Origin of the sequence: Bacillus cereus group sp. BfR-BA-01347 (assembly GCF_022663835.1) — a bacterium.
In the GTDB taxonomy this organism is placed as follows: domain Bacteria; phylum Bacillota; class Bacilli; order Bacillales; family Bacillaceae_G; genus Bacillus_A; species Bacillus_A thuringiensis_K.
The window spans coordinates 1-57,671 of record NZ_JAKUGG010000018.1 but is presented as its reverse complement, the minus strand read 5'-3'; the positions used below and the strand labels follow the sequence as shown (position 1 = coordinate 57,671).

The following is a 57,671-nucleotide window of genomic DNA, read 5'->3' as shown; positions in this document are numbered from 1 at the left end:
TAATAGACTAAATAAAATAACTAACCCGATTACCGATGAAGGCATTGGAATTGGTAAATGTGTTGCAATAATATTAGAAATTAACATAATAGCTGAGAATATGAATGCTTGTGATAAGAAACTATATACTTTTTTCGTACTCATTTTGGCCACCTCTTTCGATTTGGTACCTTTATTGTATAGGATGTAAACGAATAAGTAAGCGTTTACATAACAGAACGTCAAATATACAGAATCAGTTACAAATATAAAAGGATGAAATACAAAAGCTGCTTCTTAAATACGAAGCAGCTTCTTGAGTTCTTTTGCATATGTACGGCTAACAGGTACTTTCGATCCTTCTTTCATAATTAAATTATAAGTAGAATTGAACCATGGCTGAATTTCAGTAATATGATTAATATTCGCAATAAAACTACGGTGTACACGCATGAAGCTTGCTTGTGGTAACTTCTTCTCTAAAATTACAAGTGTATCATGTGTTACATACGTTTCCCTCATTGTTTTTACTGTTACTTTCCCATCTACAAGCCCTACATATATAATATCTTCAATATTCACAAGTACGATTGATTCTTCAATTGGTAATGCTAATTTATGCATCTCTGCTGTTACATCTGTCCCCTTTATTTCGTGCTTCGTTTCTGTTTGCGCTTGTTTTTGTTTTTTATACTTCTTTAATGTCTGCACAATACGCTCTTCATCAAATGGTTTTAAAATGTAGTCTAACGCATCTACTTCAAATGCTTGCAACGCATATTGATCATAGGCCGTAGCAAATACAATTGCAGGTGGATTTTTCATCTTCTTTAATATATTCGCGATTTCAAATCCGTTATCATCGGATAATTGAATATCTAAAAACACAATATCTGGTCTACTTTGCATTAGTTCTTCTAATGCGTCTTCCACACAATCAGCCTCACCAACTATCTCAACTTCTTTCGTCCTCTCTAATAGATACTTTAGTTCATCACGTGCTAACATTTCATCGTCAACTACTAATACTTTTAACACCCGGTTCTTCCTCCCCTACTTTTTTTGGAATAATAAAGGTAATCTCCGTCCCTTTATTTAATTCACTTTCGATATGAAGCATCGTTTCTTTCCCAAATAAACCAATAAGACGTTCGTTAATATTATATAAAGCTGTTCCAGTCCCTTTCTTTGACGAAACTACCATCTTTCCTAATTGTTCTAAACGTTCTTCCTCAATTCCCTGTCCATTATCTTTTACTTCAAAGTGAACCATACCCTCTTTTTCAAAAACATGCACTTCCACTTCGCATACTGGTTGCTTCTTCGGAAAAGCGTGTCGCAATGCATTTTCAACCAATAGTTGAAGAACAAATGGTGGTACTAAAATTGTCTTTAGCTCATCCTCAATATACATCTTTACCTCATACTTATTTGGGAACCGTGCTTGTTCTAGTGATAAGTATGCCTGTACATGGTTTAATTCTTGTTCTAGCGGAATCAATAACTGACGTGCTCCTTGCAAATTACAACGGAAATACACGCTGAGCTGTAATAATAACTTCCTTGCTTTTTCTACATCTGTTCGGCATAAAGCTGATACTGTATTAATCGCATTGAATAAAAAGTGCGGGTTAATTTGCGCTTGTAATGCTTTTATCTCCGCATCTTGAAGTAATTTACTTTGCAACTCAGCTTCCCCTAATTCAAGTTGTGTAGAGAATATTTTTGCTAACCCTTCTGCTAATTCCTCTTCCACACGACTTAACTGGTTAGGATTTTTGAAATACAGTTTTAATGTCCCTATCGTATTTCCATGCGAAGTTAGTGGAATAACAATCGCCGCTTGCAAAGGGCATCCTTCATGTTGACAATTAATGACCTCACGTGATTTTGCTTTCATTATTTTCCCTGTATTTAAAACTTCTTTCGACAAACCAGTTATTAAACTATGTGAAGGAATATGATGATCTGATGCTAATCCAACGTGCGCTAATATTTTCTCTGTATCTGTTAAAGATACCGCATCCGTTCCTGTAAAGCGGTGAATAATTTGTGCCACATGCTTACACGATTCTTCTGTTAAGCCTTGCCGAAAATACGGTAACGTTTTATCAGCAATACGCAATACTTTATGAGTCTGAAGCGCTTTTGCATTCTCCTCCTGACGCAAAATAGCTTGTATCATAGAAAGTAAAATAAAACTGCCAAAACTATTTACAAGAATCATCGGTATCGCTATTGTTTTCACAACGCTAATTCCATCCTCTATAATTAATAAAATCATAAGCATTTCTAAAGATACGATAAAAATACTTAAAACTGCTGAAAACTTAGGAGTAATTGTACGATTATATTTTTTGAAAATATATCCGATATAACCAGTTATAATCCCAGCTAAAATAGAAGAGATTGCGCAGCTTAACGCTGTCGTACCACCAAGCATATAACGATGAATACCAGCAAAAAATCCTACTCCAACCCCTACAATAGGGCCACCAAGTAAGCCGCTAATACCAACACCCATAATACGCGTATTCGCAATTGTGCTTGACGAAGAAACACCTTGTAACCAGTTTTCATTCATAATCGTATTTCCTGCTATTTCAATCCCAGTGTAATTGCTTACAATTGTAAATACCGAAAAAATACAAATAAGCTTAAGCTTATCTACATAGCCATCCTGTTTATGAAGGAGGCGTCTGAAAGTTTTAATATGAGAGAGTAAAAATCCTAAAATAACTATAAGTCCGACTCGTTCAATCATCATGAGTACTAAATTTAGCATCTTTGATTCATTCCTTTTTATTTAGTTAGTTTTATTATGGGAAAATAATGAAGTCGGCGTCAAGAAGAACGAAATGTTTTTTGAAATATTTTACACATAATAACTTTCTCTTTATTTGACAATACAATAGAAGAGTGCTAAAAATAAAGTAATATAATACAGTCCTTTAACCCAACCCCGTGAGGTTGAGAAGGAAGTCGGAATACAATATACGTATGTTCTTTTTTGGGGATACGTATGCTTTTTTGGCCTTCTCATCATATCAGGTGAGAAGGCCTTTTGTTATTCTTCCATAGCGACTGTAGAAAATAAGGAGGAGTAATAATGAACGTCACTACTGATGTACAACAAACAACAGAGGAGACGAAAGCGAAAAGATATAAAACATTATTTGGTTCTGCGCTAGGATATGCAGCAGAAGGTTTAGATATGTTGCTATTATCTTTCGTACTTGTCTATATTTTAAAAGAGTTTCACTTAAGTCCTGTTGAAGGTGGAAACTTAACATTAGCTACCACAATAGGGATGTTAATTGGTTCTTATTTATTTGGATTTATTGCTGATTTATTTGGCCGTATTCGTACAATGGCCTTCACAATCTTACTGTTTTCACTAGCAACCGCACTCATTTATTTCGCAACAGACTACTGGCAATTATTAATTCTGCGCTTTTTAGTTGGAATGGGAGTTGGTGGTGAATTCGGAATCGGAATGGCCATCGTAACAGAAACATGGTCTAAAGAAATGCGTGCTAAAGCGACATCTGTTGTTGCACTTGGATGGCAATTTGGTGTATTGGTTGCTTCAATCCTTCCAGCATTTATTGTCCCGCACTTTGGATGGAGAGCCGTTTTCTTATTTGGATTAATTCCAGCTTTACTAGCTGTCTATGTCCGCAAAAGTTTAAGTGAACCGAAAATATGGGAGCAAAAACAACGCTACAAAAAGGAACTATTGCAAAAAGAAGCTGCAGGTAAATTAACAACTACTGAAGCAGAACAACTAAAACATATAAAAAAATTCCCACTTCGAAAGTTATTTGCCAATAAAAAAGTAACAATTACAACAATCGGTCTTATTATTATGTCGTTTATCCAGAACTTCGGATATTACGGAATCTTCACATGGATGCCCACTATTTTAGCAAATAAATATAACTATACATTAGCAAAAGCAAGTGGCTGGATGTTCATTTCTACCATCGGTATGCTAATTGGAATTGCAATCTTTGGTATTCTGGCTGATAAAATTGGTCGTCGTAAAACTTTTGCAATCTATTATATTGGTGGTACAGTATACTGTCTCATTTACTTCTTCTTATTCACAGATTCAACATTATTATTATGGGGAAGTGCATTGCTTGGATTCTTTGCAAATGGAATGATGGGAGGATTTGGAGCAATTTTAGCTGAGAACTATCCTGCTGAGGCTCGCTCTACCGCAGAAAACTTTATTTTCGGTACAGGACGTGGATTAGCTGGATTTGGACCTGTTATTATTGGCTTACTTGCTACAGGTGGCAACCTACTTGGAGCATTGTCCTTGATTTTTATCATCTACCCAATCGGGTTAATTACAATGCTACTATGTGTACCAGAAACAAAGGGGAAAGTATTAGATTAAACGTAAAAGAGGAAGCATCTCATTTAAGATGCTTCCTCTTTTACGTGTTTATTTATTTTGATTTACTAGCCTTCTGAAATAAGAATGCAGTTTTATCTTCTTCTTTTACAATACCTTGTTTTAATGCTAATTCTCCCGCAACTTTAGGTGCTAACCATAGCATTGGGAATAATAAAATTGATACCGGAACTGCCGTTACTACGATAAACGATTGTAGAGCATTAATACTTCCTTCACCCATATATAAAAGAATTGCTGCAACTGCCCCCATAATAAGCGACCAAAAAATTCGCAAACTAATTCTAGGATCTCCGTCTCCAGTCACTGCCATTGAAATGGAATAAGCCATTGAATCTCCTGTTGTCACTACAAATAAAATTGTTAATAAAAGAAATGCTGGTCCAATAATATTAGAAAGTGGCAATTGCCCTGTAATTGCAATCATAGCTGCCGGCATACCAGATTCACTTAATGCGTCCGAGATAGACCCAGGATTCATCAACTCATAAAACACGCCTGATCCACCTAATATAGTAAACCAAAACGTTGTAATAATAGGTGCGATAATTCCAATTGCAACGATGATTTCTCGAATCGTTCTCCCTCTTGAAATTCGACTCACTAAAATTGCCATCATTGGTCCGTATCCAATAAACCATCCCCAGAAAAAGATTGTCCAAGATCCTAACCAACTTGTATCACCACGGTATGTGCTCATCGGTATAAACTCATTTACATAAAATCCAAACGAAGAAACAAACGAATCAATAATAAATCCACCTGGCCCAAATAGTAATATGAATGCCATTAATACAATTGCTAATCTAACATTTAAATTACTTATAATTTGAATCCCTTTATCAATACCTGTTACTGCCGATATGGTAGACACGGCCACCACACAAACAATAATTGCTAATTGAGTAGTAAACACATCAGAAATTCCAAATAATTCTTGTAATCCATAACTTGCTTGTAAACCTAAAAATCCAATTGGGCCAATTGTACCTGCAGCTACTGCAATAATTGCAGCTGCATCAATTATCGTTCCAAGCAGGCTCTTTCTTAATTTTTCCCCAAAAATAGGATATAAAAGCGTTCGAGGTTTTAGCGGCATATCTTTATGATAATGTCCATACATCATAACTACCGCACTAATTGTACCTAAAATCGTCCATGCTAAAAATCCCCAATGCATATAACTTTGTGCTAAAGCAGGCATGACTGCTTCTTTCGTTCCAGCAGATATACCATCATGTATTGGTGGCACCGTCATCAAATGATACATTGGCTCTGCTGCTGCCCAAAAAACGCCACCTCCGGCAAGTAATGTAGACATAATAATAGCAAGCCATTTTGCCGTACTAATCTCAGGTTTTTCTAATCCTCCAAGCTTAACTCTCCCATATTTGGAGAACGCCATACACATCGCAACAATAAATGTACCTAATAATAAAACTTGCCAGAAGGCACCGAAATATTTAATTGAAAAAGCGAAACTTTTATTAATCGCACTCTCTACATAATCCTTGTTCAAAAAAACTGCAATTACAAATAATAAAAGTGAACCACCACTAATAATAAATACAGGCCAATCAGTTTTTCGACTCTTCATCCTCATTTACACTTCCTCCTTCCTCAGCAATCTAAAAAAACAACTTTATTATGTTTTATTGTTTAAAACCAAAACACAATAATTATATATGCATAACATTTTATCGACTTCCCACATACTTATGTTGTCCCTAAAAATATGCCAAATCCCTTATTAAAAAGAAAAAATCTCTTCCTCTTACAAAAAAAGTAAAACAAAAGACCTTATATTTCTATAAGGTCTTCGAAACAGAAATTTGATTATAACATAAGGAACTCCTTGGTTCAAAAAGCCTCTTCCAAAAATAACCGAGAGTAAAGGCTTCCATTTGCTACATAACAGTAATTTAAAAAAATTATATTTCACAGAAAAAACCTACACTAAATATTATTTATGAAAGAAATTTGGCTTCAAAATTTCTTTCGGATACGGTTTATGATAAATGTGGGTGGTAGCTGGAGATAATGGTGGAATAAGCCATACCCAATTACCTGTTACAACACGACCACAAGCAGCTTCTTGCTTCTCAAATTGCTGAAATTGTTGTGCAGCGGTATGGTGATCAACAATACTAACTCCATGTTTTTTAAAGGAGTGTAGTACAGCAATATTCAACTCAATTAACGCCTTATCTTTCCATAACGTACCATTTCTCGATGTATCTAAATCCATCATTTCCGCAACAGCTGGAAGTAAATTATAACGATCATGATCTGCTAAGTTGCGCGCCCCAATTTCTGTTCCCATATACCATCCATTGAACGGAGCGGCTGTATAAGAAATACCGCCAATTTCTAAGCGCATATCTGAGATCATTGGAACCCCATACCATTTTACTCCAAGTGATGAAATAGGGTATTCTGGGTGTTCAATTGGCACTTCTTTTACTTCTTCTCTCGGAATTTCTTTATATGTAGGCGCCTTCCCGTTTATAGAGAACACAAGTGGCAATACATCGAAATTCGTACCTTCCCCTTGCCAACCAAGCTCCTGACAAAAGTCTGTAAATGTAGCGGAATGAGAGTCACCAATCACTCCCGTCTCTGTTTTATATCCTGCATATCGAATCAATTGGTGATTATAAATTCTTATATTATTTTCCTCACCTTGATATTGCTTAAAAATCGTAATGGTTGGTTTAACTTTCCCGTCGTTCGTTGCATATTTAATATGATGAATTAATGCATTATATACACCCTCTTCATCATTTACTTCGCGCGCATCTAATATGTGCATCTTACTCCAAAATAGTCTTCCAATACATCTATTACTGTTACGCCATGCCATTCGTGAACCATGAACAAGTTCTTCAAATGTATGCTCATATGTCCCTGTCTGCTCTATCTCAATTTGAATTTCTTTTATACGTTCTTCTATCAATTGTTCTTTATGAAGCTCCTTATAACAAGTCGTAATAAAATTACTTGCTTCCTCTATTAATTGTTTCGTTTTACTCATAAACAATCTCCTTCTATTTCAACAAAACCCTGCTACTTTACAGTATAAGCAAAAAGGATAGGAGTCACAAATGAAAGTGAGAGTGTTACTTTTATTGTAATATTTTTCAGAAAATTAATAGACTTACTATTGACTTATATGGAAAATGGGTGTATTTTTGACTCAGGTAAAGTATTTTTACCTAGACCAACTTTTTAAATCGAAAGGAGGTAATGTTATGTCTTCATTTCAATTGCCAAAGCTTTCATATGACTATGATGAACTAGAGCCACATATTGATAGCAATACACTTTCCATTCATCATGGAAAGCACCATGCGACATACGTAAACAATTTAAATGCTACTTTAGAAAATTATACTGAATTACATAATAAATCTTTAGAAGAATTGCTATGTAATTTAGATGCTTTACCGAAGGAAATTGTTACAGCTGTACGAAATAACGGTGGTGGTCACTATTGTCATAGTCTTTTTTGGGAAGTGATGAGCCCACGAGGTGGCGGTGAGCCTAATGGAGACGTTGCAAAAGTAATTGATTATTATTTCAATACCTTTGACAACTTAAAAGATCAACTTTCCAAAGCAGCTATTAGTCGTTTTGGAAGTGGCTATGGATGGCTTGTTCTTGACGGTGAGGAACTCTCTGTTATGAGTACACCAAATCAAGATACACCTTTGCAAGAAGGGAAAATCCCCTTACTCGTAATTGATGTATGGGAACATGCTTATTATTTAAAGTATCAAAATAGGCGCCCAGAGTTTGTTACCAACTGGTGGCATACAGTAAACTGGGACCAAGTAAACGAGAAGTATTTACAAGCAATTCAATCACAAAAACATTAGTCGTACGTATAAGGTAAATTTGGTAATGTAAAATCAGTATTGTCGAAATCCTCCAGAATCCCCCGGATTGCCACCGGGGGATTTATGATTACTTCATTGTATTTATATAATGTTTTAAAATATTTTTTATTTCTAGTTTCAGCTCTCGGAACAAAAATCCAAATTCACGAGCCTTTCCATTATGTAACGTACAGTTAGTTACCTCATTATAAGGAGCTATATTTTCCCCACCTTCCTGAATGAGTGCTTTTATTCCCGTCCTCTCTTCTATAAAATGAATAATTTCTTCCGTAGAAACTACACCATTACTACATGCGTTAATTGGTCCTCTCACATTTTCCATTCCGCACCAAGCTAGAAACTCTCCCGCTTCTTTTTCATGTATAAATGACAAAGTTCCATCTACATGATCCATAGCGATAGGTTTTTGGTTCACGATACATTCAACGTAAAATTGTAACCTTTTCGTATAATCATTTTCTCCAATAACAACTGGAAAACGTACTGCAACGACTGGGAATGTTGCATATTGAAATAAAACCGCTTCGGCTAATCTCTTTCCTTCACTATAATTAAAATCATTCCTATCTCCATATGTAATTGCATATTCATTTGGATTAAAGTCCTCTTCTAACAAGCTTAATGCAGGTTCATAGACAGCCATTGAAGATGTCATAACGTATTTCTTCGTTTTCCCTCGTAACACTTCACATACTATCTTTGCTGCATTCGAGCTATAGCATAAATTATCGTATACAATATCATAACTTTTTCCTTCTAGACGCTCTTCTAGTAGCTTTCCATCTTCTCTATCGACAATTATTCTTTTTACTGCATTACCAAAAGAATCTTCGGTAATTCCCCTCGTGGCAATTGTTACATCGTGTCCAGCTTGCAAAAGGTACTCTACTAAATGTTTACCAAAAAATCTTGTTCCTCCTAGCACCAACACTTTCTTCAATTTCATCATCCCCATTTTCATGATTTATAAGATACCACCTCTTTTATTATAAAACGCTAATATATAAAAAAGCATGAAATCAGTTTAACGATTCCATGCCTTTATGCAGATAATATATTAACGTACTCGATATTTATAAATACAATAACAGAAGTACAAAATAGAAATTACTGATACATAAACCCATAGTTCATATACAAATCCCTCTCCCCACACTCCCATAAAATAAAAGAGTGAAGGTAAAGTCAATGTTACCCATGATTGTACGAAGGCAATCCTTCCAAGATATTGATTAATGTTCTTCTTTTGTGTATTTAATACAAAGAATAAATACCAAAGTAATGCCCACATAAACCACGTTAACGCATTAACAACATCATGGAATTGAACAAATGAAACAACCATATAGAATAAGGCTATAATTGCTACCCAAATACAAAACCATCCTAGACCACTACTATCCATTCCTTTTATAAAAGTAACACCTACATATAAATAAGTTAATCCAAATAAGAAAGTAGCCGCATATGAATACACTGTCCAATTGCTTTGGTCAGAAATCATGATCAAATAAAACGGAATAATAATTTGTAGTGCACCCACAAATAAATTAAAAACACCCGCACTTTTCATCTCTGCTTTCCCTAATATAACAAGACTATTTAAAAATAAAGCTGCCCCTGAAAGTAATAATCCTACATAACCCATATATATTCGTGTGAAAATCTTTACCTTTCACACTTTTAACCTCCCCACACTATAAAGTGATACTTATATTATTTTTCTTCCCATTTAAAACTACATACATAATTTTTCATCCAAATAAGTCAGACCTCCTACCTCGAAAAGGAGCGAACTTAAAACGCTTTCAATAATAACTAATCCTATTAAAACATGAACTAGGATTCCTTGATTATAAACGGACTCTAGCAATGATACAAGTGTTGGAATACTTTTCAATAATACGCTTTCAATTTCTATAAAAAATTAATAAAATAATACATTCCTCTATCTCATTCTACTACCTTCTAGCATACGATATTGTAAAATCATATCATTTAAAACAGCGAACGTTCTTTTCTAGGTTCGCTAATAAACTTAATAAAAAATGACCTCTTGCTTTTATGCAAAGGTCATTTTTTTATATTCATCATTAAACTTCTAAATAGCCATTTTTATTATTTGATTGCCATTTCCAAGAATCTGCACACATTTCTTCTAATCCGCGTGTTGCCTCCCAGCCTAATTCACGCTTTGCTTTCGATGCATCAGCAAAACATACTGCCACATCACCTGGGCGACGCTCTGTAATTTTATAAGGAACTTTCTTGCCCGAAACTTTTTCAAACGTTTCAACCATCTCTAGTACACTATAGCCCATGCCTGTGCCCAGGTTATAAGCATCTACTCCTGTTGTACTCAGTACTTTCTCAAGCGCCTTTACATGACCATTTGCTAAGTCCACAACATGGATGTAATCACGGACTCCTGTTCCATCTTTCGTTGGATAGTCATTTCCGAATACGCTTAATTCTTTTAACTTACCTACTGCTACTTGCGTTACATATGGCATTAAGTTATTTGGGATTCCATTTGGATCTTCTCCGATACGCCCACTTTCGTGTGCACCAAATGGATTGAAATAGCGAAGTAATGCGATACTCCATTCTGCATCTGCAAATGCTACATCACGCATAATTTGCTCAATCATTAATTTCGTTTGACCATATGGATTTGTTGCACTTAATGGAAACTCCTCCGTAATCGGTGACGTTTCTGGGATACCATATACAGTTGCAGATGAACTAAAGATCATCTTCTTTACATTATGTTTCTGCATTACTTCACATAGCACTAACGTGCTTGTAATGTTGTTATGATAATATGTTAATGGAATCGCTACTGACTCCCCTACAGCTTTAAATCCTGCAAAGTGAATAACTGCTTCAATTGCATTTTCTTCAAAAATTGCGTCAAGCGCTTCGCGATTTAAAACATCTTCTTTATAAAACTTAAATTGTTTTCCTGTTATTTCTTTCACTCGATTTATAGATTCTACCGAGCTATTCGAAAGATTATCCACTACTATAACTTCGTAACCGCTATTTAGTAATTCTACACATGTATGACTACCAATATATCCTGCTCCACCTGTTACAAGTATTGCCATAATTATAGTCCTCCATATTTCATTCATTATAAACTTCTCAAAGTATATCACATATTTCTTATCCTATGTTTAACATGCGAACACAGAAACTTACATTTTATCCCATAATAATTTTATAACATATACGATTCTAATCAGGTAATAAAAAAACGCCACATAATAAAAATTATGTGGCGTTTTTTTATTAAATTACGTAACAATATACACTTAGAAAATGCGCAAGACTACCTAATAATACAAAAACATGAAAAATTTCATGATGCCCCATATATTTAAACTCTAACCATTTTGACTTTGTTCCATAAATAAATCCACCAATTGTATAAAAAATGCCCCCAAGTACTAAGAAAATAATGCCTCCTGTACTTAAATTCTCAGCTAACGGTGCAAAAAATAAAACAATTAACCAACCCATCGTAATATAAATTGCTGTCGATAACCATCTTGGACAATTAAACCAAAACATTTTAAATACAATGCCACAAATCGCAGTTGCATAGACTAAACAAAATAATAGTAAACCACTTGCTGAATTTAATGTAATTAAGCAAAAGGGTGCATATGTACCTGCAATTAATATAAAAATCATAGAATGATCTAACTTCCTAAAGAAGTAAATAACACGCTCATTGGCCACAACACTATGATATACAGCTGACGCCGTATAAAGGACCATCATTCCAATACCAAATAAAATAACAGCTGTAATTGCAGCAAATGATGGCATCTTGATAGAAACTTTCACAAGCATAGCTAATAAGGCAATAAATGATAATATCGCTCCACCTAAGTGAGTAAATGCATTAACTGGTTCCCTTACATAAGCATTCATAATAACACCCCTCATATAATTACATGTAGTTTTGATAACTACATGTAATTATATACACATTTCTTTTTAAGGTCAACATTTACAATTCATTTGTTTCGTAATACCATATTTAAAGATATATTAATTAGACATTAAGTTCCGCTAAGTTATAAAAGTGAGGGATTCTACGTGGAAAATATAAATGAATTACTTGAGACATTGCATTTAGAAAAAAATATTAAACTTGAGGATATTCCAAATGTTGACTTATATGTAGATCAAGTTGTCCAACTATTTGAGAATACTTATGCAGATACAACGAGAACTGATGATGAAAAAGTATTAACAAAAACGATGATTAATAATTACGCAAAAGGGAAACTATTCATCCCTATCAAAAATAAAAAGTATTCAAAAGAACATATGATTTTAATTAGCCTAATTTATCAATTAAAGGGAGCTCTCTCCATTAACGACATAAAAAGTTCATTAGAAACTATAAATGACTCCTTATTAAATGATGATTCATTCGAATTAAATACGTTATACAAAAATTATCTTGCTCTTACTGAAAGCAATGTCGAAAGCTTTAAACAAGACGTAAATAACCGTGTTACAGAAGTAAATGAGATTTCTTCCTTAGAAGATACAAAGCTAGAAAAATTTCTACTACTAACATCCTTCGTGACTATAAGTAATATGTATAGACGTTTAGCGGAGCAACTAGTGGATAATTTAAAAGAATCATAAATAAAAAACTATCCACCTATTAAAGTGGATAGTTTTTTATTTACTTAATTGCTTCATGAACTTTTAGTTGTTTCCCTTTAATCGTTGTAGTCTTCATGACTTTCAAGACAAGTGGTCCTTTTCCATTTAATATTTCAACGTAAGAAACGTTATCTTGTATCGTAATAATACCTATATCTTCTGCTGTAACACCTTTAATTTTAGCAATTGTACCGACGAAATCTATCGCCCTAATTTTCTTTTTCTTCCCGCCATTAAAGTACAGCTTCATAATGCCTTTGTTGATGTCTGCATTTTTATCTTTCTTTATAATTGGTTTAGCATGTATCTTTTCTTCAAATGCAGCTTTCTCTTTCATAACTTCTTCTTTTGAGGGTCCAATCGCCTTTGGAATTTCAAATCCAATATACTCCTCAATCTCTTCTAAAAATCTATTTTCATATGGTGTTATAAATGTAATAGCTTTTCCACTATTTCCAGCTCGTCCCGTTCTTCCGGTACGATGTACATAGCTTTCTTTTTCAAGTGGAATATCATAATTAATAACATGTGTAATATTATCAATATCTATTCCTCTCGCAGCTACATCTGTTGCTACTAAATAACGGAATTTTCCTTTTCTAAAATCATCCATGACTTCAAAACGATCTTCTTGTACCATACCACCATGTATTTTGTCACAAGGATAGTTAGCTCGTTTTAATTGTCTATATACATGATCTACATTTTCTTGTGTACGACAGAAAATAATACAGCTATCAGGATTCTCAATCGTTGTTACATCTTTAAGTAGTGAAAGCTTCTCATCTTCTATCACCTCAAAAAGAGTATGTTCAATTTTATCCGTCGTAATCCCAGCTGCTTTAATTTCAATATGAGTTGGTGAATTCATATATGTACGAGACAATTTCTCAACATCTTCTGGAAGTGTTGCTGAAAATAACATTGTCATTCTTTTTGTAGGTAATTCATCAATAATTGCCTCTACTTGATCGATAAAGCCCATATTTAGCATCTCATCTGCTTCATCAATAACTAAATACTTCAAGCACTCTAAAGAAAGGGTACCCTTCTCAATATGATCCAACACACGACCAGGAGTCCCAACTACAATATGTGTCTTTTGCTTTAATTCTAATTTTTGACGTGCAAATGGAGATTTCCCATAAACTGCCGCAGCCTTAATCCTTTTGAATCGACCTATATTTGTAATATCTTCTTTTACCTGTACTGCAAGCTCTCTCGTTGGTGCTAAAACTAATGCTTGTGGTTTATTCTCTTCCCACTCCACCATTTCACAAAGTGGAATACCAAATGAAGCGGTTTTTCCACTTCCAGTCTGGGACTTCACAACAAGATCCTTCTTTTGTAATGCAACTGGAATAACCTCTCCTTGTACTTCTGTTGGATGATCATATCCTAACCCAGTAAGTGCCCTTACAATTTCCTTACTTAATTTATAATTAGAAAAACTTTTTTTACCCATATATTAACCTCATTTTATTCTGTATTATTTTCTTTTTTATCTTTTGTATACGTTACTATCACCCTACTTATTATACTTGAAACCTCACATAAAAGGTGAATCATGCCAGATTCATCTTTTTATATAGAAATAAACCTTTTCATTTCATATATTGTTCAACTACTTGATAACATCTTTTGCTCGTATTGTTAGCATTAACCTTTTCATAGTATCCTATATCCACTCAAAAAAATAAAAAGAATACATACAACCTTGTATAATTATCTTAATTTTTCAACTTTTTTCATAAACGAACAATACAAACGAAAAAACGTTTTAAATTCGTTTTTAACGTTGTTTTCCAGATATAAAATCTACTTTTTCAAAAAATGTTAAGAAATCCTTTGACTTCTTAATAAAAATAATGTAAATTATCCTATGGACGAACATTTTTAATTAATAAAAATAAAATATTCGTATTTTAGGGGTGTAAATGATGGAAAACGTATTCGACTATGAAGATATTCAATTAATTCCTGCAAAATGTATTGTAAATAGCCGCTCTGAATGTGATACAACTGTCACTTTAGGAAAACATAAATTTAAATTACCTGTCGTGCCTGCAAATATGCAAACGATTATTGATGAAAGAATTGCAACTTATTTAGCTGAGAACAACTACTTTTATATCATGCATCGTTTCCAACCAGAGAAACGAATCTCATTCATTAGAGATATGCAATCACGTGGGTTAATCGCTTCTATCAGCGTTGGTGTAAAAGAGGACGAATATGAATTCGTACAACAATTAGCTGCTGAGCAACTTACACCTGAATATATCACGATTGATATCGCACACGGTCATTCTAATGCTGTGATCAACATGATTCAACATATTAAAAAACATTTACCAGAGAGCTTCGTTATCGCTGGAAACGTTGGAACTCCAGAAGCGGTAAGAGAATTAGAAAATGCTGGTGCCGATGCAACAAAAGTTGGTATTGGACCTGGTAAAGTTTGTATTACTAAAATTAAAACAGGCTTCGGAACTGGTGGTTGGCAGCTAGCTGCACTTCGCTGGTGTGCAAAAGCTGCAAGTAAGCCAATTATCGCTGATGGTGGTATTCGTACACACGGCGACGTAGCTAAATCTATTCGCTTTGGGGCAACTATGGTCATGATCGGTTCTCTATTCGCTGGTCACGAAGAGTCTCCGGGAGAAACAATTGAAAGAGATGGAAAACTTTATAAAGAATACTTCGGTTCTGCTTCTGAATTCCAAAAGGGTGAGAAGAAAAACGTTGAAGGTAAGAAAATGTTCGTTGAGCATAAAGGTTCTTTAGAAGATACGTTAATCGAAATGGAACAAGATCTTCAATCTTCTATCTCTTACGCTGGTGGAACAAAATTAGATGCTATTCGTACTGTAGATTATGTTGTCGTGAAAAACTCGATTTTCAATGGTGACAAAGTATATTAATTCTTAAATTAACTCGAAGGACAAGCATTTTCATGCTTGTCCTTCTTTTTTGTATATAAAAATGAAAAATATTTTAATTCAACCGAATTTTCTATCATTATATTTTTAGATAGTCTTAATAAGGAGGATATACGACTTGAAAAATGTAATAGAAAATCGTCTTAATCGCGCAGAGGTACCTGCTGAACTAACATGGAATTTATCCGATTTGTATAATTCTGATGCCGAATGGCATACTGCATTAAACGCATTGGAAAATGATATACAGAAACTTGATTCATTTAAAGGGCATTTACATACTAGCTCCCACACTTTATTAAATTGCCTACTTTTAGAAGAAGAGCTTTTAATGACGTTAACAAAACTGTACTCATATGCAAATTTAAAAGAATCTACTGATCGTACAAATCCAAGTATTCAAGCGAACTCTTCCAAAATTTCTGCTTTATGGACGAAAGTACATACTGCACTATCCTTTATTCATAATGAAATCCTCATATTCGGCGAAGGAACAATTGAAAAATATTTAACTGAAGAAACAAAACTTGAACCTTTCCTTAAATCGTTACTAGAAATACTACAAAAAAGGCAGCACACACTGCATCTACTGCAGTAGCTCAAATGATTAAAGAGGAAGGACAACCTGCTATTGATCGCTGGTGGTACAATGAAACATGCCGGAGTAGATATGTCAAAACCAGATGCAATCCGTAAAGCTGTTTCTTACGTTGGTTCATTACTTGATAAATTAGAGCATTCTTATCAAGTATAAAAAATAAGCCCTCGCTTTATGAGGGCTTATTTCATATTTACTTCCCAAACCGTTTGCGATATCCACATTTCCTGCAAAGTTCTTCAACCGCAACTCTTTTCGAAAATCCATCGACAATGTTTGTTGCTCTTTCACCTTCGATAATGTTAGAAAATGAATCATTATTAATATTCCCAAGGTTAATAATCCCTTCACCATCTAAACAACAAGGAATAACTGTTCCATTCGCTAAAATACCCGCTTGATTACGAAGTCCATGACAGAATCCTTTCCCATCATCCTCTTCTTCATGTAATGCTGGCCACTGGAATTCATAGTCTTGATTAATAAAGACACGTTCTGCAATTTTTATACCTTTTCCTGGTGTAAGCTTCTCTTCAATTTGATAAGATAGATCAAATTCATTTTCAATTATAGATAATAACTCTCTATTTTTCTGGATTTCAGCATTTGTTTTATTATCCTGAGTTAAATTCCATAACCTTAACGATACAATTAAATCTGATTGACTTGTCGCTTCCCTAATGAAGGAAAGTATACTCCTTACATAGCCCTCTTTATCTTGCGAACCTGGATGTCCATCAAAACTATGCAGTGAAAAATTCATTTGTCTTAACGCAGGTTTATTTAACAGCCTATGTCTTCTCTTATTAATTAACGTTCCGTTCGTTGTAATATTAACTTTAAACCCTTTTTCATGACTTAAGTCTAATAGTTGATCTATTTTCGGGTGGAGCAACGGCTCACCCTTCACGTGCAAATAAATGTAGTCTGTGTGAGGTTTAATTTGGTCTAATCTTTTAGCAAAATCCTCCACAGAAATGAATTGCTTCTGCCTTTCCGTCGGCGGACAAAAGCTACACGCAAGATTACATACACTCGTAATCTCCAAGTAAAACTTCTTAAACTTCTTCACCTTTAATTCCTCACTTCTCTAACTACTTATACTTTTTCCTCTTCATATTACAGCATATTTTTATGGAAATAGAAACATACTTATTTTAGGAAATCTACATACCATCTAATAATATTTAAAAGACCATCGGTAATTTTTGTCCAATGGTCTTTTTATCCTTTTATATGCAAAGAATAAATTTATTTATGATACGGTTCATCATAACTATTCTAAATAAGCTTATTTTTTATTATTTTTATAATCAAATTTAACAAAAAAAGTAGTGCCTTCCGATCCTGTTTGAATTTCTACTTTTGCATTATGGCGAGCAGCAATGGCATAACATATACCTAACCCCAATCCAGTTCCATTCTCTTTGGTCGTGTAAAATGGCGTACCCAATTTCTCTAATACTTCAGGCCTGATACCTTTTCCTTGATCCCGCACTGCAAGCACCACACAATTTTGACCTTCTTTGTAAGTGCTAATGGTTAGAACTTTCCCTGTACTCATCGCTTCTAAACCATTACGATATAGATTCATTAATAATTGCCTTATCTCATTACGATTTAAAAGTAATTCCGGAATGTCATTTGTATCGACTTGAATATATTTATTTTGATTATGCGTATCAACCTTTATTAAAGGAATAATATCGCGGATAATTGAATTTAAATCTAACATCTGCAAATCTAATTTCCTTGTATTACCCATTGAGAGAAATTCAGTAATAATAGAATTGGCACGGTTAAGTTCTTCAATCATTAAATGAAAGTACTTATTATGTTTCTCATAGATATTCTCTTCTTTTAATAACTGTAAGAATCCTAGTACTGTTGTCATTGGATTTCTAATTTCATGGCTGATACCTGCTGCCATTTGCCCTATTAAATCTATGTTGGATAATCTTTTCAATTCCTGTTCATATTTCTTTTTTTCCGTTATGTTTTTAAAAATACAACAAATACCATCATCATATGGGTATGCAATAACTTCGTGCCAATATTCATCTGCAGTAGAAAGAAATTCGAAATGAACTGTAGTTCGCTCTGACATCGCACGATGAAATTCCTCATACATAATTGTGTCGATTTCACTCGGGAAAACATCCCATATATTCTTTCCTAATACATCTTTTGCTGTTTTTCTTTGCGGAAAATATTGGTGCTTATTTACGTACGTAAATTCCCATTTATTATTTAAAATAAAAAATCCATCCGTAATGCATTCAATCACACTTGTAACTTTTTCATTAGCAGCAGCTAGCTCTCTCGTTCGTTCTTCCACTATGCTTTCTAGTTGATCCATATATAACAAATTCGAAAACGTAGGGGCTGTGGCATCAACGATAGATTTTGCTAGTTGAAGTTGAGAATGATCATAATTGTGAACTTTTCCTTCTTTGCCAACGACGATTACCCCTAATACTTCTCCCATTGAAACCAATGGAATCATCAATAGACCCTTACTATCTATATTTTTTGTTTGAATAACCTCTTGGATCTTGGCTTCATAGCTTTTCTCTGTCCAATCCGCTTCTGTCCAATCACAGCCCTTACTTAATTTCGTTGTTTTGATTGTTGTTTTGTCTAGCGGATCTAGAAGATGGGCAGTCATATTTTTACTTTCTAAAATCTGTTCTAAGTAAAAAAAGCATTTATCAAAACTCTCCTGTATCGAGGAACACATTGATAAATCATGTGTAACATTTAATAATAGCTGCTTCTCAGCAATAAGGCTTTCCTTTTGTTTTAAATTATTTGCGTTTTGAATTGCAACCGCAGCCATATTTACATAAGCTTCAACACTTTGAATTTCTGAATCTGTTAAGTTCATCGGAATTCCATAATCAAATAAAAAAACCAGACCAAATAACTCTTGCCCAAATGAGATAGGCAGAGCTAATAAGGACTTAATTTTGAATGCATCAACCGGTCTCGGATCCGGTCGATGATCCTTTGAGGTATCAGGAATATAGATGGGTTTTTTCGTTTTAATAACTTCTTTTGCCAGTAAGTCTATTTCAGGATCAATTACTTGAGTATCAAGCGTTACGCCGTTTATAGTCTCTGGTTTTCCTGCAAACCCTCTAAATGTTCCATCTTCCTGGGGTAAATAAATTCCAACAGCATCGCACCTAACAATTTCCTCTGATATTGCCATTGTCACACGCTGCAATACTTCACGTAGTTCTAATTTTGTATTTATTATTTTTGTTATATTTGCGAGCCTAGAATATCTCGTCTGAACACTTACCATTCACATAGCCTCCAGTTATAGGCATAATAAAATAAATATGATAATATCAGTGTTTTACATAAATACATTACTTATGATACGGTTCCCCACGATTAATCCGAAACGCTCTATACACTTGCTCAAGCAACACTAATCGCATTAATTGGTGTGGTAATGTCATCTTTGAAAAAGAAAGTGATTCATTTGAACGCTTCATCACTTCTGAGCTTAGTCCAAGTGAGCCACCAATTACAAATGCGACTTTACTCTTTCCGTATGTAGCAAGGCGATCTAGACTTACCGCAAATTCTTCTGATGACTTTTGCTTTCCTTCTATAGCTAATGCAATCACATGCGTGTCATCAGAAATTTTATCCAGTATACGTATACCTTCTTTTTCCTTTACAATTAACATTTCTGCTTCACTTAAATTTTCTGGCGCCTTTTCATCAGGCAATTCAATTACTTCTACTTTTGCGTATGCAGATAATCGTTTTAAGTATTCTGCTATACCTTGTTTCAAATATTTTTCTTTTAATTTCCCAATTGAAATAATCGAGATATTCACACGCACCCTCCACCTTACAAACATGTTATCCACAAAACTTATCCACATATCCACAAATACTACCCACATATTGTGTGAGAATCTGTGTTCGATACAACATATGTCGCCTCATTTTGACAAAATTCACATGTTTTTTTCTCTTTTTCTGAGTTATCCATATTGTTGATAACTGGCGCAACTTCACACTCATCCACAATAATATCTAACGCTAATTCAACATGTTCTAAACAACAAGGTAAATGCATTTTCTTCGCCTCACTTTTCTACAATAGAAAACAGGAGGTAGGCCCTCCTGTTTTTAATACTTTTGAATGCCTAATTTTACTGTTGTTGTTACTCTTTTTGTACCACGATAAAACGTAAGAGTCATTTTATCATTAATTTCCTTATCATATAAGGCCATACGGAATCCAATAATATCGCGAATCGGTTTTCCATCTACCGCCACAATAACATCATGTTCTCTTAAACCAGCATCCGCACCTGGCGAAGGACTTTTCACATCCAAAATACAAACTCCCTCTGTTACAGTACCTGGTAAATGTAATGTTTTTGACCAATAATAGTTTGGAATTTCATTTAATGACCTAAGTTCAATCCCAACATACGGTCTTCTTACTTTTCCATACTTCTCAAGTTCATTCATAATCGGAACAGCTCTATTCACCGGAATAGCAAGGCCAATTCCTTCTACTTCTTTTGCAGCAATTTTCATTGAATTAATACCAATTAATTGTCCTGCTGCATTTACAAGTGCACCGCCACTATTCCCCGGATTAATCGCTGCGTCTGTTTGTAACACTTCTACTTGCCAATCATAATGTCCATCTTGATCTAAATCTACAGGGACAATACGTTCATTAGCTGAAATAATACCTTGTGTAACTGTTCCAGAAAATTGCAGCCCAAGTGGGTTTCCAATCGCAATGACTGGCTCTCCTCTACGAACAGTATTAGAATCGCCAATTTCAATTATTTTTTTCACATGCTTTGCATCTATTTCTAATACTGCTAAGTCTGTGACTACATCGGTTCCTAATACTTTTCCAGGAACCTTCTTACCGTCACTTAGACTTACTTCAATACGATTCGCTCCAGCTACAACATGATTATTCGTTACAATATAAGCTTGACCATCTGTCTTTTTATAAATTACTCCTGATCCTGTACCGGCCTCTGAATCTGCCTCTGAAAAGTTATCTCGTTGAATGTTAATAACACCCACAACAGCTTCAGATGCACGATCAACAGCATCTACAAAGCTAATCTGTTTAATCCCTTGAGCTTCCGCCATATTACTTCCGCTTGCTTCAGCTTGCGGAAGCGTATCAGCAGAATTTGAAAATAAAGGCGCTCCAAACGCAAATAAAGAAGCTCCTACAATTGTTCCCGCTATACTAGAAAGAACTATACCTTTGTGCTTCTTTTTTCCTGCACGTTTCATACGATAATTTTCTTCATCAATAAAGGACATATTTGTTCACCTATCTTCCTGAAAACAACTATATTCACCTTTATTGTTTACTAAAATGAAGAATTATACGTATTGAATTTTTGTAGGCATTTTTGGATCTGTATCGTGAATTTCAAAGGATTCACCCACTCCAAATCCTTTTTCCTCTAATACTTGTGATACTGACATACGCGCTAGTTCTTTCATGTTATTATCTAAGCTTAAATGGGCTAAATAAATATGCTTTGTCTCATCTGTAATTACATCTGCCATCGCTAATGCAGCATCCTCATTACAAACATGCCCAACGTCACTTAAAATACGTCGTTTAATGCTCCATGGATAACGTCCCATACGAAGCATTTCTACGTCATGATTACTTTCAAATACGAAAGCATTAGCTCCCTTAATAACGCCCTTCATACGGTCGCTTACGTATCCCGTATCTGTAATAAGTGCTAATTTTCTATTATTGTTATGGAAAGCATAAAACATCGGTTCTGCTGCATCATGAGAAACTCCAAATGACTCGACTTCAATATCACCAAATGTTTTCACATCCCCAACTGAGAAAATGAACTTTTGCTCAGTTGGGATATTTCCTATTAAATGTTCCATTGCATTCCATGTTTTCTCATTCGCATAAACAGGTAGATCATATTTACGTGCCAATACACCTAATCCTTTAATATGATCACTATGCTCATGCGTTACAAGAATACCTGATACATCATTTATATTCAGTTCTGCCTGTTTAAATAAAGCCTCTGTTGCCTTACCACTTAAACCTGCGTCGACTAGTAATTTTTTTTCATCGGTTCCTACGTATAGCATATTTCCTGTACTTCCACTTGCAAGTACGCTAAAATGCAACCCCATTCTTTCTCACTCCAGTATGTTCTTCCACCACTTGATTTTCCTTTTCCCCTAATTCCATAACTTGTCCTTCAATTGCATTCACAAAGAAGTCCTGCTTCTGCTCCGTTTTTAAATTCCACGTTGGAGCAAGTACTTGGTTATTAGAAGTAGATGCGGTAAGAGTGGCATAACCAATTTGTGCTTCTTTAACATGCGTATTTCCATGAATTTTATTTTTTAAATACAAATTTTCTAAAGCTGTTTGAGCCGTAATAATTTCTTGGTCTTTCGTTTTTTCACCTTCGCCCATTTCTTTTAAATCAGTTAGCATTGTCTGCGTATATGAAACAAGTTCATTTTTTTCATTTAATTCCACAACAATCATCGCCTGATTATTATAGAAAATAGGCTTATCTTTATATTTTTGAAAGAAATAAATTTTAGAGTCTTTCACCGCTCCAAATTCATACTTTTGTCCATCTAATACATAGTTCTTCAAAAATTCATTATACTTATCTTTTGATAATGATTTCGTATTTAAAAAAGGCTCTTTTAGCTTACTTTCTATCTTATACATATTTTGTATATGCACCGTTTGATTTTTCAAAGACTGTATATCTTCTTCTTTAAAGGCTTTATTTTCCGCTCTAATAAACGACTCTTTTTTCGGTTCTTTAGGGATATTCCCCATAGTAATTTTGTTTGCTTTTAATTCTTGATCTATCTTTGTTTCTGCAATAAGCTCCAATTGATTACTATCTTGCTTTTGAATGAATTGAAAAATGAGAAAGAGGTCCAAAACAAAAAAGGTCACAATAAATATGGTTTTAATCCGATCCCAATCCATTTAGTCCTCCCTCACTCCACTCATAGATTTTCTGTTTACCTGTTTCACCTTCAACAAGCTTTACATACCAAATTGGTTGTAGTCGAACTACTTGCCCATCTAGTGATAACTTGTATCCAATGCCAATATCCTTAATTACTTGTTTCTTTATCTCTGGATTATTTTCTAGGGATGCTATTACAACATGCCCTGACGGAAGAGTAACCTTCTGTTCTATACCTTTAGTATTTAAAGACAGCAGCGGTCTTTCATATTCCATTACTTCTTCTGATCCCCATATTTGTCTCAATTCAGCTAATCCATCTTCATTGAATACTGAATATCCATCTTCATTTAAACGAAATACTGTCTCTCCTTTATTCATATAGTCCAAACGATATGAATCCAAACTCCCACTGTGACCACTTACGAATTCAAAGCTTTTTTGTAAAAGCATTAAATTATCTATCGTTTTCTCAGTTAAGACAGAAGAGTTTTTATACTTTAGCATGTGACGATCGTTTTCAATTTCCATGGATCTAATACCATCTGTAAATGTTTCTTTCGACATCTCGGTAATCGGACTTAAATAACGAGGATCACTAAACAGAGCATTCTTAAACGTATCAACTGCTAAATTAGATGAAATATATGTTATATTGTTTAACTCTGTCGTTCCATCTGGTAAAAATAACTTTTTCATATCATTGAGTTGATAATCAAAATAAGGCTTTGCTGATACTATAAATTGATTTTGGGCATTTACAATATCTTTTAAATACACACCACTTAGTTTTGCCTCATATATTTTAAAGTTATCACCATCAGAAACAAAGTTAATTTTAATTTCTTGATCCTTACTTCGAGAAGGATCGAGGAGAATACGATTAAAGTGTTTAGGCTTATCTGTACTCTTCTCTTTCATGTTAAACATGGATTTAACTGCATCAAATGGGATGTCGGTAGGGAAAACCAGTTCAACTTTCCCTTCACCATGCACATATGAAAGGAAATCACCCTTAGTGATTGATATCTCTCTAAAATCATGTAGTTCCCCTACTTCCAGAGGCTTATAGATTGATTCTATATCTGCCTCTCTTCTGCTCCCATAATGATTTTTATCTTTATGCACGATGATAGAAGTAGGACGGACAACATCGGAAATTTTAGTTTGGTTCATTCCTTCATTCCCCTGTACAAATTTCGCGTTTTGCATGGATGTAGAATCTGGCACATACGTCCATAGGTTAAAAGTAAGAAATAGGCTAATTACAACTAGGTTAATTAAAACTATTGTTTTAAAGTTTTCCATACTCATTCCCAATCGTCCTCTTCATCTGCTGCCATTGGTAACGTGAAATAAATAGTTGTCCCTTTTCCTTCTTCACTCTTCGCCCAAATAGAGCCACCATGTGCCTCAATCATTTCTTTTGCAATTGCTAATCCAAGTCCCGTACCACCCATTTGTCTTGAACGAGCTTTATCTACGCGATAAAAACGTTCAAAGATTTTATCAACGTTTTCTTTTGGAATACCCATTCCTTGGTCACTTACGCTAATTTCTAATAAATCACCGCGATCACGTAAACGATATGTTACTGTTCCACCTTCTGGTGAATACTTTAATGCGTTAGAAATAATGTTATACAGCACTTGAGTAATTTTGTCAGTATCCATATCAATAAACCTAGATTTTTTAGAGAAAGATCGTTTGAAACTTACATTTTGCTCTTTAGACATTTCAAAGCGATCAATAACATTATTAAAGAAATCAGTAAAGTCGACCCATTCTTTCATTAAACGGTGCTCTGTACTATCAAGTTTAGATAGCTGTAACAACGCATTTACAAGTCTAATCATTCTTTCTGTTTCTTCTTGTGTAACCGTTAAAAATTGTGGTGCAATATTCGGATCCTGCCACGCTCCATCTGTAAGTGCCTCTAAATAACTGCGCATCGTCGTTAATGGCGTCCTTAATTCATGAGAGACATTCGCCACAAACTCACGGCGTTCCCGTTCTATACGCTCCTGCTCTGTTACATCATATAGTACAGCAATTAAGCCATTTGCCTTCCCTGTTTCTTTTTGAATAACAGAGAAGCTAGCACGTAAAATATATGGTTCGTTTCTCGTACTAAAATCTAATAAAACAGAATCTGGCTCTTCATATAAATGATCGAGCGTAAATTCTTCCTGTATCCCTAATACCTCTAAAACAGATTGATCGAGCGCTGTTTCACGAGAAACATTTAACATCTTTTCCGCAGGGTCATTTAGTAAAATAATATCCCCTTTTCGGTCAGTAGCAATTACTCCATCTGTCATATGTGATAAAACAGATGATAATTTACGCCTTTCACTTTCCGTAGAAGAACGAGCTTGTTGTAATTTTTTTGATAAATTATTGAAGGATAATGCCAGTTGTCCAATTTCATCATGGCTATGCACTTTTACTTTTCTCGAATAATTTCCTTTTGCCATTTCGATTGCTTGTCTCCGCATATCTGAAATTGGTCTTGTAATTGTTTGAGCCAATAAAATTCCAAGTACGGCCGTTACTAATAAAGCAATTACTGTTCCAGTAGCAAAAATTTGGTTTATATCCTTCATTTGTTTATATACATCTTCCATAGATGCCACAATGTAAATAACACCAAGCGCATCCTTACCGTTATCATCTAGAATCGGAGTAAGCATAACTTGAACACGATGACCTGTACTACCATCCTTCTCAATTTTCACTTCCGGCTTTTTTTGTACTAACACTCGCTGAACAGCTATATCAGTTGATGTTCGATTCACCTTATTCTGCTTTGATTCATCTGAAATAGCCAGTAACTTTCTATGCGAATCAAATACGCTTACCTCTTGTATAACTTTCTTCTGATCAGAGGCAAATTTTCGAATTGAAGTTTTAATCGTTTCATCTGTTGACTCTGTTTCTGCTTTTGTATAACTTTTTTTAAACTCTTGCTTCAAATTATATGATAATAAGTTTGTTTGCTGCGTTAAAGAATCCCTAAAACCTTGTACTAGGCTCTTCTCTAATTCCCTTACGAAATACACTCCAATAACTTGCATCGCTATTAATATTAATAGCATATATATAAGCACAAATTTTAAATGAATAGATTGAAAAAAACCAACTTTCTTCATATACTATTCCTGCTCTGGGTCACGCAAGTAATACCCTACTCCACGTCTAGTTACAATTAAAGTAGGATGGCTTGGATTATCTTCAATTTTTTCACGCAAACGACGTACTGTTACGTCTACTGTGCGCACATCTCCAAAATAGTCATAACCCCAAACTGTTTGTAATAAATGTTCGCGTGTCATAACTTGTCCCAAATGTTTCGCTAAATAATGTAGCAACTCAAATTCACGGTGCGTAAGCTCGATGTTTTCCTCTCGCTTCGTTACACTATATGCATTTGGATTAATTACAATTGGTCCAATAACCATTTCTGTATTTTCCTCTTTTTCTGCAGCACCACCTTGTTGATGACGGCGTAAATTCGCCTTCACACGAGCAAGTAATTCCCTCGTACTAAATGGCTTCGTTACATAATCATCTGCCCCAAGCTCAAGCCCTAATACTTTATCAATCTCAGAGTCCTTTGCTGTAAGCATAATAATCGGCATTTCTGAACTTTTACGTATTTCACGGCAAACCTCTAAGCCATCTTTACCTGGTAGCATAATATCTAATAAAACCATATCTGGTTGTTCTTCATTAGCCTTTTCAATTGCTTCATCACCATCATGCGCCATTACTATTTCAAAACCTTCTTTTTCTAGGTTAAACTTCAAAATATCTGCAATCGGCTTTTCATCATCAACTACTAAAATTTTCTTTCCCATCATCGTCTATTTCCTCCTTATAAAAATATGGTCAATAATCCCTAAACATATTGATGTTTACATAGTATGTCCTATATGACCGCATCCTTTGTTTAAGTATTTTCTCCTCTATTCTCATAGACTCATGTATGATCCACTTTTACACGGCATCCTATACGATCTATAGAAAAACCTCTAGCTTCAACTGCTAGAGGCTCCTCGTTCTATTTTAAAATAACTACTCAGTTTTGTAAAATTACATAAATAAAAAGGATATTAAGTGGGCCCACTTAATATCCTGAGAGTGGCTCGGGACGGAATCGAACCGCCGACACGAGGATTTTCAGTCCTCTGCTCTACCGACTGAGCTACCGAGCCAAAACTATATATAAAACCACTAATGGTGGTATAAACAAAAGTGGCGGTCCCGACCGGGGTCGAACCGGCGATCTCCTGCGTGACAGGCAGGCATGTTAACCACTACACCACGGGACCAAAAATAAGCAAAAAAAAACATGACCCGTACGGGATTCGAACCCGTGTTACCGCCGTGAAAGGGCGGTGTCTTAACCACTTGACCAACGGGCCACGAAAAATAAAATGGTGAGCCATGAAGGACTCGAACCTTCGACCCTCTGATTAAAAGTCAGATGCTCTACCAACTGAGCTAATGGCTCATACTCACCAACGTCATATTTTCGTGACGACAAGATGTATTATAACATGTATTCTGTATTTATTGCAATACTTTTTTTCGTTTTTTATAAAAGAATAAGAAAAAACTCATGCGGACATGAGTTTTTTCTAAAAAATATTAATTAAGCTTCGTATACGTTACGAACAATATTTGTTTGGTTACGATCTGGTCCAACTGAGAACATAGATATTTGAATTCCTGTTAACTCAGAAACACGTTCTACGTATTTTCGTGCATTTTCAGGAAGTTCATCTAATGATTTTACACCAGTAATATCTTCTTCCCAACCTGGAAGCTCTTCATATACAGGCTCACATTTTGCTAAAATGTTTAAGTTAGCTGGAACTTCATCAATAACTTCGCCATTGTATTTGTAAGCAACACAAATTTTAAGAGTTGGAATACCTGTTAAAACGTCGATAGAATTTAATGATAGATCCGTTAAACCACTAACACGACGTGCATGTCTTACAACAACGCTATCGAACCAACCTACGCGGCGTGGACGACCAGTTGTCGTTCCATACTCGCGACCAACTTCACGAATTTGATGACCAATTTCATCATGAAGCTCAGTAGGGAATGGACCATCACCAACGCGGCTTGTATATGCTTTACATACACCTACAACACGAGTAACTTTCGCAGGACCAACTCCAGTTCCAACTGTTACACCACCAGCAATTGGGTTAGAAGATGTAACGAATGGGTACGTACCATGGTCAATATCAAGCATAACACCTTGTGCACCTTCAAATAATACACGGTGATTATTATCTAATGCATCATTTAATACAACAGACGTATCACATACATATTGCGCGATTTGTTGCCCGTACTCGAAGTACTCTTCGAAAATTTCTTCTACAGTGAAACCTTCTGTATCATACATTTTTTCAAATAAACGATTTTTTTCTACTAAATTGCGCTCAAGCTTCTCTTTAAATGCTTCACGGTCTAAAAGATCAGCCATACGAATACCAATACGAGCAGCTTTATCCATATATGCAGGACCGATACCTTTTTTCGTTGTACCGATTTTGTTATCACCTTTACTTGCTTCTTCTAACTCATCTTGTTTTAAGTGGTAAGGTAAAATAACGTGTGCACGGTTACTTACACGTAAATTATCAGTACTTACACCACGATCGTGTAAGTATTTTAACTCTTCAAGTAATGCTTTTGGATCTACTACTAATCCGTTTCCGATTACACAAATTTTCTCTTTATAGAAAATACCAGATGGAATTAAGTGTAATTTATATTTAACTCCGCCGAAAACAATTGTATGTCCCGCGTTATTTCCACCTTGATATCTTGCAACTACTTCCGCATGCTCAGAAAGAAAATCAGTGATTTTACCTTTTCCTTCGTCGCCCCATTGTGTTCCTACAACTACTACTGAAGACATTATTAAAGCACCTCCGCAATTTTCAAACGATCTATTCAAACAATATAATTGTACCAAAACCGAAAAAGAAGTCAACCGAAAAGCGAACATTTTTTCACAAAAAAACTTTTTCGTTCGTAAGAATTATATATTTAACTTATGAAAGCCTTATCTTTCTTATAAAAAAAAAGAAACACATCTTATTATAAGAAATGTGTTTCTTTTTTATACTGCCTTTATGCCGGTGGAGCATGTCCATCCTCAAAACGACGTTCTAAGTTAACGAACTTATTGAACTCTTTGACGAATGCAAGTTCCACTGAACCTACTGGACCGTTACGCTGTTTTGCAATAATAATTTCAATTGTATTTTTGTTTTCCGTTTCTCGATCATAGTAGTCTTCACGATATAGGAAAGCTACAATATCGGCATCCTGCTCAATACTTCCAGATTCACGAATATCAGACATCATCGGGCGTTTATCTTGACGAGATTCTACACCACGAGATAACTGTGATAAAGCAATAACAGGCACTTGCAATTCACGTGCGATCCCTTTTAAGGTACGAGAAATCTCTGATACTTCCTGCTGACGGTTTTCTCCTGATTTCCCACTTCCTTGAATAAGCTGCAAATAGTCAATCAAAATCATACCAAGACCTTGTTCTTGCTTTAATCTACGACATTTTGCTCGAATCTCATTTACTTTAATACCTGGCGTATCATCAATATATATACCAGCATTCGAGAGACTCCCCATTGCCATTGTTAACTTTGCCCAATCATCAGAAGTTAATGAACCAGTACGAAGTCTTTGTGCATCAATATTCCCTTCTGCACAAAGCATACGCATAACAAGCTGGTCGGCACCCATCTCCAAACTAAAAATCGCTACATTTTCATCCGTTTTCGTCGCTACGTTTTGTGCGATATTTAATGAAAATGCCGTTTTCCCTACTGATGGACGTGCTGCCACGATAATTAAATCATTTCGTTGGAAACCTGCTGTCATCTTATCTAATTCAGTAAACCCAGTTGGTATCCCAGTAACTTCACCCTTTTGATTATGCAAAAGTTCAATTTTGTCATAAGCATCTACAAGAACATCTTTAATGTTTTGGAATGCTTTTGCATTCGTTTGATGGGATACTTCTAATATTTTTTTCTCAGCCTCATTTAAAAGACCATCTACATCATCTTCTCTCTCGTATCCATCCGATACAATATGAGTTGCCGTACGAATTAAACGACGTAAAAGCGCCTTTTCAGCGATGATGCGTGCGTAATATTCTACGTTAGCTGCAGTTGGCACAACTTCTGCTAACTCTGCTAAGTAAGAAACCCCACCAACTTCTTCTAGTAATCCTTGATCAGCCATTGCTGATGTCATCATTACTAAGTCGATCGGCTCTCCCTTATCAGATAACCCAAGCATGACTTCAAAAATCTTTTGATGTTTCGTTCGATAGAACGAATCAGGTACCAATAACTCTGATGCTGAAGTTAACGCATCTTGATCAATCAATATGGCCCCTAAAACCGCCTGCTCAGCCTCTATATTATGCGGAGGGGTACGATCAGCAAGTACATCACTCATACGCAATCCTCCTTGCTTAATTTATTTTTATTGTTCACTAACATGAACTTTTACTGTTGCTGTTACTTGTGGATGCAATTTCACAGTAACGTTTGTATAACCCAACGCGCGGATTGCATCGTCCATTTCAAATTTACGTTTATCAAGCTTAATTTTGTGTGATTTTTGCATTGCATCCACGATTTGTTTACTTGTGATAGAACCAAATAAACGGCCACCTTCTCCAGATTTCGCCTTTAATTCTACAGTTAATTTCTCTAAAGTCTCTTTTAACTCTTTTGCATTTTCAAGCTCTGCTGCTGCATCTTTTTCTTCTTTACGCTTTTGAGCTTCTAAAGTTTTCATACTGCTATTTGTTGCTTCAGCAGCTAATCCTTGTTTTAGTAAGAAGTTATTTGCATAGCCATCCGGTACGTTTTTTACTTCTCCTTTTTTACCTTTACCTTTTACGTCTTTTAGAAAAATTACTTTCATGATTGTGTGCCTCCCTGTAAATAGTCATCAATAACAAATCGAAGCTTCTCCTCAGCTTCATCTACTGTAACATTTTTCATTTGTGTGGCTGCATTCGTCAAATGCCCGCCACCGCCTAAGTTTTCCATAATTAGCTGCACATTCACTTCACCTAAAGATCTGCTGCTAATTCCAATGAGATTCTCGCCACGTTTTGCAACAACAAATGATGCAATAATCCCTGTCATCGTTAATAACGTGTCTGCTGATTGCGCAATAAGCACTTGATCGTAGTAATCATCACTATCAACTTTAGCAATCGCAATTCCATTTTTATAAATGTACGCATTTTTTATAGCTTTTGCAACCCGTAAATACTGATCCATATCTTCCTTTAAAAGTTCTTGTACAAGTACAGTATCTGCACCATGTGAGCGCAGATAAGAAGCAGCATCAAATGTACGAGCCCCTGTCCGGAACGTGAAACTTTTCGTGTCGACAATAATACCCGCTAACAATGCCGTCGCTTCTAACATTGTCATCTTTAAATTTTTAGGTTGATACTCAAGTAATTCTGTAACCAATTCTGCCGTTGAAGAAGCATATGGTTCCATATAAACTAGCAATGGGTCTTCAATAAAATCTTCTCCACGGCGATGATGATCAATAACTACTACATTTTCAATTTTATGTAACAGTTTTTGCTCCATCACCATAGAAGGTTTATGCGTATCGACAACAACAAGTAACGACTCATCATTTGCAAATTCCATCGCTTGCTCTGGAGTAATAAAATGAGACCATAACTCCTCATTTTGTTTCACTTTGTCCATCAAGCGCTTAATTCCTTTATCGGAATCATTTTCATCTAACACAATATATCCTTTACGCTCATTTAATTGAGCAACTTTTAAAATACCAATCGCAGCACCAATTGCGTCCATATCGGGAGCCCTATGCCCCATAATAATGACATTACTACTTTCTAATACTAAATCCTTTAACGCATGCGAAATGACCCTAGCGCGTACACGGGTACGTTTTTCAACCGGATTTGTCTTACCTCCATAGAACTTAACTTTACCTGTCGCTTGTTTAATAGCTACTTGGTCTCCCCCACGCCCAAGCGCAAGGTCTAAACCAGATTGAGCCATTGCTCCAAGCTCTGATAAAGGTAAATCACCTGATCCGACACCGACACTTAATGTAAGTGGTATATTCCTTTTAGATGTTTCTTCACGCACCTGATCTAAAATACTAAATTTCCCTTTCTCCATCTGCGTCAGAATACTTTCATTTAGCACAACGAAGAATCTTTCTGAAGATGCACGTTTTAAATATGCACCATACTTAAGTGCCCATTCATTTAGTCGTGATGTCACAAGACTTGTTATATTCGTACGTAGTTGATCATCTAATCCTTGTGTAACTTCATCATAATTATCCAAATAGATGACAGCTAAAACAGTCCTTTGATCCTCGTACATCTTTTCGATTTCTGTTTGTTCCGTTACATCAAAGAAATAAATTAACTTTTCTTCTTTCCTTACAAAAACGCGAAACTTTCGATTATTTAAAGAGACTATATCATCAGAAGTTTCTCCTTTAATGAAAAGAAGTAATGTTTCTGATACATCGTAAAGGTGCCATCCAGCTAATGCATGCTGTCCCAGACATGAAGATAAATAAGGATTTGCCCAATCAATCCCATAATCCTTATTGTATAACAAAATACCAATCGGCATTTGGTTAAATGCTTCATTACTTACTTTCTTTACTCTTGTAATCATATCTGTCGTATGCTTTTCGAAATTCCTTTGAAAATTAAGTTCAAATCGTATAACGATAAAGAATACAATACAAAAAATGACAAAAGCAGCTATTCCCATAATTAAATGAAAATAACAGAGAATTGAAATGAGCACAAACACAAAAAATGCCAATACATAAACAGGATATAAAAACCACTGTTTCTTATCAAATTCAGGCATGTATACAACTCCTATAAAGTAAAACTAACTCACCTTCCAGTTAGTTAAACAGATTAAAATAGTATAAGGAATATTATTTTATCCACCTATTTTAGAACGCAATGAAATCCCTAAGTCAATTATACCTAAGATTGTCACAAGAGGAAACAGCATCGGAATAAACATGCATGCAATAAAACTAATAATAGGAACCCCTTTAGTAAAACCTTTTCTATACGCTAAAAAGGAGATAAATGTCAGGCCTTGCAGTACAAGCAATAGTGCAAATATTACATTTAGGTTAGAAAATACCATATGTAAATATGATGTTGGTTCTACTTTTATAAAAGTTGCTAATAAAATAAATATAACGTAATACCAAATGATACTCTTTGGTAATTGTATATCTTTAAATTTAGGCCAAGATATAACTTCATATTTTAACTTTTTCAAAACACTACCTGATATTATCACTGTAATCCAAGAAAAACATACTGAAACTAGCACAAGTATACTCGGAAGTAACGATTGTAATATATCATTCATTTGTGCAAGTAACTCTTTTTGTTCCTTACTAATCGGCATACCAGTAGCACTTACTATCTTTTCACTTTTCGCCATACTTTCACTAAACATACTTTGCATTTGCTTCATTATATCTATGTTGAAAAACTTTATACTTGCAACATAAATAAGTACAAAACCAATTAAGTATGCAAGCGTCCCCGCTATTAAGATTTCCACTGGCTTTTTTCTTGTTTTATACATATATCCTAAAACAATGCCTATCAATCCAAACATAATTGTCTTCACTAAATTCAGCGGTTGACTCACAATAATAGTAACAAAAAGTGCCGCTACAAAAACCAAGAGCACATTAGATAGTTTATGTCTTATTATTAATAGTATAAATGGTAACGGCAACGCAAAAGTTACAACTGTACCCAAAATCGGAACATACATAGATATAAGCAATAAAATTGCATATATAGCTAATAATGCTGCACCTTCTGTAATAAACTTTGTTTGTTTCACATTTTAACCTCTCTTTCAAAAAAGAAAAGCATAGCAAAATGCACAGTAGAGTCCGACTCTACTGTGCATTTCATACGCTATTATTCACCAACATATGGTAAAAGTGCCATTTGACGAGCACGTTTAATTGCAACTGTAAGTTTGCGTTGGTATTTTGCGCTTGTTCCTGTTACACGACGAGGTAAAATTTTACCACGCTCAGAAACGAAACGTTTTAATAAATCAACATCTTTATAGTCAATGCGAGTGATGCCGTTAGCTGTGAAGAAACACACCTTACGACGTTTCGCACGTCCACCTTTGCGTCCTGCCATGTCTATTTCCCTCCATTCTTTGTTAAAACTAACAAATTTACTGTATTAGAACGGTAAATCGTCGTCGGAAATGTCGATCGGTTGACCTACATTTGAAAATGGATCGTCATTCTTCGTAAATCCAGAGTTACCTTGGTTACCTGAATTACTAGATTGACCAAATGGGTTAGAGCCTTGGTTACCGAAACCAGCTCCTGATGGTTGCTGATTAAATGAACCACGTTGCTCCCCACCGCCATTACGCGGCTCTAAAAATTGCACGCTTTCCGCAAGAACTTCTGTTACGTATACACGTTTACCATCTTGTCCCTCGTAATTACGAGTTTGAAGACGTCCATCTACGCCTGCTAAGCTACCTTTTTTCAAATAATTTGCTACGTTTTCTGCTTGTTTACGCCATATTACACAATTAATAAAGTCAGCTTCACGCTCACCTTGTTGATTGGCAAATGCGCGATTCACAGCTAACGTAAAAGTAGCTACTGCAACACCATTGGGCGTGTAACGTAAGTCAGGGTCCTTAGTTAAACGACCAACGAGGATAACACGATTCATCAATCGAACCACTCTCCCTTATATATCAATTATTTTTCTTCTTCTTTAACAACGATATGACGAAGGATATCTTCGTTGATCTTAGCTAAACGGTCGAATTCGTTAATCGCTTCTGCGTTAGATTTCACGTTTAAGATCATGTAGAAACCTTCACGTAAGTCGTTGATTTCGTAAGCTAAACGACGCTTACCCCACTCTTTCGTGTTAATGATTTCTGCACCATTGTTTGTTAAAACACCTGCAAAACGTTCAACTAAAGCTTTTTGAGCTTCTTCTTCAACGCCAGGACGAATGATGTACATAATTTCGTACTTTCTCATTACACTTTCACCTCCTTTTGGTCTAAACGGCCCGTAATGGGCAAGGAGCAATTAATTTATAGTAATTACTCACGAGTTTAGATTATATCATAGTAAGTTATATGAATCAACTCACCAATACATAAAAAACTTGGCAAACATATAATATATTTGCCAAGCTCATATCTTTATTTTTCCTAGGAAATATTAAATTAAACGTTAAAACGGAAGTGCATAACATCTCCGTCTTTTACGATATATTCTTTTCCTTCTAAACGTACTTTTCCAGCCTCTTTTGCAGCTGTCATAGAACCGTTTGTCATTAAGTCATCGTAAGAAACTGTTTCTGCACGAATAAATCCACGTTCAAAGTCTGTATGAATAACACCAGCACATTGTGGTGCCTTCATTCCTTGTTTAAATGTCCAAGCACGTACTTCTTGAACGCCAGCCGTGAAGTAAGTAGCAAGTCCTAATAAATTGTATGCAGCACGAATTAATTGATCTAAACCAGATTCTTCAATGCCTAGTTCTTCAAGGAATACTTTTTTCTCTTCCTCGTCTAGTTCAGCGATTTCTTCTTCGATTTTTGCACATACAACGATTACTTGAGAATTTTCATTTGCAGCAAATTCTTTTACCATTTTTACGTATTTGTTTTCAGAAGGATCCATAACATCATCTTCACTTACGTTTGCTACGTATAGCATTTCTTTCGTTGTAAGTAAATGAAGGCCTTTAACGATTTTCATTTGCTCTTCTGTAAATTCAACAGTACGAGCCGGTTTGCCCTCTTCAAAAGCTTCTTTTAAGCGAACTAAAATTTCATGCTCGTATACTGCTTCTTTATCTTTTTGTCTTGCTAATTTTGCAACACGCTCGATACGTTTATCAACAGATTCTAGATCCGCTAAAATTAGCTCTAAGTTGATTGTTTCAATATCATCAATCGGATCTACTTTCCCTGAAACGTGCGTAATATTTTCGTCTTCAAAACAACGAACAACTTGGCAAATTGCATCTACTTGGCGAATGTGCGATAAGAATTTATTTCCTAATCCTTCACCTTTACTAGCACCTTTTACGATACCCGCAATATCAGTAAACTCAAATACAGTCGGAACAGTTTTTTTCGGTTCTACTAATTCCGTTAATTTATTTAAACGCTCATCTGGTACTTCTACAATCCCTACGTTTGGATCAATTGTACAGAATGGATAGTTTGCAGATTCTGCTCCTGCTTGTGTAATTGCATTAAATAAAGTTGACTTCCCTACGTTAGGTAATCCAACAATCCCAGCCGTTAATCCCATATTTTTCACTCCTATGTCTCAATCTTTCATCATTATAGATAGTAACGAAAAAAATGACAAGTTTCCGCCAAACGAAAAAAAGTAACAGTTACCTACTGTAACTGTTACTCTCGCTCTATTCTTCGTGCTTCACAAGTATTTTTTTCACCTTACGATCAAACTCTCTTCGAGGAATCATTACTGAATGGTCACACCCCTCGCACTTAATGCGGATATCCATTCCCATACGAATAATTTTCCAACGATTCTCGCCACATGGATGGGCTTTCTTCATTTCCACAACATCATACAAGTTATATTCCTTTTGTTCCACTCTCCAAACTCCTCTCCATACTAAATTGCTTTTCCACTAACTAATTCTTCACGATTATATAAAACCATACGTGGATATGGAATTTCAATTCCATGTAAATCAAGACGATTTTTAATCTCTTTACGAAGTGCCCTTGCAATAACTGCATGTTGCATCGGCTCTACTTCAGCAATAACACGTAATATAACTTCTGAGGCAGCTAATGTTTGCACACCTAATAATTGAGGTGTTGTTACCATTTTCTCGTACTTTGAAGGTAATTCTACTAATAAATCTTCAATAACTTGCTCTGCTTTCGCAATATCAGCCTCATATGAAATAGATATATCAACAAACGCTACACTATTACTAACTGAGTAGTTAGTAACTTGAATAATACTTCCGTTTGGTAAGGTATGAATTTCACCTGTCCAACTCTTTACTTTCGTTGTACGAAGTCCAATTTCTAAAACGACTCCTTCAAATTGACCGATTTTAACATAATCGCCAACTGAAAACTGATCTTCTAACAAAATAAATAAACCTGTAATAACGTCTTTCACTAAACTTTGAGCGCCAAATCCGACAGCTAAACCAATTACCCCAGCACCGGCTAATAAACCTGATGCATTAATATTAAACACACCTAAAATCGCAATTAACATAATGAACATAACAACGTATGCCACGATATTTTCAAGTAACTTTGCTACTGTAACTGTACGACGTTCTGAAATTTGAATTGGAGAACGACTTCCCATACGAAACGCATTTCGTACAACCGCTCTTGCAATTCTCACTACAATTGCACCAATTGTTAAAATGATACATATTTTTAATGCCGCAATTCCAATATCTGCCCAACGATCAGCATCTAATAAATACTGTTTCGTAGAATTAAACCACTTCGTTAATAAATCCATGTACCTCTACCTCTCCAGCCAAAATTTCTTTTTAGTTATCCTTCCTATTGTATCAGAAGTCTTCTAATTGCTGAAAAATTTTTATGACTTTAATTGTATTTGTTAACTTCTCTACAGGTATAAAATGGAGCGAATATATATATACTAGTACTATTATTTCCGTTTTCGCTTAAGTTTTACAGTAAGTACGCACTTATAGTTTTCCATTTTACTCACCATATAACATATTTTGAAAATTTATTAAAAGGATGGGTGCTTCATGAATATTGGAAGTTTTCGCTTACCTTTTTTCGAAAAAGAAACTCAAAATGTTATGCACCAAGATTTAGAAGCCTCCGAGACAATTAGTAACTTCTTACTTTCCCACATTCCTATTAAAACCCATATACCAATTATTCTCGTTTGTATCGGAACAGATCGTTCTACAGGTGATGCACTCGGTCCGTTAGTCGGTACAAAACTAGAACAAGTAGGAATTACAAACTTCCAAGTGTTCGGCACACTAGATGAGCCAGTCCATGCACTAAATTTAGAAGAGAGGATTCAGAATATACAGAAAGATAATCCTGCCTCGTTTATAATTGCGGTTGATGCCTGTTTAGGAAAATCTCAAAGTATCGGTTCTATCACTACCGGAATGGGGCCTAGTAAACCTGGAGCTGCAATGAACAAGAAATTACCTGCAGTTGGTGATTTACATATTCATGGCATCGTAAATCTAAACGGTTTTATGGAGTTTTTCGTCCTGCAAAATACAAGATTAAGTTTAGTCATGAAAATGGCTGATGTAATTGCACAAAGTATAAAAGAAACAGATCAAAAATTATCTGTATTAAAAAAGGCAAACCATCTATAAATAATAAGATGGTTTGCTTTTTAGTTTTTCTGCGCTAATAATTCTAAAATACGATTTAAATCCTCTTTATTGAAAAATTCAATTTCGATTTTACCTTTTTCTTTTTTCGTTTCTTTAATTTTCACATCTGTGCCAAACTTTTCTCTTAAGAACGTTTCACGTTCTACGAAAAATATATTCCGCTCTTTTTTCACTTTTTTTGTTTCACGTGAAACGTGTTGATTAATCTCTTGGACGATTTTCTCTAATTGACGAACATTTAATCCTTCTTTTTCAATGCGTTTCAATAAGGAATTCAATTGTTCTTCATCTTTTATCGTAAGTAAAGTTCTCCCATGAGCCATTGAAAGTTGACCATTTGCAATCATATCTTGTACGAAAGAAGGTAGGCTTAATAACCGAGTATAATTTGCAATGTAAGGTCTGCTTTTACCAAGACGTTTCGCTAATTGTTCTTGCGTTACATTTAGCTCATTCATTAACATCTGGTATGCCATTGCCTCTTCCATAGGATTTAAATCTTCTCGTTGTAAGTTTTCTAACAAAGCAAATTCCATCATTTGCTGTTCAGTTAATTGTCTTACAACCGCAGGTACTTTTTCTAAACCGGCTTCTTTTGCAGCACGAAATCGTCTTTCACCTGCAACAATTTCATATCCTTTAATACTCTTCCTAGCAATTAATGGTTGTAAAATACCGTGTTCCTTAATCGAAATTGCTAATTCCTGAATCGCCTCTTTATTAAAGTGTTTACGCGGTTGATATGGATTTGGCCTTAATTCAGTTACAAGAATCTCCTGAATTGTTTCCTCTTCTTTCACATCTAAATCAGGAAAAAACACATTAATTCCTCTTCCTAATCCTTTAGCCACCTGCAATCACTTCCTCTGCTAAATCTATATATACTTCTGCTCCTCTTGATTTAGCGTCATACTGCATAATAGGTTTCCCATGACTTGGAGCCTCGCTCAAGCGTACATTACGCGGAATAATTGAGCGATATACTTTATCCCTAAAATACTTTTTCACTTCATCTATAACTTGGATCCCTAAATTTGTACGGGCATCCAACATCGTTAACAATACGCCTTGAATTGCTAAATTTTTATTTAAATGTTTTTGTACAAGTCGAACTGTATTTAATAGCTGACTTAACCCTTCTAGTGCGTAATATTCACACTGTACAGGAATAATAACAGAATCTGCTGCTGTTAATGCATTAATCGTTAATAATCCTAAAGATGGGGGACAGTCGATAATAATATAATCATATTCATCACGAACTGGCTGTAATGCTCTTTGCAAACGTACTTCCCGGGAAATAGTCGGTACCAATTCAATTTCAGCACCAGCTAATTGAATTGTAGCGGGTAGAACATCTAAGTTTTCAGTTGCGGTTTTCTGTATAACCCCTTGAACATCTGCATCTTCCACAAGAACGTTGTAAATACATCGATCTAATTCAGATTTTTCAATTCCCACACCAGTCGTTGCATTTCCTTGAGCATCAATATCTACAAGAAGGACTTTTTTACCTACTTGCGCCAATCCAGCCCCTAAATTAACAGATGTTGTTGTTTTTCCAACACCGCCTTTTTGATTAGCAATAGCAATGATTTTTCCCATGATGTCACCTACTTTCAACCTTTCTATCTTATTCTAGTAACAATTACGTTTATTGTAACATGAAATAAAACTTTTTCTTTTACGTCCTTTATTAAACTTCAAAATTTATTTCTAAACTCCTTCTTCATTTAACAAGAAAATATAGTAAAAGAGACCTCTCCAATAGGATAAGGTCTCTAGCACGTCATTATTATTTTTTCTTTGGAATTTTAATTGTAATTTGATAGTACTCATCAAATTCTTCTTCCTCAGAATTAACATTCAAACCACTTTCAGTAACCATTTGTAAAGATTGTCTAATTGTATTCATAGCAATCCTCGTATCTCGACTTACTGCTTTTTGCTTTGCCTTACGCTTCGGTTTCGCTTCCTCTAGTAACTTCGCAATTCGTTCTTCTGTTTGCTTTACATTTAGTTGTTTCTCCACAATTTCCTGTAAAACCTTCAGTTGTAATTCCTCATTTTTTAAAGGAATGAGAGCGCGGGCGTGACGTTCTGTAATGCTTTTTTCTAATAATGCACTTTTTATTTCTTCAGGCAACTTTAACAATCGCAACTTATTTGCGATTGTAGATTGTCCTTTTCCAAGTCGTTGTGCCAATGCTTCTTGTGTTAAATTATGTAACTCAATCAGCTTTTGATATGCCACAGCTTCCTCGATTGCTGTTAGTTCCTCACGTTGCAAGTTTTCAATTAAAGCTACAGAAGCTGTCTCTGTATCATTTAAGTTCTTTATAATTGCAGGAACCTTTTCCCAACCTAACTTTGTTGCCGCGCGAAAACGTCTTTCTCCAGCAATAATCTCGTACTTATCATCCTCATATTGCCTTACAACAATCGGCTGAATAAGTCCATGTGTACGAATTGTTAATGCTAGCTCATCAATACGCGCATCATCAAAAACTGTTCTTGGTTGATAACGGTTAGGGGTAATATTTACTATCGGAATTTCTTGTATTTCTTCATATACCTTTTTATCTATCTCTTCATGGCTTTCGTCTTGTAATTCGAATTCGCTCTCTTTATCTCCAAAGCCAAATAAACGAGAAAACGTATTTTTCATACATATTCCACCACCTTTTAGGCCTATTGACTATTCTCCATAAAATGTTTCCTATGAAACATTTACGTTTTCATTTATATAATTTAATCTTACGTCTAATAAGATTTATTTTTCAATAGGTAATTTATTGGGTGTTCCCGGTTTGCGTGGATATTTCTTTGGTGTCTTGCGCTTTTTCTCGATTAATAAAATATTACGTTCACTCTCTTCAAACGGTAATTGGAACGTAGACATCTCTTTTAACTCTCCGCCTAGCACCTCTAAAGCATACTTACCATTTTCAATTTCTTCGTTTGCTGCTGCACCTTTCATTGCAATGAATGTTCCTCCAACTTTTACAAGCGGTAAACATAGCTCACTTAATACAGAAAGACGCGCAACTGCACGTGCCATTACAATATCGTATGATTCACGTACACCTTCTTTTTTCCCAAACGTTTCAGCACGATCGTGACAAAATGCAACATCACTTAATTCTAACTTTTGGGCTAAGTGATTTAAGAAATTAATACGTTTTTGCAACGAATCTACAATTGTTACTTTTAAATGCGGGAAACAAATTTTTAAAGGAATACTTGGGAATCCAGCCCCTGCACCAACATCGCAAATTGAGAATGGTTTTGAAAAATCATAATAAAAAGCAGCTGTAATGGAATCAAAAAAGTGTTTTAAATATACTTCTTCTTTTTCTGTAATAGCCGTTAAGTTCATTTTTTCATTCCACTCTACTAATGTTTCAAAGTAGATTTTGAACTGCTCTAACTGTCTAGAAGAGAGGGTGATTCCCTTCTCTTCTAGCATAGATTGAAATTGTTCTATGTTCATCTAGCAATATCTCCTTACTATTTATTGGTTCGATACGCGTGCAATTTTTCCTTGTTCTATATACACAAGTAAAATGGAAATATCCGCTGGATTTACGCCAGAAATACGTGAAGCCTGCCCCATTGAAAGTGGACGAACATCTTTTAATTTCTGTCTAGCTTCTGAAGCAATGCTAGAAATCGCATCATAATCAATATCTACAGGGATTTTTTTATTCTCCATTTTCTTCATACGCTCTACTTGCTGTAAAGATTTTTCAATATATCCTTCATACTTAATCTGAATTTCAACTTGTTCTTTAACTTCATCACTTAATTCTACTTCACTTGGTACTAAAAGATGAATATGCTCATATGTCATCTCTGGACGACGTAATAAGTCACTTGCACGTATTCCATCTTTCAATTCACTTCCGCCAATATTGCGAATTAATTCTTGAACTTCAGGACGTGGTTTAATAATAATGCTGCTTAAACGTTCCTTTTCCTGTTCAATTTGTAATTTTTTATTTGTAAATCGCTCATAGCGCTCTTCTTTAATTAATCCAATTTTACGACCAACTTCAGTTAAACGAAGATCAGCATTATCGTGGCGTAATAATAGACGGTATTCTGCACGAGACGTTAATAAACGATATGGTTCATTTGTTCCTTTCGTTACAAGATCATCAATTAAGACACCAATATAAGCATCCTCGCGACCTAAAACAACTTCTTCTTTACCTAAAGAACGGCATGCTGCATTAATTCCAGCCATAAGCCCTTGTCCGGCCGCCTCTTCGTAACCAGAAGTTCCATTAATTTGTCCTGCTGTATATAAATTTTTAATCTTTTTCGTTTCAAGTGTTGGCCATAGTTGTGTTGGCACAATTGCATCATATTCAATTGCATAACCTGTACGCATCATTTCAACATTTTCTAGGCCTGGAATTGTTCTAAGCATGTCACGTTGTACATCTTCTGGTAAGCTTGTGGATAAACCTTGTACATATACTTCTTGTGTATTACGCCCTTCTGGCTCTAAGAAAATTTGATGACGTGGTTTATCATTAAATCTTACTACTTTGTCTTCAATAGAAGGACAGTATCTAGGACCTGTTCCTTTAATCATACCAGAATACATAGCTGAACGATGTAAATTTTCATCTATTAAACGGTGTGTTTCTGTACTTGTATATGTCAACCAACATGGAATTTGATCCATAATAAATTTCGTTGTTTCAAAAGAGAACGCACGTGGCTTATCATCACCTGGTTGAATTTCTGTTTTACTGTAGTCAATTGTATTACTGTTTACACGCGGAGGTGTCCCTGTTTTAAATCTAACAAGATCAAAACCAAGCTCCTCTAAATGCTCAGATAATGTAATAGACGGTTGCTGATTATTTGGACCGCTTGAATATTTTAAGTCGCCCATGATAATCTCGCCGCGTAAAAATGTTCCAGTTGTAATTACAACGGTTTTTGCTGTATATTCTGCACCCGCTTGTGTAACTACCCCTTTACATACACCTTCTTCAACGATTAAACGCTCTACCATTCCTTGGAACAACGTTAAGTTTGGTGTTTCTTCAATTGTTTTCTTTAATTCATGTTGGTAAGAGAATTTATCAGCTTGTGCTCGAAGTGCACGTACGGCTGGTCCCTTACCTGTATTTAGCATACGCATTTGAATATGAGTTTTATCAATATTACGTCCCATTTCTCCGCCTAATGCATCAATTTCACGAACAACAATCCCTTTTGCTGGTCCACCAACAGAAGGGTTACATGGCATGAATGCTACCATATCCAAGTTAATTGTTAACATTAATGTTTTTGAGCCCATTCGTGCTGCCGCAAGACCAGCTTCACATCCTGCATGACCTGCACCGATTACTATGACATCGTATGAACCGGCATTGTATCCCATTGTTTATTCCTCCTAATAATCTCTATCTTTCTACAACTTCACTATATTATTTTCCTAAACAAAATTGAGAGAACAACTGGTCAATTAAGCTTTCATGCACTGTGTCCCCAGTAATTTCACCAAGTATTTCCCACGTTCTTGTTAAATCAATTTGTACCATATCAATTGGTACACCATTTTCAATCGCCTCAACTGCATCACCGATTGTTTTTCCTGCTTGTGTTAATAATCCAATATGTCTTGCATTAGAAACATATGTCATATCTGCAGAATCGATTGTTCCTTCAAAGAATAAATCAGCTATTGCCTTTTCGAGTTCATCTATTCCTTGTTCCTCAATTAAGGATGTTGTAATAACACGATTTCCCGCGGCTAACTCTGTAACACGTTCCATATCAATCGCTTGCGGTAAATCCGTCTTATTCACAATAACAATAAAGTCTTTTCCTTGTACCGCACGGAATAGATCTTCATCCTCATTTGTTAAAGCCTCGCTATAGTTGACAACAACTAATACTAAATCCGCTTGGCTCATCATTTCTTTTGAACGTTCCACACCAATTCGTTCAACAACATCTTCCGTCTCCCGAATACCGGCTGTATCTATAAGTTTAAGAGGTACACCACGCACGTTAACGTACTCTTCAATAACATCACGAGTTGTTCCTGCAATATCAGTTACAATTGCCTTTTTCTCCTGAACAAGACTATTTAATAACGATGATTTCCCAACATTAGGTCTACCGATAATTGCTGTAGCAATACCTTCACGTAAAATTTTCCCTTGTTTTGATGTTTCTAATATTTTTTCGATTTCCGAACGAACATGCGTCGCTTTCTCAATTAAAATATTATGTGTCATCTCTTCTACATCATCGTATTCTGGATAATCTATATTTACCTCAACATGAGCTAATGTTTCTAATATTTCTTGACGCAAAAGACCAATTAATTTAGATAATCGCCCTTCCATTTGATTAATTGCTACATTCATTGCACGATCTGTTTTTGCTCGAATCAAATCCATAACCGCTTCTGCTTGTGATAAATCGATACGTCCATTTAAAAAAGCGCGTTTTGTAAATTCGCCCGGTTCTGCCAATCGTACTCCTTGTGCTAGAATAAGTTGCAATACTTTATTTACTGAAACAAGTCCACCGTGACAGTTAATTTCCACTATATTTTCACGTGTAAAAGTCCTTGGTGCGCGCATAATAGACACCATAACTTCTTCAATAACTTGATTTGTATCTAAATCAACAATATGACCATAATGAATAGTGTGAGAAGGAACCTCTGTTAAATCCTTCCCCTTAAAAATACGGTCAACTTTCTCAACCGCATCATCCCCACTTACTCGAACAATGGCAATTGCACCCTCTCCAAGCGCTGTGGAAATCGCAGCAATTGTATCAAATTCCATGTCCTTTCACCTCACTTGCTTATTTATCTCTATTTCAACATGATTATTTCTTTCACTAAATTATTAGGATACCATAACGAACCTATCTACAAAAGAAGAATAACTCATTTTATTATATCCCCATGTAAAAAACACTAAACTTATTCACAGTGGATAAGTTTAGTGTTTTTTTAGTTATCCACATCTATTTTTCGCTCAAAAAAACCGGCACTCATTTGAGCAACCGGTCATTTAGGAGATATTACAACATGCCGATGTGGTTCATTTCCTTCAGAAGTTGTATTGATACCTTGATGATTTGATAATGCCTGATGAATAATTTTTCGTTCAAAAGATGGCATCGGTTCTAAAATAACTCTTTTTTTCGTATTAAATACTTGTTTGGCTAATCGATAAGAAAGTGATTCTAAAGTACTTTTTCTTTTACTACGATAATTTTCAGCATCTAGTGTAATACCGATATACTGCTTCGTGTTACGATTCGCGACAAGTTTTGTTAAATACTGTAAAGAGTTCAATGTATTACCTCTTTTCCCAATTAAAACACCTACATCATCACCAGAAATTGTAAATTCGATTTCGCGTCCTTTTACAATTTTACTAATCTCAACTTCCACACCCATATCGTGAATAACATTTCTTAAATATTCTTCACATTCTTGAATTGGATCTTTCTTCAATGCAACTTCTACTACTGCAGGGCGATTCCCAAATAAACCTAAGAATCCCCTTTTACCCTCATCGACAATATTTATATCTACTCGATCTTTTGATGTATTTAATTGCCTTAAAGCATCCTCTACTGCCAGCTCGACTGTTTGTCCTTTAGCAGTAATTACACTCACTTGCTTGAGCCTCCAGCTTTACCAGCCTTACTAGCCTTAATCTCTGGCCCTTTAATAAAGTACATTTGAGCAATACCAAAGATATTACCAACAACCCAGTAAAGTGATAATGCAGCTGGGAAGTTAATTGCAAAGATTAAAATCATAATCGGCATAAGCCAAAGCATCATTGCCATTTGTGGATTTTGACCAGCTGTTCCTGCCATTGCAAGCTTTTGCTGAATAAATGTCGTAATTGCTGCAACGACCGGTAAGATATAAAACGGGTCTGCATGTCCTAAATCGAACCATAAGAAACTATGTTGTTTAATTTCAGCTGTTCTCATAATTGCATGATAAAAAGCGAACAGAATTGGCATTTGAATAAAGATTGGTAAACAACCAGCTAATGGATTTACACCATTCTTTTGGTATAACTGCATCATTTCTTGCTGCAGTTTTTGCTGTGTCGCTTGATCTTTAGAGCTATATTTCTCTTTTAACTTCACCATTTCCGGTTGTAACGCTTGCATCGCTTTCGTACTCTTCGTTTGTTTAATCATTAATGGTAATAACGCAAAACGAATGATAAGAGTCGTAACAACAATTGCTAAACCATAATTACTGTTAAATAAGTTTGCAAAATACGTGATTAACTGAGAAAGCGGGTATACGAAGTATTCATTCCAAATTCCAGTGCTTTTTGGTGTAATTGGCTGATTTACTTCACTACAGCCAGCAGTAATCGCCATTAATGCAATAAGCATGGCTAGTAAACCTAATTTCTTTTTCAAAGCCTACTCCTCCTTGTATCGGTATGTATATAGTGTAATTCATTTCCTTACGCTACTTCTTTATTCTTTTCATACCAGAGCGTTTAAAGACATGAATTAAGCTTTTCTTTACTTCTTCATATGTCATCTCTGCACAAGGCTTCCTTGCTATTATAACAAAATCTTTTCCAGAATCTATCTCATCTTTTAACTCTGTAATAGCCTGACGAATCATGCGCTTAATTCGATTACGAACTACTGCATTTCCTATTTTCTTGCTAACAGAAAGGCCGATGCGAAAGTTTGGCTGTTCTTCTTTATCTAATTGGTATACAACAAACTGACGATTCGCATTTGATTTTCCTTTTTGAAAAACCGCCTGGAATTCATCATTCTTCTTTATACGATGTTTTTTCTTCATATCAATTGACACTCCTGTATTTCATCAGCGGAAATTCACTATTATTAGAAAAAAAGACCACTGAACGATCAGTGGTCTACGCAGATAATACTTTTCTTCCTTTACGACGACGAGCTGCTAGCACTTTACGTCCGTTCGCTGTGCTCATACGGCTGCGGAAACCATGTACTTTGCTGCGCTTACGTTTATTTGGTTGGTAAGTTCTTTTCATTATATGACACCTCCCTGAGGAATATCTGTTAAAGACAGTCCTATAAATTATAGTTAATCAACTAGGAAAATGTCAATGGTTCTAGAAATTTTCATCAAATATTCATTTTGAACCTATTCACATACTTTTTCACAGCACCTATATTTCCTTGTGGATAAATGTTTTTTCATGTTTTTTATATCCACAAACTTTTTTCACACTTTTACACAGTATATCGTGTTGTGGACAAGTTTATTCCACAAGGTATTGATTTTGTGGATAACTTTCTTAAATTCATTGCTATAGCCACTTTTTTTTGATATTATAGTTGTGTTTTCACTTTGAATAAGTTTTCCACATCTTTATTTTATCCACAATTTGTGTATAACATGTGGACAGTTTTAATCACATGTGGGTAAATGGTTGTCCACATTTGCTTTTTTTGTCGAAAACCCTATCTCATATACAAACGACGTTTTTAGGTTTTAAAATACGTTTCGTATAAATATACATTTTATATTTATTGGGTTGTACATTTGTTGCGCAACCTTATTCTTTTACCAACTTAGTAAAGGAGGGACACCTTTGGAAAATATCTCTGATTTATGGAATAGTGCCTTAAAAGAATTAGAAAAAAAGGTAAGCAAGCCTAGTTATGAGACATGGTTAAAATCCACAACGGCTCATAACTTGAAGAAAGACGTATTAACGATTACAGCTCCAAATGAATTTGCTCGTGACTGGCTAGAATCTCATTACTCTGAACTAATTTCAGAAACACTATACGATTTAACAGGGGCAAAATTAGCAATTCGCTTTATTATTCCCCAAAGTCAAGCTGAAGAGGACATTGATCTTCCTCCAGTTAAGCCGAATCCAGCACAAGATGATTCAGCTCATTTACCACAGAGCATGTTAAATCCAAAATATACATTTGATACATTTGTTATTGGCTCTGGTAACCGTTTTGCCCATGCAGCTTCATTAGCTGTAGCTGAGGCGCCAGCTAAAGCGTATAATCCACTCTTTATTTACGGGGGCGTTGGACTTGGAAAGACGCATTTAATGCACGCGATTGGTCATTATGTAATTGAACATAATCCAAATGCAAAAGTTGTATATTTATCATCAGAAAAATTTACAAATGAATTTATTAACTCTATTCGTGATAATAAAGCTGTTGATTTTCGTAATAAATATCGCAACGTAGATGTTTTATTGATAGATGATATTCAATTTCTTGCTGGAAAAGAACAAACTCAAGAAGAGTTTTTCCATACATTTAATGCATTACACGAAGAAAGTAAACAAATTGTAATTTCTAGTGATCGACCACCAAAAGAAATCCCGACTTTAGAAGATCGTCTTCGTTCCCGCTTTGAATGGGGACTCATTACAGATATTACGCCGCCAGATTTAGAAACACGAATTGCGATTTTACGCAAAAAAGCAAAAGCTGAAGGGCTTGATATACCAAATGAAGTTATGCTTTATATCGCAAATCAAATTGATTCAAATATTCGTGAATTAGAAGGTGCACTTATCCGAGTTGTAGCTTATTCATCTTTAATTAATAAAGATATTAATGCTGATTTAGCAGCTGAAGCACTTAAAGATATTATTCCAAATTCTAAGCCGAAAATTATCTCTATTTATGATATTCAAAAAGCTGTCGGGGACGTTTATCAAGTGAAATTAGAAGATTTTAAAGCGAAAAAACGTACAAAATCAGTTGCGTTTCCTCGCCAAATTGCAATGTATTTATCACGCGAGCTTACAGATTCCTCTTTACCAAAAATAGGTGAAGAATTTGGTGGACGTGATCATACAACAGTTATCCATGCCCATGAAAAAATCTCTAAACTACTAAAAACCGATACGCAATTACAAAAGCAAGTTGAAGAAATTAATGGTATTTTAAAGTAGTAGCTGAATAGTGTGAATAACTTACCTTGTTTTACGCACAGTCTATCCACATGTAGATAGACTGTTTTTACATCCTTTAGAGGGGTTATCCACATATCCACAAGCCCTATTACTATTACTACTATTTTTTATCTTTATTAATTAAATAAAATCTTATACTTACCGGAGGTTTTTCTTTATGCGTTTTACAATACAAAAAGACTATCTTGTAAGAGGTGTACAAGATGTAATGAAGGCAGTTTCTTCTCGTACAACAATCCCAATCCTTACGGGAATTAAAGTTGTAGCTACTGAAGAAGGGGTTACATTAACAGGAAGCGATGCTGATATTTCTATTGAATCGTTTATTCCAGTCGAAGAAGATGGAAAAGAAATCGTAGAAATAGCTCAATCAGGAAGCATTGTTTTACAAGCAAAATATTTTAGTGAGATTGTAAAAAAACTACCTAAAGACACTGTCGAAATTTCTGTGGAAAATCATTTTATGACAAAAATAAAATCTGGAAAATCAGAGTTTAACTTAAATGGTTTAGATTCTGCAGAATATCCGTTATTGCCACAGATTGAAGAACATCATGTATTTAAGATACCAACAGATTTACTTAAGCATATGATCAGACAAACTGTATTTGCAGTTTCTACTTCTGAAACAAGACCAATCTTGACAGGTGTAAACTGGAAGGTATATAACAGCGAGTTAACTTGTATTGCAACAGATAGTCATAGACTGGCACTTCGAAAAGCAAAAATTGAAGGACATAATATTGCAGATGAGTTCCAAGCTAATGTTGTTATTCCAGGTAAGAGCTTAAATGAATTAAGTAAAATTTTAGATGAGTCTGAAGAAATGGTAGATATCGTTATTACGGAGTATCAAGTATTATTCCGTACAAAACATTTATTATTCTTCTCAAGATTGTTAGAAGGAAATTATCCTGATACGACACGTTTAATTCCGGCAGAGAGTAAAACGGATATTTTTGTGAATACAAAAGAATTCCTACAAGCAATTGATCGTGCTTCACTATTAGCAAGAGATGGCCGCAATAACGTTGTTAAATTATCAACTTTAGAGCAAGAAATGCTAGAGATTTCTTCGAATTCACCAGAAATCGGAAAAGTTGTCGAAGAAGTACAATGTGAAAAAGTAGATGGAGAAGAGTTAAAAATATCTTTTAGTGCAAAATATATGATGGATGCATTGAAAGCTTTGGATAGTACAGAGATTAAAGTTAGCTTTACTGGGGCGATGAGACCGTTCTTAATTCGTACAGTAAATGATGATTCAATTATTCAATTAATTTTACCGGTTCGTACTTACTAGGTAAGGAATAAGGGTTGCTAGTTTAAAGATGCTAGTGGCCCTTATTTGATTTTTGGGTATTACTTTCCTAATGCTAGTTTATTTAGTACAATGAAAGAATGAACACTTTCAGAAAGTGAGCGATTTTATGAAACGTATTAAAATTTCAACAGAGTATATTACACTAGGACAATTTTTAAAGTTAGCTGATGTAATTGATACAGGTGGCGCTGTAAAATGGTTTTTACAAGAATATGAAGTGTACGTGAACAACGAACTTGAAAATAGAAGAGGTCGCAAACTATATGCGAATGATGTTATTGAAATTCCAGGAAGCGGAACTTTCCAAGTTCAGGCATAAAGGGGGAGCCCTTTGTTTATTTCAGAAATACAATTAAAAAACTATCGCAATTATGAAAAATTAGAGCTTTCCTTTGAAGATAAGGTAAATGTAATTATCGGCGAAAATGCACAAGGGAAAACAAATTTGATGGAAGCTATTTATGTTTTAGCGATGGCGAAATCTCATAGAACCTCTAATGATCGCGAACTTATCCGCTGGGATGAAGATTTTGGTCAAATAAAAGGGAAATTACAAAAAAGAAACAGTTCTTTGTCTTTGGAATTAAATATTTCGAAAAAAGGTAAAAAGGCAAAATTAAATCAACTTGAACAACAAAAGTTAAGTCAATATATTGGCGTGATGAACGTTGTCATGTTTGCCCCAGAAGATTTAAATCTTGTAAAAGGAAGCCCTCAAGTAAGAAGACGCTTTTTAGATATGGAATTAGGACAAATAGCTCCTGTATATTTGTATGAATTAAGTCAATATCAAAAGGTGCTCACGCAACGAAATCACTTGTTGAAAAAAATGCAAGGGAATAGTAAGAATGAGGAAACGATGTTGGATGTATTTACACTTCAACTAATTGAGCATGGTGCGAAGATACTGCAAAAACGTTTTGAATTTTTGCATTTGCTACAGGAATGGGCAGCTCCAATTCATCGAGGTATAAGCCGTGGATTAGAAGAGTTAGAAATTGTCTATAAACCAAGTGTAGATGTATCAGAATCAATGGATTTGTCGAAAATAAAAGAAGTATACTATGAAAGTTTTCAATCTGTGAAACAACGTGAAATTTTCCGTGGTACGACTTTAATTGGTCCTCATCGTGACGATTTACAATTCTTCGTTAATAGTAAAAATGTTCAAGTCTTTGGTTCGCAAGGACAACAACGAACGACCGCACTATCCCTAAAATTAGCTGAAATTGAATTGATTTATTCAGAGGTTAAAGAATATCCAATCCTTTTGTTGGATGATGTTTTATCAGAATTAGATGATTATCGTCAATCACATCTTTTAAATACAATTCAAGGAAAAGTGCAAACATTTGTTACAACGACGAGTGTCGACGGAATTGAACACGAAACATTAAAAGAAGCGAAAACAATTCATGTAACGAACGGCACTGTAGATTGTGAAATAGATAGGGAATAACCCCTGTTTAAATGGAAAAGTAGGTGATCTTTGTGTCAATGGAACAAAAGCAAATGCAAGAAAATGCATATGATGAAAGTCAGATACAGGTGCTTGAAGGACTAGAGGCAGTTCGGAAACGCCCTGGTATGTATATTGGATCTACAAGTGGAAAAGGGCTTCACCATCTTGTGTGGGAAATCGTAGATAATAGTATTGATGAAGCACTTGCAGGTTATTGTGATGAAATTAATGTTAGTATCGAAGAAGATAATAGTATTCGTGTAACGGATAATGGGCGTGGTATTCCAGTTGGTATACAAGAAAAAATGGGACGTCCAGCTGTAGAAGTTATTATGACTGTTCTCCACGCCGGTGGTAAATTTGGCGGTGGCGGTTATAAAGTTTCCGGTGGTTTACATGGTGTTGGGGCATCGGTTGTAAATGCTCTATCAACAGAACTAGAAGTATTTGTACATCGTGAAGGTAAAATTCATTACCAAAAATACGAAAGAGGTATTCCGGTTGCGGATTTAAAAGTCATTGGTGACACAGATCAAACAGGAACAATAACTCGGTTTAAACCAGATCCGGAAATTTTCCAAGAAACAACAGTATACGATTTTGATACGCTAGCAACTCGTATGCGTGAATTAGCGTTTTTAAATCGTAATATTAAATTAACAATTGAAGATAAACGTGAACATAAGCAAAAGAAAGAATTCCATTACGAAGGTGGAATTAAATCATACGTTGAGCATTTAAATCGCTCAAAACAACCAATTCATGAAGAGCCTGTGTACGTAGAGGGTTCAAAAGATGGTATTCAGGTTGAGGTTTCTCTTCAATATAACGAGGGATACACAAATAATATTTACTCATTTACGAATAACATCCATACGTATGAAGGTGGTACACATGAGGTAGGTTTTAAGACAGCTTTAACTCGTGTAATCAACGACTATGGTCGTAAAAACAGCATTTTAAAAGATGCGGACAGTAATTTAACTGGTGAGGATGTTCGTGAAGGTTTAACAGCAATTGTATCAATTAAGCATCCAAATCCACAATTTGAAGGACAAACGAAGACAAAACTTGGGAATAGTGAAGCAAGAACGATTACAGAGTCTGTATTCTCAGAGGCATTTGAAAAGTTCTTACTAGAGAATCCTAATGTAGCGCGAAAAATTGTAGAAAAAGGTACGATGGCTGCACGTGCACGTGTAGCTGCGAAAAAAGCGCGTGAATTGACACGTCGAAAGAGTGCGTTAGAAGTTTCAAGTTTACCTGGTAAATTAGCTGATTGCTCTTCGAAAGATCCAGCAATTAGTGAAATTTACATCGTAGAGGGTGACTCTGCCGGTGGATCTGCAAAACAAGGACGCGATCGTCATTTCCAAGCAATTTTACCGTTGAAGGGTAAAATTATTAATGTTGAAAAGGCACGCTTAGATAAGATTTTATCAAATGATGAAGTTCGTACAATTATTACGGCGATTGGTACAAATATTGGTGGAGACTTCGATATTGAAAAAGCACGCTATCATAAAGTTATTATTATGACCGATGCCGATGTTGATGGTGCGCATATTCGTACCCTATTATTAACGTTCTTCTATCGTTATATGCGTCAAATAATTGAGTGTGGATATATATATATCGCACAACCACCTTTGTTTAAAATACAACAAGGTAAAAAAATTCAATATGCTTATAATGATAACGAACTTGAAAAAATATTAGCTGAGCTACCGGCCCAGCCAAAACCAGGAATTCAACGTTATAAAGGTCTTGGAGAGATGAATCCAACTCAGCTATGGGAGACGACAATGGATCCAGAAGTACGTTCGTTACTTCAAGTTTCTCTTCAAGATGCAATAGAAGCAGACGAAACGTTTGAAATTTTAATGGGTGATAAAGTGGAACCACGTCGTAACTTTATTCAAGAGAATGCAAAATACGTGAAGAACCTTGATATTTAAATGAGTAATGACAGGAATCTAAGTATTCCTGTCTTCTACATATAAATCAATGTATGTGTAACGGAAATGTAAGAGGAGGTGCTCGTTGATGTCAGACAATCAACAACAAGCACGAATTCGAGAAATTAATATTAGTCATGAAATGCGTACCTCATTTTTAGATTACGCAATGAGTGTTATCGTATCTCGTGCATTACCAGATGTTCGTGATGGGTTAAAACCTGTACATCGCAGGGTTTTATATGCGATGAATGATTTAGGAATTACAGCTGATAAAGCGTATAAGAAATCAGCACGTATTGTCGGTGAAGTAATCGGTAAGTATCACCCTCATGGTGATTCAGCCGTTTATGAAACAATGGTACGTATGGCGCAAGATTTTAGTCAACGTTATATGCTTGTAGATGGGCATGGTAACTTCGGTTCTGTAGATGGAGATTCAGCAGCGGCAATGCGTTATACAGAGGCAAGAATGTCTAAGATTTCTATGGAATTAATACGTGATATTTCAAAAAATACAATTGATTATCAAGATAACTATGATGGTTCCGAAAGAGAACCGATAGTATTACCAGCGCGTTTCCCTAATTTATTAGTAAACGGTACAACAGGTATTGCTGTTGGTATGGCAACAAATATACCGCCGCATCAGCTTGGCGAAGTAATTGATGGTGTGCTGGCATTAAGTCATAATCCTGATATTACTATCGCGGAATTGATGGAATATATTCCCGGTCCAGACTTTCCGACGGCAGGTTTAATTTTAGGAAGAAGTGGAATTCGAAGAGCTTATGAAACAGGTCGCGGTTCCATTATGCTTCGTGCTAAGGTTGAAATTGAAGAGAAGTCAAACGGTAAACAATCTATTATCGTAACTGAACTACCTTATCAAGTTAATAAGGCACGATTAATTGAAAAAATCGCAGAATTAGTTCGCGATAAGAAAATTGAAGGTATTACAGATTTACGTGATGAATCAGATCGTAATGGTATGCGTATTGTCATGGAAGTACGTCGTGATGCTAATGCAAACGTACTATTAAACAATCTATACAAACATACAGCGCTTCAAACGAGTTTCGGTATTAATATGTTGTCTCTTGTAAATGGAGAGCCACAAGTACTAAATTTAAAACAAAATCTATATCATTATTTAGAGCATCAGAAGGTAGTAATTCGTAGACGTACTGCTTATGAATTAGAAAAAGCAGAAGCACGTGCTCATATTTTAGAAGGATTACGAATTGCTTTAGATCATCTTGATGAAGTAATTACGTTAATTCGTAGTTCAAAAACGGCAGATATTGCAAAGCAAGGCTTAATGGAACGTTTCGGTTTAAGTGAAAAACAAGCACAAGCGATTTTAGATATGCGTCTGCAACGCTTAACTGGATTAGAACGTGAAAAAATTGAGCAAGAATATCAAGACTTAATGAAGTTAATTGCTGAATTAAAAGCGATTTTAGCAGATGAAGAGAAAGTTCTTGAGATTATTCGTGAAGAATTAACAGAAGTAAAAGAACGTTTCAATGATAAGAGACGAACAGAAATTACAATTGGCGGTATGGAATTTATTGAAGATGAAGATTTAATTCCTGAACAAAACATTGCGATTACGTTAACTCATAACGGTTATATTAAGAGGTTACCAGCTTCTACGTACAAAACACAGAACCGTGGGGGACGTGGTGTGCAAGGAATGGGTACGAATGATGATGACTTTGTTGAACATTTATTAACAACGTCTACTCATGATCATATTTTATTCTTTACAAACAAGGGTAAAGTATACCGTACGAAAGGATATGAAATTCCAGAGTATAGTCGTACTGCAAAAGGACTACCAATTATTAACCTATTAGGGGTAGATAAGGGCGAGTGGATTAACGCTATTATTCCGATTCGTGAATTTGGTGACGATCAGTTCTTATTCTTTACGACAAAACAAGGGGTTTCTAAGAGAACGCCACTTTCATCATTTGCAAATATACGTACAAATGGTTTAATTGCAATTTCTCTTCGTGAAGAGGATGAGGTAATATCTGTACGTTTAACATCGGGTGATAAGGATATTATTGTCGGGACAAGTAACGGTATGCTAATTCGTTTCAATGAACAAGATGTTCGTTCTATGGGACGTAATGCTGCAGGTGTTAAAGCTATTACGTTGGGCGATGAAGACCAAGTTGTAGGTATGGAAATTGTCGAAGAGGATGTAAATGTTCTAATTGTAACGAAAAATGGTTACGGAAAGCGTACACCGATTGATGAATACCGTCTGCAAAGTCGCGGTGGTAAAGGTCTCAAAACTTGTAACATTACAGATAAGAACGGTAAATTAGTAGCTGTTAAATCTGTGACAGGTGAAGAAGATATTATGTTAATTACAGCGGCAGGCGTTATTATTCGTATGCCAGTTGATCAAATCTCTCAAATGGGACGTAATACACAAGGTGTTCGTCTAATTCGATTAGAGGAAGACCAAGAGGTAGCGACGGTAGCAAAAGCACAAAAAGATGAAGAGGAAGAAACGAGTGAAGAGGTTTCTTCAGAAGAATAAGAGAGGGTATTTTCCCTCTCTTTATTTTTTTATAATAATACTTGCATAGGGAAAAGAAAGCCTATATAATAGGCAGAGTCAGCAAATGAGAGATATAACTTATCGAAAAAAACTTGTTGACGAAAATAATATACTATGATATATTATAAAAGTCGCTGAAACGCGATGTTGAACTTTGAAAACTAAACGAAACAAACAACGTGAAACGTCAATTTTTATTTTAGATGCTAGACAAACTAACTTTATTGGAGAGTTTGATCCTGGCTCAGGATGAACGCTGGCGGCGTGCCTAATAC

53 protein-coding genes, 4 tRNA genes and 1 pseudogene (1 of these 58 running past the window's edge) are annotated in these 57,671 nt (G+C 35.2%); 13 read left to right on the top strand and 45 right to left on the bottom strand.

Features of this window, described 5'->3' with window-relative positions; translation table 11 throughout:
* The 3 genes from lrgA to lytS all read right to left on the bottom strand — a co-directional run.
* On the bottom strand, positions 1 to 144 hold the 5' end (the start) of the coding sequence (gene lrgA / locus MR143_RS23095; protein ID WP_000104901.1) for an antiholin-like murein hydrolase modulator LrgA. Its footprint begins 288 nt before the window's first position; the window shows 144 of its 432 coding nt (coding positions 1-144); its start codon is at positions 142 to 144; its stop codon lies off the left edge, out of view.
* A 132-nt stretch (positions 145 to 276) separates the two neighbouring features.
* Positions 277 to 1,017 (bottom strand): LytR/AlgR family response regulator transcription factor, encoded by a 741-nt coding sequence (locus tag MR143_RS23090; RefSeq protein ID WP_000921850.1) that lies wholly within the window; start codon positions 1,015 to 1,017, stop codon positions 277 to 279.
* Entirely contained in the window at positions 995 to 2,764 is a 1,770-nt protein-coding gene (lytS, locus tag MR143_RS23085) for a two-component system sensor histidine kinase LytS (protein ID WP_000933584.1), read from the bottom strand. Before lytS ends, MR143_RS23090 begins: the two co-directional genes overlap by 23 nt.
* A 324-nt stretch (positions 2,765 to 3,088) precedes the next feature.
* Between lytS and MR143_RS23080 the strand changes: the two genes are divergently transcribed.
* A complete protein-coding gene (locus MR143_RS23080; protein ID WP_001103415.1) occupies positions 3,089 to 4,387 on the top strand; it encodes an MFS transporter in 1,299 nt (432 codons plus the stop codon).
* Positions 4,388 to 4,439: 52 nt separating this feature from the next.
* Here MR143_RS23080 and MR143_RS23075 read toward each other — a convergent pair whose 3' ends face one another.
* Positions 4,440 to 6,008 (bottom strand): BCCT family transporter, encoded by a 1,569-nt coding sequence (locus tag MR143_RS23075; RefSeq protein WP_001242442.1) that lies wholly within the window; start codon positions 6,006 to 6,008, stop codon positions 4,440 to 4,442.
* A 360-nt stretch (positions 6,009 to 6,368) separates the two neighbouring features.
* Positions 6,369 to 7,439, bottom strand: a complete 1,071-nt coding sequence (locus MR143_RS23070; RefSeq protein WP_000047634.1) for a nitric oxide synthase oxygenase — start codon at positions 7,437 to 7,439, stop codon at positions 6,369 to 6,371.
* 217 nt (positions 7,440 to 7,656) lie between these two features.
* On the opposite strand from MR143_RS23070, the gene sodA reads away from it, so the two are divergent.
* Entirely contained in the window at positions 7,657 to 8,283 is a 627-nt protein-coding gene (gene sodA / locus MR143_RS23065; RefSeq protein WP_000094037.1) for a superoxide dismutase [Mn], read from the top strand.
* 88 nt (positions 8,284 to 8,371) lie between these two features.
* On the opposite strand, the gene MR143_RS23060 is transcribed toward sodA, so the two are convergent.
* From MR143_RS23060 to trhA, 4 genes are all read right to left on the bottom strand, one after another.
* Positions 8,372 to 9,265: an NAD-dependent epimerase/dehydratase family protein gene (locus MR143_RS23060; protein WP_199718102.1), complete on the bottom strand. Its 894-nt coding sequence runs from the start codon at positions 9,263 to 9,265 to the stop codon at positions 8,372 to 8,374.
* Positions 9,266 to 9,361: 96 nt separating this feature from the next.
* Positions 9,362 to 9,952: an AmiS/UreI family transporter gene (locus MR143_RS23055; protein WP_000542569.1), complete on the bottom strand. Its 591-nt coding sequence runs from the start codon at positions 9,950 to 9,952 to the stop codon at positions 9,362 to 9,364.
* 445 nt (positions 9,953 to 10,397) lie between these two features.
* On the bottom strand, positions 10,398 to 11,414 hold the full coding sequence (gene galE / locus MR143_RS23050; RefSeq protein ID WP_000996543.1) for a UDP-glucose 4-epimerase GalE: 1,017 nt from the start codon (positions 11,412 to 11,414) through the stop codon (positions 10,398 to 10,400).
* 184 nt (positions 11,415 to 11,598) lie between these two features.
* Positions 11,599 to 12,246, bottom strand: a complete 648-nt coding sequence (trhA, locus tag MR143_RS23045; protein ID WP_199718220.1) for a PAQR family membrane homeostasis protein TrhA — start codon at positions 12,244 to 12,246, stop codon at positions 11,599 to 11,601.
* 168 nt (positions 12,247 to 12,414) lie between these two features.
* Here trhA and MR143_RS23040 point away from each other — a divergent pair, with 168 nt between their 5' ends.
* Positions 12,415 to 12,975 (top strand): DUF1836 domain-containing protein, encoded by a 561-nt coding sequence (locus tag MR143_RS23040; RefSeq protein WP_242280995.1) that lies wholly within the window; start codon positions 12,415 to 12,417, stop codon positions 12,973 to 12,975.
* Positions 12,976 to 13,015: 40 nt separating this feature from the next.
* Here MR143_RS23040 and MR143_RS23035 read toward each other — a convergent pair whose 3' ends face one another.
* Entirely contained in the window at positions 13,016 to 14,461 is a 1,446-nt protein-coding gene (locus MR143_RS23035) for a DEAD/DEAH box helicase (protein WP_000516872.1), read from the bottom strand.
* 475 nt (positions 14,462 to 14,936) lie between these two features.
* Here MR143_RS23035 and guaC point away from each other — a divergent pair, with 475 nt between their 5' ends.
* The 3 genes and pseudogenes from guaC to MR143_RS23020 all read left to right on the top strand — a co-directional run bounded on the left by guaC (position 14,937) and on the right by MR143_RS23020 (position 16,692).
* The gene (guaC, locus tag MR143_RS23030; protein WP_000432447.1) at positions 14,937 to 15,920 is read left to right on the top strand and encodes a GMP reductase; all 984 of its coding nucleotides are present in this window, start codon (positions 14,937 to 14,939) and stop codon (positions 15,918 to 15,920) included.
* 136 nt (positions 15,921 to 16,056) lie between these two features.
* Positions 16,057 to 16,521: pseudogene (locus tag MR143_RS23025) on the top strand (oligoendopeptidase F); the annotation flags it as partial.
* A gap of 66 nt (positions 16,522 to 16,587) precedes the next feature.
* Positions 16,588 to 16,692 carry an oligoendopeptidase F gene (locus tag MR143_RS23020; RefSeq protein ID WP_230876865.1) on the top strand — a complete coding sequence of 35 codons (105 nt, stop codon included), beginning with the start codon at positions 16,588 to 16,590 and terminating at the stop codon, positions 16,690 to 16,692.
* 37 nt (positions 16,693 to 16,729) lie between these two features.
* Here the strand turns inward: MR143_RS23020 and MR143_RS23015 are convergent, their stop codons facing one another.
* The 25 genes from MR143_RS23015 to MR143_RS22895 all read right to left on the bottom strand — a co-directional run bounded on the left by MR143_RS23015 (position 16,730) and on the right by MR143_RS22895 (position 38,212).
* Positions 16,730 to 17,608, bottom strand: coding sequence for a radical SAM/SPASM domain-containing protein (locus tag MR143_RS23015; RefSeq protein WP_000713633.1), 879 nt, complete (start codon positions 17,606 to 17,608; stop codon positions 16,730 to 16,732).
* Positions 17,609 to 17,827: 219 nt separating this feature from the next.
* Entirely contained in the window at positions 17,828 to 19,846 is a 2,019-nt protein-coding gene (locus MR143_RS23010) for a GAF domain-containing sensor histidine kinase (RefSeq protein WP_242280994.1), read from the bottom strand.
* Between the two features lie 67 nt (positions 19,847 to 19,913).
* Entirely contained in the window at positions 19,914 to 20,393 is a 480-nt protein-coding gene (gene rlmH / locus MR143_RS23005; RefSeq protein ID WP_001027003.1) for a 23S rRNA (pseudouridine(1915)-N(3))-methyltransferase RlmH, read from the bottom strand.
* A gap of 59 nt (positions 20,394 to 20,452) precedes the next feature.
* Positions 20,453 to 20,638, bottom strand: a complete 186-nt coding sequence (locus tag MR143_RS23000; RefSeq protein ID WP_242280993.1) for a CxxH/CxxC protein — start codon at positions 20,636 to 20,638, stop codon at positions 20,453 to 20,455.
* 53 nt (positions 20,639 to 20,691) lie between these two features.
* Positions 20,692 to 21,867, bottom strand: coding sequence for a S1C family serine protease (locus MR143_RS22995; RefSeq protein ID WP_199718250.1), 1,176 nt, complete (start codon positions 21,865 to 21,867; stop codon positions 20,692 to 20,694).
* Between the two features lie 63 nt (positions 21,868 to 21,930).
* Positions 21,931 to 22,725, bottom strand: coding sequence for an MBL fold metallo-hydrolase (locus tag MR143_RS22990; RefSeq protein ID WP_000522837.1), 795 nt, complete (start codon positions 22,723 to 22,725; stop codon positions 21,931 to 21,933).
* Positions 22,709 to 23,551 carry a two-component system regulatory protein YycI gene (locus MR143_RS22985; RefSeq protein WP_061884821.1) on the bottom strand — a complete coding sequence of 281 codons (843 nt, stop codon included), beginning with the start codon at positions 23,549 to 23,551 and terminating at the stop codon, positions 22,709 to 22,711. Before MR143_RS22985 ends, MR143_RS22990 begins: the two co-directional genes overlap by 17 nt.
* On the bottom strand, positions 23,532 to 24,848 hold the full coding sequence (locus MR143_RS22980; RefSeq protein WP_061884822.1) for a YycH family regulatory protein: 1,317 nt from the start codon (positions 24,846 to 24,848) through the stop codon (positions 23,532 to 23,534). Before MR143_RS22980 ends, MR143_RS22985 begins: the two co-directional genes overlap by 20 nt.
* A complete protein-coding gene (gene walK / locus MR143_RS22975; protein ID WP_000755369.1) occupies positions 24,845 to 26,686 on the bottom strand; it encodes a cell wall metabolism sensor histidine kinase WalK in 1,842 nt (613 codons plus the stop codon). Before walK ends, MR143_RS22980 begins: the two co-directional genes overlap by 4 nt.
* A 3-nt stretch (positions 26,687 to 26,689) precedes the next feature.
* Positions 26,690 to 27,397: a cell wall metabolism DNA-binding response regulator WalR gene (gene walR, locus MR143_RS22970; RefSeq protein ID WP_000971865.1), complete on the bottom strand. Its 708-nt coding sequence runs from the start codon at positions 27,395 to 27,397 to the stop codon at positions 26,690 to 26,692.
* 281 nt (positions 27,398 to 27,678) lie between these two features.
* Positions 27,679 to 27,751 (bottom strand) — tRNA-Phe (locus MR143_RS22965).
* Positions 27,752 to 27,792: 41 nt separating this feature from the next.
* Positions 27,793 to 27,868: transfer RNA gene (locus MR143_RS22960), tRNA-Asp, on the bottom strand.
* A gap of 21 nt (positions 27,869 to 27,889) precedes the next feature.
* A tRNA-Glu gene (locus tag MR143_RS22955) sits at positions 27,890 to 27,961 on the bottom strand.
* Positions 27,962 to 27,974: 13 nt separating this feature from the next.
* Positions 27,975 to 28,050: transfer RNA gene (locus MR143_RS22950), tRNA-Lys, on the bottom strand.
* Positions 28,051 to 28,191: 141 nt separating this feature from the next.
* Positions 28,192 to 29,481 carry an adenylosuccinate synthase gene (locus MR143_RS22945; RefSeq protein ID WP_000100238.1) on the bottom strand — a complete coding sequence of 430 codons (1,290 nt, stop codon included), beginning with the start codon at positions 29,479 to 29,481 and terminating at the stop codon, positions 28,192 to 28,194.
* A gap of 215 nt (positions 29,482 to 29,696) precedes the next feature.
* Positions 29,697 to 31,058: a replicative DNA helicase gene (dnaB, locus tag MR143_RS22940; RefSeq protein ID WP_001286148.1), complete on the bottom strand. Its 1,362-nt coding sequence runs from the start codon at positions 31,056 to 31,058 to the stop codon at positions 29,697 to 29,699.
* Between the two features lie 27 nt (positions 31,059 to 31,085).
* Positions 31,086 to 31,532, bottom strand: a complete 447-nt coding sequence (gene rplI / locus MR143_RS22935) for a 50S ribosomal protein L9 (RefSeq protein WP_000864228.1) — start codon at positions 31,530 to 31,532, stop codon at positions 31,086 to 31,088.
* Positions 31,529 to 33,502 carry a DHH family phosphoesterase gene (locus tag MR143_RS22930; RefSeq protein WP_001113785.1) on the bottom strand — a complete coding sequence of 658 codons (1,974 nt, stop codon included), beginning with the start codon at positions 33,500 to 33,502 and terminating at the stop codon, positions 31,529 to 31,531. The genes rplI and MR143_RS22930 overlap by 4 nt, the downstream gene beginning before the upstream one ends.
* A gap of 78 nt (positions 33,503 to 33,580) precedes the next feature.
* Positions 33,581 to 34,516, bottom strand: a complete 936-nt coding sequence (locus MR143_RS22925) for a YybS family protein (protein WP_061884824.1) — start codon at positions 34,514 to 34,516, stop codon at positions 33,581 to 33,583.
* Between the two features lie 80 nt (positions 34,517 to 34,596).
* Positions 34,597 to 34,830, bottom strand: a complete 234-nt coding sequence (gene rpsR, locus MR143_RS22920; RefSeq protein WP_000918873.1) for a 30S ribosomal protein S18 — start codon at positions 34,828 to 34,830, stop codon at positions 34,597 to 34,599.
* A gap of 45 nt (positions 34,831 to 34,875) precedes the next feature.
* Positions 34,876 to 35,388 (bottom strand): single-stranded DNA-binding protein, encoded by a 513-nt coding sequence (ssb, locus tag MR143_RS22915; protein ID WP_000981966.1) that lies wholly within the window; start codon positions 35,386 to 35,388, stop codon positions 34,876 to 34,878.
* Between the two features lie 26 nt (positions 35,389 to 35,414).
* On the bottom strand, positions 35,415 to 35,705 hold the full coding sequence (gene rpsF, locus MR143_RS22910) for a 30S ribosomal protein S6 (protein ID WP_001233778.1): 291 nt from the start codon (positions 35,703 to 35,705) through the stop codon (positions 35,415 to 35,417).
* A 191-nt stretch (positions 35,706 to 35,896) separates the two neighbouring features.
* Positions 35,897 to 36,997 carry a redox-regulated ATPase YchF gene (gene ychF, locus MR143_RS22905; protein ID WP_000524671.1) on the bottom strand — a complete coding sequence of 367 codons (1,101 nt, stop codon included), beginning with the start codon at positions 36,995 to 36,997 and terminating at the stop codon, positions 35,897 to 35,899.
* Between the two features lie 115 nt (positions 36,998 to 37,112).
* On the bottom strand, positions 37,113 to 37,310 hold the full coding sequence (locus MR143_RS22900) for a DUF951 domain-containing protein (RefSeq protein WP_000435485.1): 198 nt from the start codon (positions 37,308 to 37,310) through the stop codon (positions 37,113 to 37,115).
* A 20-nt stretch (positions 37,311 to 37,330) separates the two neighbouring features.
* Entirely contained in the window at positions 37,331 to 38,212 is an 882-nt protein-coding gene (locus MR143_RS22895) for a mechanosensitive ion channel family protein (RefSeq protein WP_000365109.1), read from the bottom strand.
* Between the two features lie 259 nt (positions 38,213 to 38,471).
* Here MR143_RS22895 and yyaC point away from each other — a divergent pair, with 259 nt between their 5' ends.
* Positions 38,472 to 39,068, top strand: coding sequence for a spore protease YyaC (gene yyaC, locus MR143_RS22890; protein WP_163051009.1), 597 nt, complete (start codon positions 38,472 to 38,474; stop codon positions 39,066 to 39,068).
* A gap of 20 nt (positions 39,069 to 39,088) precedes the next feature.
* Here yyaC and spo0J read toward each other — a convergent pair whose 3' ends face one another.
* The 10 genes from spo0J to rpmH form a co-directional block, all read right to left on the bottom strand.
* Positions 39,089 to 39,940: a stage 0 sporulation protein Spo0J gene (gene spo0J, locus MR143_RS22885; RefSeq protein ID WP_199718252.1), complete on the bottom strand. Its 852-nt coding sequence runs from the start codon at positions 39,938 to 39,940 to the stop codon at positions 39,089 to 39,091.
* Entirely contained in the window at positions 39,933 to 40,694 is a 762-nt protein-coding gene (soj, locus tag MR143_RS22880) for a sporulation initiation inhibitor protein Soj (protein WP_199718254.1), read from the bottom strand. The genes spo0J and soj overlap by 8 nt, the downstream gene beginning before the upstream one ends.
* 190 nt (positions 40,695 to 40,884) lie before the next feature.
* Positions 40,885 to 41,757 (bottom strand): nucleoid occlusion protein, encoded by an 873-nt coding sequence (noc, locus tag MR143_RS22875; RefSeq protein WP_000799016.1) that lies wholly within the window; start codon positions 41,755 to 41,757, stop codon positions 40,885 to 40,887.
* Positions 41,758 to 41,862: 105 nt separating this feature from the next.
* Positions 41,863 to 42,582 carry a 16S rRNA (guanine(527)-N(7))-methyltransferase RsmG gene (rsmG, locus tag MR143_RS22870; RefSeq protein ID WP_001019628.1) on the bottom strand — a complete coding sequence of 240 codons (720 nt, stop codon included), beginning with the start codon at positions 42,580 to 42,582 and terminating at the stop codon, positions 41,863 to 41,865.
* Between the two features lie 21 nt (positions 42,583 to 42,603).
* Positions 42,604 to 44,493 (bottom strand): tRNA uridine-5-carboxymethylaminomethyl(34) synthesis enzyme MnmG, encoded by a 1,890-nt coding sequence (gene mnmG, locus MR143_RS22865; protein ID WP_000541055.1) that lies wholly within the window; start codon positions 44,491 to 44,493, stop codon positions 42,604 to 42,606.
* Positions 44,494 to 44,539: 46 nt separating this feature from the next.
* Positions 44,540 to 45,916 carry a tRNA uridine-5-carboxymethylaminomethyl(34) synthesis GTPase MnmE gene (gene mnmE, locus MR143_RS22860; RefSeq protein WP_000393757.1) on the bottom strand — a complete coding sequence of 459 codons (1,377 nt, stop codon included), beginning with the start codon at positions 45,914 to 45,916 and terminating at the stop codon, positions 44,540 to 44,542.
* 227 nt (positions 45,917 to 46,143) lie between these two features.
* Positions 46,144 to 46,761, bottom strand: coding sequence for an RNA-binding cell elongation regulator Jag/EloR (gene jag / locus MR143_RS22855; protein WP_000111511.1), 618 nt, complete (start codon positions 46,759 to 46,761; stop codon positions 46,144 to 46,146).
* Positions 46,758 to 47,534, bottom strand: coding sequence for a YidC family membrane integrase SpoIIIJ (gene spoIIIJ / locus MR143_RS22850; protein WP_000727734.1), 777 nt, complete (start codon positions 47,532 to 47,534; stop codon positions 46,758 to 46,760). Before spoIIIJ ends, jag begins: the two co-directional genes overlap by 4 nt.
* Before the next feature lie 52 nt (positions 47,535 to 47,586).
* Positions 47,587 to 47,934, bottom strand: coding sequence for a ribonuclease P protein component (gene rnpA / locus MR143_RS22845; RefSeq protein WP_000726618.1), 348 nt, complete (start codon positions 47,932 to 47,934; stop codon positions 47,587 to 47,589).
* Positions 47,935 to 48,010: 76 nt separating this feature from the next.
* Positions 48,011 to 48,145 carry a 50S ribosomal protein L34 gene (gene rpmH, locus MR143_RS22840; protein WP_000831901.1) on the bottom strand — a complete coding sequence of 45 codons (135 nt, stop codon included), beginning with the start codon at positions 48,143 to 48,145 and terminating at the stop codon, positions 48,011 to 48,013.
* A gap of 564 nt (positions 48,146 to 48,709) precedes the next feature.
* On the opposite strand from rpmH, the gene dnaA reads away from it, so the two are divergent.
* The 6 genes from dnaA (at position 48,710) to gyrA (ending at position 57,375) form a co-directional block, all read left to right on the top strand.
* Entirely contained in the window at positions 48,710 to 50,050 is a 1,341-nt protein-coding gene (gene dnaA / locus MR143_RS22835) for a chromosomal replication initiator protein DnaA (protein WP_000428017.1), read from the top strand.
* Between the two features lie 178 nt (positions 50,051 to 50,228).
* Positions 50,229 to 51,374: a DNA polymerase III subunit beta gene (gene dnaN / locus MR143_RS22830; RefSeq protein WP_001212884.1), complete on the top strand. Its 1,146-nt coding sequence runs from the start codon at positions 50,229 to 50,231 to the stop codon at positions 51,372 to 51,374.
* Between the two features lie 127 nt (positions 51,375 to 51,501).
* Positions 51,502 to 51,714 (top strand): S4 domain-containing protein YaaA, encoded by a 213-nt coding sequence (gene yaaA / locus MR143_RS22825; RefSeq protein ID WP_000821364.1) that lies wholly within the window; start codon positions 51,502 to 51,504, stop codon positions 51,712 to 51,714.
* A 12-nt stretch (positions 51,715 to 51,726) separates the two neighbouring features.
* Positions 51,727 to 52,854 (top strand): DNA replication/repair protein RecF, encoded by a 1,128-nt coding sequence (recF, locus tag MR143_RS22820; protein ID WP_000470745.1) that lies wholly within the window; start codon positions 51,727 to 51,729, stop codon positions 52,852 to 52,854.
* A gap of 38 nt (positions 52,855 to 52,892) precedes the next feature.
* Positions 52,893 to 54,815 (top strand): DNA topoisomerase (ATP-hydrolyzing) subunit B, encoded by a 1,923-nt coding sequence (gyrB, locus tag MR143_RS22815; RefSeq protein ID WP_000435983.1) that lies wholly within the window; start codon positions 52,893 to 52,895, stop codon positions 54,813 to 54,815.
* A gap of 88 nt (positions 54,816 to 54,903) precedes the next feature.
* A complete protein-coding gene (gene gyrA, locus MR143_RS22810) occupies positions 54,904 to 57,375 on the top strand; it encodes a DNA gyrase subunit A (RefSeq protein WP_001282864.1) in 2,472 nt (823 codons plus the stop codon).
* Positions 57,376 to 57,671 lie beyond the last annotated feature (296 nt).

Excerpts from the sequence above, each read along its gene's own strand:
- trhA (WP_199718220.1), bottom strand. The coding sequence starts at position 12,246 with ATGAATGCTTATGTAAGGGAACCAGTTAATGCATTTACTCACTTAGGT.
- galE (WP_000996543.1), bottom strand. The coding sequence starts at position 11,414 with ATGGCAATACTTGTAACAGGTGGAGCAGGATATATTGGTAGTCATACA.
- mnmG (WP_000541055.1), bottom strand. The coding sequence starts at position 44,493 with ATGGGATACAATGCCGGTTCATACGATGTCATAGTAATCGGTGCAGGT.
- dnaB (WP_001286148.1), bottom strand. The coding sequence starts at position 31,058 with ATGAGTGATGTACTTGCTGATCGTACCCCTCCGCATAATATAGAGGCT.
- MR143_RS22895 (WP_000365109.1), bottom strand. The coding sequence starts at position 38,212 with ATGGATTTATTAACGAAGTGGTTTAATTCTACGAAACAGTATTTATTA.
- MR143_RS22990 (WP_000522837.1), bottom strand. The coding sequence starts at position 22,725 with ATGGGGTTGCATTTTAGCGTACTTGCAAGTGGAAGTACAGGAAATATG.
- dnaN (WP_001212884.1), top strand. The coding sequence starts at position 50,229 with ATGCGTTTTACAATACAAAAAGACTATCTTGTAAGAGGTGTACAAGAT.
- MR143_RS23000 (WP_242280993.1), bottom strand. The coding sequence starts at position 20,638 with ATGCATTTACCTTGTTGTTTAGAACATGTTGAATTAGCGTTAGATATT.
- MR143_RS22930 (WP_001113785.1), bottom strand. The coding sequence starts at position 33,502 with ATGCCTGAATTTGATAAGAAACAGTGGTTTTTATATCCTGTTTATGTA.
- yaaA (WP_000821364.1), top strand. The coding sequence starts at position 51,502 with ATGAAACGTATTAAAATTTCAACAGAGTATATTACACTAGGACAATTT.
- noc (WP_000799016.1), bottom strand. The coding sequence starts at position 41,757 with ATGAAAAATACGTTTTCTCGTTTATTTGGCTTTGGAGATAAAGAGAGC.
- rsmG (WP_001019628.1), bottom strand. The coding sequence starts at position 42,582 with ATGAACATAGAACAATTTCAATCTATGCTAGAAGAGAAGGGAATCACC.
- lytS (WP_000933584.1), bottom strand. The coding sequence starts at position 2,764 with ATGCTAAATTTAGTACTCATGATGATTGAACGAGTCGGACTTATAGTT.
- MR143_RS22995 (WP_199718250.1), bottom strand. The coding sequence starts at position 21,867 with ATGTCCTTTATTGATGAAGAAAATTATCGTATGAAACGTGCAGGAAAA.
- MR143_RS23070 (WP_000047634.1), bottom strand. The coding sequence starts at position 7,439 with ATGAGTAAAACGAAACAATTAATAGAGGAAGCAAGTAATTTTATTACG.
- MR143_RS23075 (WP_001242442.1), bottom strand. The coding sequence starts at position 6,008 with ATGAGGATGAAGAGTCGAAAAACTGATTGGCCTGTATTTATTATTAGT.
- mnmE (WP_000393757.1), bottom strand. The coding sequence starts at position 45,916 with ATGGAATTTGATACAATTGCTGCGATTTCCACAGCGCTTGGAGAGGGT.
- soj (WP_199718254.1), bottom strand. The coding sequence starts at position 40,694 with ATGGGAAAAATCATTGCTATTGCTAATCAAAAAGGCGGTGTTGGAAAA.
- rpmH (WP_000831901.1), bottom strand. The coding sequence starts at position 48,145 with ATGAAAAGAACTTACCAACCAAATAAACGTAAGCGCAGCAAAGTACAT.
- yyaC (WP_163051009.1), top strand. The coding sequence starts at position 38,472 with ATGAATATTGGAAGTTTTCGCTTACCTTTTTTCGAAAAAGAAACTCAA.
- guaC (WP_000432447.1), top strand. The coding sequence starts at position 14,937 with ATGGAAAACGTATTCGACTATGAAGATATTCAATTAATTCCTGCAAAA.
- gyrB (WP_000435983.1), top strand. The coding sequence starts at position 52,893 with ATGGAACAAAAGCAAATGCAAGAAAATGCATATGATGAAAGTCAGATA.
- walK (WP_000755369.1), bottom strand. The coding sequence starts at position 26,686 with ATGAAGAAAGTTGGTTTTTTTCAATCTATTCATTTAAAATTTGTGCTT.
- MR143_RS22980 (WP_061884822.1), bottom strand. The coding sequence starts at position 24,848 with ATGAGTATGGAAAACTTTAAAACAATAGTTTTAATTAACCTAGTTGTA.
- rnpA (WP_000726618.1), bottom strand. The coding sequence starts at position 47,934 with ATGAAGAAAAAACATCGTATAAAGAAGAATGATGAATTCCAGGCGGTT.
- MR143_RS23035 (WP_000516872.1), bottom strand. The coding sequence starts at position 14,461 with ATGGGTAAAAAAAGTTTTTCTAATTATAAATTAAGTAAGGAAATTGTA.
- MR143_RS22985 (WP_061884821.1), bottom strand. The coding sequence starts at position 23,551 with ATGGATTGGGATCGGATTAAAACCATATTTATTGTGACCTTTTTTGTT.
- MR143_RS23020 (WP_230876865.1), top strand. The coding sequence starts at position 16,588 with ATGAAACATGCCGGAGTAGATATGTCAAAACCAGATGCAATCCGTAAA.
- gyrA (WP_001282864.1), top strand. The coding sequence starts at position 54,904 with ATGTCAGACAATCAACAACAAGCACGAATTCGAGAAATTAATATTAGT.
- rpsR (WP_000918873.1), bottom strand. The coding sequence starts at position 34,830 with ATGGCAGGACGCAAAGGTGGACGTGCGAAACGTCGTAAGGTGTGTTTC.
- MR143_RS23080 (WP_001103415.1), top strand. The coding sequence starts at position 3,089 with ATGAACGTCACTACTGATGTACAACAAACAACAGAGGAGACGAAAGCG.
- walR (WP_000971865.1), bottom strand. The coding sequence starts at position 27,397 with ATGATGGGAAAGAAAATTTTAGTAGTTGATGATGAAAAGCCGATTGCA.
- sodA (WP_000094037.1), top strand. The coding sequence starts at position 7,657 with ATGTCTTCATTTCAATTGCCAAAGCTTTCATATGACTATGATGAACTA.
- rplI (WP_000864228.1), bottom strand. The coding sequence starts at position 31,532 with ATGAAAGTAATTTTTCTAAAAGACGTAAAAGGTAAAGGTAAAAAAGGA.
- ychF (WP_000524671.1), bottom strand. The coding sequence starts at position 36,997 with ATGGGATTAACGGCTGGGATTGTTGGATTACCTAACGTAGGGAAGTCA.
- MR143_RS22945 (WP_000100238.1), bottom strand. The coding sequence starts at position 29,481 with ATGTCTTCAGTAGTAGTTGTAGGAACACAATGGGGCGACGAAGGAAAA.
- MR143_RS23010 (WP_242280994.1), bottom strand. The coding sequence starts at position 19,846 with ATGGTAAGTGTTCAGACGAGATATTCTAGGCTCGCAAATATAACAAAA.
- rpsF (WP_001233778.1), bottom strand. The coding sequence starts at position 35,705 with ATGAGAAAGTACGAAATTATGTACATCATTCGTCCTGGCGTTGAAGAA.
- MR143_RS23055 (WP_000542569.1), bottom strand. The coding sequence starts at position 9,952 with ATGGGTTATGTAGGATTATTACTTTCAGGGGCAGCTTTATTTTTAAAT.
- MR143_RS23060 (WP_199718102.1), bottom strand. The coding sequence starts at position 9,265 with ATGAAAATGGGGATGATGAAATTGAAGAAAGTGTTGGTGCTAGGAGGA.